Here is a 56444-nt window from a genome sequence, read left to right as displayed (position 1 = left end):
GATCTTCCAGGCTTCGACCAATGCCTTCATCAACACCGGCGACGGCCTGGGGATGGCGGCGCGTTCGGGCATCCCGCTGCAGGACATGGAGTTCTGGCAGTTCCACCCGACCGGCGTGGCCGGCGCGGGCGTGCTGCTGACCGAAGGTTGCCGCGGCGAAGGCGCCATCCTGCTCAACAGCAACGGCGAGCGCTTCATGGAGCGCTATGCGCCGACCATGAAGGACCTGGCACCGCGCGACTTCGTGTCGCGCTCGATGGACCAGGAGATCAAGGAAGGTCGCGGCTGCGGTCCCAACAAGGACTACATCCACATGAAGCTCGACCACTTGGGCGCCGAGACGATCCACAAGCGCCTGCCGTCGGTGTACGAGATCGGCATCAACTTCGCGAACGTCGACGTCACGAAGGAACCGATCCCGGTCGTGCCGACCATCCATTACCAGATGGGTGGCATCCCGACCAACATCAACGGCCAGGTCGTCATCCAGAAGGGTGAAGAGAACAGCGCTGTGGTCAACGGTCTGTATGCGGTCGGCGAATGCTCCTGCGTGAGCGTGCATGGCGCGAACCGCCTGGGCACCAACTCGCTGCTCGACCTGCTGGTGTTCGGCAAGGCGGCCGGCAACCACATCGTCGAATTCAACGACAAGCTCAAAGAGCACAAGGCACTGCCGGCCGACGCGGCCGACCGCTCGCTCGAGCGTCTGAACCAGCTTGAAGACTCGACCTCGGGCGAATACGCGCAGGACGTGGCCAACGACATCCGTACCGTCATGCAGCAGCACGCCGCCGTGTTCCGAAAGCAAGCGTCGATGGACGAAGGCGTGGCCAAGATCGCCGCGATGCGCGAGCGCGTCAACGCGATCACGCTGAAAGACAAGTCCAAGGTGTTCAACACCGCGCGCATCGAAGCGCTCGAAGTCGACAACCTGATCGAAGTGGCGCAGGCCACGATGGTGTCGGCGGCGGCTCGCACGGAATGCCGCGGCGCGCACACGGTCGAAGACTACGAGCGCCCGGCCGATGATCCGGTCGCACCACTCGGCCGCGACGACGCCAAATGGATGAAGCACACGCTTTGGTACAGCGAAGCGAACCGCCTGTCTTACAAGCCGGTCCAGCTCAAGCCGCTGACTGTCGCCTCCGTGCCGCCCAAAGTCCGCACGTTCTGAGAACATTTAAAAGGTCACCCCGATGAAGCGCACATTCCAGATTTACCGCTACGACCCGGACAAGGACGCCAAGCCTTACATGCAGACCATCGAGATCGAACTCGACGGCCACGAGCGCATGCTGCTGGACGCCTTGATGAAGCTCAAGGCGCAAGACCCGACGCTGTCGTTCCGCCGCTCGTGCCGCGAGGGCGTCTGCGGCTCCGACGCAATGAACATCAACGGCAAGAACGGTCTCGCCTGCCTGACCAACATGCTCACGCTCAAGGGCACGATCGTGTTGAAGCCGCTGCCGGGCCTGCCCGTCATCCGCGACCTGATCGTTGATATGACGCAGTTCTTCAAGCAGTACAACTCGATCAAGCCATACCTGCAGAACGACAACGTGCCGCCTGAAAAGGAACGCCTGCAGAGCCCCGAGGAGCGCGAAGAGCTCGACGGCCTCTACGAGTGCATCCTGTGCGCGAGCTGCTCGACCAGCTGCCCGAGCTTCTGGTGGAACCCGGACAAGTTCGTTGGCCCCGCCGGCCTGCTGCAGGCCTATCGCTTCATCGCCGACAGCCGCGACGAAGCCACCGCCGAACGCCTGGACAATCTGGAAGACCCGTATCGCCTCTTCCGCTGCCACACGATCATGAACTGCGTCGACGTGTGCCCGAAGAACCTGAACCCGACCAAGGCGATCGGCAAGATCAAGGAGCTCATGGTCCGCCGCGCGGTCTGAGCCCGATGCCAAACATGCAAGCCACCGACCCCTCCGGCGCACTGATCGGCGTTCGCGCGCTGAGCAAGCTGCGATGGCGTTGCCGACGCGGCCTGCTTGAAAACGACCTGTTCATTGCCCGGTTTTTCGATCGGCATGAATCCAGCTTGACCCTTGGGCAAGCGCAGGCACTGGAGACGTTGATGGATCTGGCAGACAACGACTTGCTCGATCTGCTGCTCCGCCGCAAGGAGCCGGAGGCCGAACTGGCCACCGCACCGGTTGTCGATTTGTTGAAACTGATGCGCACGCCACCAACGCCGGCTTCCTTTTCCCAATCCTGAACTTCAATCTGAAAGAAAGTCGCAATGAAAGCCTCTGATATCAAGGCCACCTTGTCCTTCAGCAACGGCGGAGACAACGTCGACTTGCCGGTCTACAAGGGCACCGTGGGTCCCGATGTGATCGACATCCGCAAGCTGTACGCACAGACCGGCATGTTCACGTACGACCCGGGCTTCATGTCGACCGCATCGTGCCAGTCGGCGATCACCTACATCGATGGCGACAAGGGTGAATTGCTCTATCGCGGCTACCCGATCGAGCAACTCGCGACCAACTGCGACTTCCTCGAGACCTGCCATCTGCTGCTGTACGGAGAGTTGCCGGACGCGGGCAAGAAGGAAGACTTCACCAAGCTCGTGACCAACCACACGATGGTCAACGAGCAGATGCAGTTCTTCCTGCGTGGCTTCCGCCGCGATGCGCACCCGATGGCCATCATGACCGGCCTGGTCGGCGCCCTGTCGGCCTTCTATCACGACAGCACGGACATCAACAATCCGAAGCACCGCGAGATCGCCGCGATCCGCCTGATCGCGAAGATGCCCACGCTGGTGGCCATGGCGTACAAGTACACGATCGGCCAGCCGTACATGTACCCGCGCAACGACCTGAGCTACGCCGGCAACTTCCTGCACATGATGTTCGCCACGCCGTGCGAGGAGTACAAGGTGAGCCCGGTGCTCGAGCGCGCGCTCGACCGCATCTTCATCCTGCACGCGGACCACGAGCAGAACGCGTCGACCTCGACCGTGCGCCTGTGCGGCTCGTCGGGCACCAACCCCTTCGCCGCCATCGCAGCCGGCGTGGCTTGCCTCTGGGCCCGGCGCACGGCGGCGCCAACGAAGCAGCGCTCAACATGCTCTACGACATCCAGAAGGCGGGCGGCGTCGAAAAGATCGGTGAGTTCATCAAGCAGGTCAAGGACAAGAACTCCAACGTCAAGTTGATGGGTTTCGGGCATCGCGTCTACAAGAACTACGACCCGCGCGCCAAGCTGATGCAGGAAACGTGCAAGGAAGTGCTGGCCGAAATGGGCCTGGAAAACGACCCGCTCTTCAAGCTGGCGATGGCACTCGAAAAGATCGCCCTGGAAGACGAGTACTTCGTATCGCGCAAGCTCTACCCGAACGTGGATTTCTACTCCGGCATCGTGCAGCGCGCCATCGGGATTCCGGTGCCGCTGTTCACGGCGGTGTTCGCACTGGCCCGCACAGTCGGCTGGATTGCCCAGCTGAACGAAATGATCGGCGACCCGGAATACAAGATCGGCCGCCCGCGCCAGCTGTTCGAAGGTTCGCCCCAGCGTGACGTGAAACCCATCGCCAGCCGCTGAGTGCTTCGGCGCTTGCCTGAAAAAGCTGCCTGCGGGCAGCTTTTTTGCGTCATGGCTGACAAGAACGGGCCCGACAACGCGTTAATTTTCATGTCGGAGGGAACTCCACGATCCCACTCACCAACGTTTCCAGGAGTCTAGAAATGAAGAAAATCGCCGCACTGCTCGCCATGACCTTTGCCTTCGGCATCACCCTTTCCGGTTGCAACACCATGGCCGGCGCAGGCCAGGACATCCAGAAGGGTGGCGCGAAGATCGAGAACGCCGCCGAAAAGAAGAACTGACAGCTGGCTCGAGACGCCATACCAAGCGGGCTGCGGCCCGCTTTTTTCATCTATTGCCGGCAACGATGGCATCGTGCATTGCGATGACAGGGCATCCAAAACCGCAGGACAATGCGGATAGTCATCTTGAAACAAGATGACTATCCGCATGTCCCAATCGTCCCAATCCGAACGCAGCTTCGCCCGCCGCATCGACCTCACGTCGTTGCAACTGTTCGTGGCCGTTTGCGAACTCGGCAGCATCGGACGCGCTGCCGAGCGTGAATTCATCGCTGCCTCGGCCATCAGCAAGCGACTCTCCGACCTCGAAGCCACGCTCAACACCACCCTGCTCTATCGCCATGCGCGCGGCGTCGACCTGACCCCGGCTGGCGAAAGCCTGCTGCACCATGCGCGTTCGGTGCTCTACAGCCTCGAGAAGATGCAGGGCGAGCTCAGCGAATACGCCGACGGCGTGCGCGGCCACGTGCGGGTGCACGCCAACATCTCGGCCATCGTGCAGTTTCTGCCGGAAGACCTCGGCGTTTTCACGCGCGCCCACGAGGCCATCAAGATCGACCTCGAAGAACATTTGTCGAGCGAAGTGCTGCGCGCGGTGCAGGAAGGTGCTGCCGACCTCGGCATTTGCCACGTGGCCGACGGCAGCAGCGAACTTCAGAGCCTGCCGTACCGGCGCGATCGTCTGGTGTTGATCGTGCCCGCGGCGCATGCCCTGGCGACGGAGTTGGCCGTAGATTTCGTCGCGACGCTGGACGACGACCACGTCGGCCTGCATACCAACAGCTCGATCTACGTCGCGATGCACCAGGCCGCGCTCGACGCCGGCCGCGCGATCCGCTTGCGCATCCACGTGACAGGCCTCGACGCGATGTGCCGAATGATCGACAACGGCCTCGGCGTCGGCGTGATGCCTGAGCGCGCGTTCGACCTGCTGCAGGCCGGCATCGGCAGCCGGCTCGTGCGCGTCGCGCTGAACGACGCCTGGGCCGAGCGCGAAATCCGGCTCGTCGCGCGCGACTTCTCGACGCTTCCCGTCGCAGCCCGCACGCTCGTGAAGCACCTGCACGGCGCAACCTGAACCACAAGACAATCACCTCCCCACGAAAGAGACCACCATGGCACGCACGCTCTACGACAAGCTTTGGGACGAACACGTCGTCCACACCGAGGAAGACGGCACCTCGATCCTCTACATCGACCGGCATCTGGTCCATGAGGTGACCAGCCCGCAAGCCTTCGAAGGCCTGCGCGTGGCGGGCCGCAAGCTCTGGCGCATCAGCTCGGTGGTCGCAACGGCCGACCACAACACGCCCACCACCCACTGGGAGCGCGGCTACGACGGCATCACTGACCCGATCAGCAAGGAGCAGATCACCACGCTGGACAGCAACATCAGCGAATTCGGCGCGGCGGCGTTCTTCCCATTCCTCTCCAAACGTCAGGGCATCGTGCACGTGATCGGCCCCGAATCGGGCGCGACGCTGCCGGGCATGACGGTGGTCTGCGGCGACTCGCACACCTCGACGCACGGCGCGTTCGGCGCGCTGGCGCACGGCATCGGCACCAGCGAGGTCGAGCACGTGATGGCCACGCAGACCCTGCTTGCCAAGAAGGCCAAGAACCTGCTCGTGAAGGTCGAAGGCAAGCTGCCGCTGGGCTGCACCGCGAAGGACATCGTGCTCGCGATCATCGGCAAGATCGGCACCGCGGGCGGCACCGGCTACACCATCGAATTCGCGGGCTCGGCGATTCGCGACCTCAGCATGGAAGGCCGCATGACGGTTTGCAACATGGCGATCGAAGCGGGCGCGCGCGCCGGCCTCGTCGCCGTGGACGAGAAGACCATCGCGTACGTGAAGGGCCGCTCTTTCGCGCCCACCGGCGTCGAATGGGACCACGCCGTCACCTACTGGAAGACGCTGCAGTCCGACCCCGGCGCGACCTTCGACGCCGTCGTCGAACTCGACGCGACGCAAATCCTGCCGCAAGTGACCTGGGGTACCTCGCCCGAAATGGTCACCGACATCAACGGCCGCGTGCCCGATCCCGACAAGGAAAAGGACGCCAACAAGCGCGACGCGATCGAGCGCGCACTGGCCTACATGGGCCTGGAACCCAACAAGCCGATGAACGACATCTTCATCGACAAGGTGTTCATCGGCTCGTGCACCAACTCGCGCATCGAAGACATGCGCGAAGCCGCCGCGGTCGTGAAGAAAATCGGCCAGAAGATCGCGAAGAACGTCAAGCTGGCGATGGTCGTGCCGGGCTCCGGCGTCGTGAAGGAACAGGCCGAGCGCGAAGGCCTCGACGTGATCTTCAAGGCCGCCGGCTTCGAGTGGCGCGAACCCGGTTGCTCGATGTGCCTCGCGATGAACGCCGACCGCCTCGAGCCCGGCGAGCGTTGCGCGTCAACCAGCAATCGCAACTTCGAAGGCCGGCAAGGCGCCGGTGGCCGCACGCACCTCGTGAGCCCAGCGATGGCCGCCGCCGCCGCCGTGCACGGCCACTTCGTCGACGTCCGCACCCTGGCCTGATCAGAAGGAAAACACCATGCAGAAATTCACCGTGCACAAAGGCCTCGTGGCCCCGATGGACCGCGAGAACGTCGACACCGACGCGATCATTCCGAAGCAATTCCTCAAATCGATCCGCAAGACCGGCTTCGGCCCGAATCTGTTCGACGCGTGGCGCTACCTCGATCCGGGCGAGCCCGGCCAGGACCCCGCTTCGCGCAAACCGAACCCCGATTTCATCCTGAACCAGCCGCGCTACGCCGGCGCATCGGTGCTGATCACGCGCAAGAACTTCGGTTGCGGCTCGTCGCGAGAACACGCACCGTGGGCGCTCGACCAGTACGGCTTTCGCGCCATCATCGCGCCGAGCTACGCCGACATCTTCTTCAACAACAGCTTCAAGAACGGCCTGCTGCCGATCGTGTTGCCAGAAGCGAAGGTGGCGCAGTTGTTCGACGAGACCTTCGCGTTCCCCGGCTACAGCCTGACCGTCGACCTCGAACGCCAGGTCGTGATCAAGCCCGACGGCACCGAGTTCGCGTTCGACGTCCAGCCTTTCCGCAAGTACTGCCTGCTCAACGGGCTGGACGACATCGGCCTGACGTTGCAGAAGAAAGACAAGATCAAGGCCTTCGAGACCGAACGCCTTGCGCAAAAGCCCTGGCTCGCCCACACGATGGTCGGCTGATCGGCATCCATTCAATTTCCAGAAGACATCATGAAAATCGCAGTTCTCCCGGGTGACGGCATCGGCACCGAAATCGTCGCCGAGGCCATTCGCGTCCTCGACGTGCTCGACCTCCCGTTCGAAATGGAAACGGCCCTCGTCGGCGGCGCCGCCTTTGAAGCGCACGGCCATCCGTTGCCCGAGGCCACGCTCAAGCTCGCCAAGGAGGCCGACGCCGTGCTGTTCGGCGCGGTCGGCGACTGGAAGTACGACAAGCTCGACCGGCCGCTGCGCCCTGAGCAGGCCATTCTGGGCCTGCGCAAGAACCTCGGCCTCTTCGCGAACTTTCGTCCGGCCATCTGCTACGAGCAGCTGGTCGATGCATCGAGCCTCAAGCCCGAGCTGGTCGCCGGCCTGGACATCCTCATCATTCGCGAACTGACCGGCGACATCTACTTCGGCCAGCCACGCGGCCGCCGCACGGCGGTCGACGGGCACTTCCCCGGCGCTGAAGAAGCCTTCGACACGATGCGCTATTCGCGCCCCGAGATCGAGCGCATCGCGCACGTCGCCTTCAAGGCGGCGCAAAAGCGCGACAAGCGCGTGACCAGCGTCGACAAGGCCAACGTGCTGGAGACTTTCCAGTTCTGGAAAGACATCGTCACCGAGGTCGGCAAGCAATACCCCGACGTCGCGCTCGACCACATGTACGTCGACAATGCCGCGATGCAGCTGGTCAAGGAACCGAAGAAATTCGACGTCATCGTCACGGGCAACATGTTCGGCGACATCCTGTCGGACGCGGCCGCGATGCTCACCGGCTCGATCGGCATGCTGCCGTCGGCGTCTCTCAACGCGAGCAACCAGGGCCTGTACGAACCGAGCCACGGCAGCGCGCCAGACATCGCTGGCAAGGGGGTGGCGAATCCTTTGGCTACAATCCTGTCCGCTGCCATGATGCTCCGCTTCTCCCTCCACCAAACCGAAGCTGCCGACCGAATCGAGTCGGCGGTCAAGTCGGTGCTCGCCGCGGGCTTTCGCACCGGCGACATCTGGTCGGCGGGCACGAAGCGCGTCGGCACCCGCGAGATGGGTGACGCGGTCGTTGCAGCGCTCGCTTCCACCACCAAAAAGACGATTACCGGCTAACCGCAGCCCGCTTCGTCACGCCCCCCGGCTCGACGAGTCGGGCGCAAAGAGAAACTTTTCTTTTTCCACAAGGGCACACTGAAATGGCGTACGCATCCCAAACTCTCGTCGGTCTCATCGGCTGGCGCGGCATGGTCGGCTCGGTCCTGATGGACCGCATGCAGGCCGAAGGCGACTTCGGTCTCATCGAGCCGGTCTTCTTCTCGACATCCAACACCGGCGGCAAGGCCCCGGCGATGGCGAAGAACGAGACCACGCTGAAGGATGCGCACGACATCGACGCGCTGAAGAAGTGCGACATCGTCATCACTTGCCAGGGCGGCGACTACACCAGCGAGGTATTCCCCAAGCTGCGGGCTGCCGGCTGGAATGGCCACTGGATCGACGCCGCCTCGACGCTGCGCATGAACGACGACGCGATCATCGTGCTCGACCCGGTCAACCTACCGGTCATCCAGAACGCGCTCGCCAAGGGTGGCAAGAACTGGATCGGCGGCAACTGCACCGTCAGCTGCATGCTGATGGGCGTGGGGGCGCTCTACAAGGCCGGCCTGGTCGAGTGGATGACCAGCATGACCTATCAAGCCGCATCGGGCGGTGGCGCGCAGCACATGCGCGAACTGCTCACCCAGTTCGGCACGATCAATGCCGAAGTTCGCTCGCTGCTCGACGATCCGAAGTCCGCCATCCTAGAGATCGACCGGAAGGTGCTGCACAAGCAGCAGAACCTGAGTGCCGCCGAAACGGCCAATTTCGGCGCGCCGCTGGGCGGCTCGCTGATCCCATGGATCGACAAGGACCTGGGCGACGGCATGTCCAAGGAAGAATGGAAGGCCGGCGCTGAAACCAACAAGATCCTCGGCCAGGGCGCAGCCTTCGGCACCACCGCGACGCCGGTCGACGGTTTCTGCGTGCGCGTCGGCGCCATGCGATGCCACAGCCAGGCGCTCACGTTCAAGCTCAGGAAGGATGTGCCGCTGGCGGATGTCGAGGCGCTGATCGCCGCCGACAACGAGTGGGTGCGCGTGGTGCCGAACACGCGCGAGGCGACGGTCAGTGACCTGACGCCGGTGTCGGTGACGGGCACGATGGGCATTCCGGTCGGCCGCCTGCGCAAGCTGGCGATGGGCCCGGAGTACCTCGGCGCCTTCACCGTCGGCGACCAATTGCTGTGGGGCGCCGCCGAACCGTTGCGCCGCATGCTGCGCATCCTGCTGCAAGGCTGAGCCAGGGGCCGGAGACCGGTTTCAGCGCGGCTTCGTTGCCGCGTTGCAACAGGTCGAATGTGCCGAAGTTGGCGCGCACTGGTAGATAAGCGCTGGCCGCCTTGTCAGTGCAGGATGATGATGTTAACGTCCTCTTACACTTTTTGGGCCGAGCTGCCCCTATCAGCATGACAAGACCTCTGTTGCCTGCGGCCAGCCTGTCGGCCACCTGCCCGAATCCGACGTTGGCGAGTCGCTGTCAGCTCACGCTGCTCAGCGCCGCCATGGCGCTGGCACTCGGCGTGGTCAGCACCGACGCCAACGCGTTGGCGTTCGGCCGGCTCAATGTGCAATCGGCACTGGGCGAACCGCTGCGCGCCGAGATCGAAGTGACCGAGATCACGGCCGCAGAAGCTGATGGCATGAAGGTCAACATCGCTTCGTCGGAGGCGTTTCGCGCGGCCGGCGTCGCTTACAACGCCTCGCTGTCCGACGTGCGCACCAGTCTGCAGCGCCGCGCCGATGGCCGCTACATCGTGCGCCTGACCGGTACGCGCTCGCTCAACGACCCGTTCGTCGATCTGCTGCTCGAAGCCAATTGGGGTTCGGGTCGGATCGTGCGCGACTACACCGTGTTGCTCGATCCGCCGTCCAGCCGGCAGTCCGCTGCCGCCGCGGCGCAGGTTGCGCCGCTTCCGCCCCAGATGAGCGCGCCCGTGCCCGTGCAGCGCAGTGCACCCACCGTGGTCCAGGCTGCGCCACGCCGTGAACGCGCGACCCCTGCCGTGACAACGGCCGCGCCAGCCCCCGAGTCGGCCGTCCGCACCGGGACCGGGGAGCAACAGGTCACCGTGCGGGCTGGCGACACCGCCAGCAGGATCGCCGGCGCCTACAAGCCGGCCGACGTTTCGCTCGATCAAATGCTCGTGGCGCTGCTGCGCGCCAATCCCGGCGCTTTCATCGGCGGCAACATCAATCGCATGAAAGCCGGCGCGGTGATCGAAGTGCCGAGCGCGGCGCAGGCATCGGCCACGCCGCCCGACGAAGCCAGGCGGACCGTCACGGCCCAGAGCCGCGACTTCGGCGATTACCGCCGCCGGCTCGCCGACAACGCACCCACGTCGCGCGTCGCCAGCGCCGACCGCCAGGCATCAGGCAAGTTGCAAACCAATGTGGAAGACCGCAACGCGGCAGCCGCGTCGCCGGACAAGCTGACCATCACGCAGAACAGCGCGGCTGCGCGCGCAGCGGAAGACAAGGTCGCACGCGATCGCCAGGCACAAGACGGCAAGAGCCGGGTCGCCGAGCTGTCCAAGAATCTCAACGATCTCAACAAGCTCCAGGCAGCCACCGGAACCCCCGTGGCCCCGTTGGCCCCGACGGTCGCTCCGGCCACGCCCGCCACGGCGATTGCGCCAACGGTGGCCGCAGCGCCCGCCGCCGTCACGGCGACGCCAGCCGTGCCCGTTCCGGCGGCCGTGACCCCGCCCGCGACCGTGGCATCCACGGCGGGCGCAGCCATGACAGCACCGCTCGCGGCAACGCCAGCGATGCCGGGGGTCGCCGCGTCGGCGCCGGCTGCCGTTCCCCCCGCCACGCCGGTCGTCAAGGCCGCCACGCCGCCCGCAACCGAAGCGCGCGGCTTCTTCGCCGATTTGCTCGACAACCCGCTCATGCTGGCGGGCGCCGCACTGATCGCGCTGCTGATCGGTTTCCTGCTCTATCGCGTGCTGGGCCGCAAACGCCAGGACGCGGGTGACAGCGTATTCCTCGAAAGCCGCATGCCGAAAGACTCGTTTTTCGGTGCCAGCGGCGGCGAATCCGTCGACACCAAGAACCGCGGCAACTCGGTGGTGTCGTCGTTGTCGTACTCGCCGAGCCAGCTCGATGCGGGCGACGTCGACCCGGTGGCGGAAGCCGACGTGTACCTGGCCTACGGGCGCGACCTGCAGGCCGAAGAAATCCTGCGCGAGGCGATGCGCGTGAACCCGGAACGCACCGCGATCCACATCAAGCTGCTCGAAATCCACGCCAAGCGCCGCGACCTGCGCGCGTACGAGGCACTGGCCACCGATGTGCACAAGCTCACCGGCGGCAGCGGCAATGAATGGAACCGCGTGGTCGACATGGGCAAGGACCTCGATCCCGGCAACCCGCTCTACGAGGCGGGCATGCGCACCGCCGCAGTACCACTCGCCGACATCGCCGCGCCGCTGGCCGACCACAGCGTGACCGTGCCGATGATCAAGACGCCGACCCCCCTGTACGACGCAGCGCCGCCGCCCGCCTTTGTGCCCTCGGTCGCACCACTGGATTTCGATCTGGACCTGAGCAAGCCGCCGGCGCCGAAAGCGGCACCGGTCAGCGCCAGCCTGCCGCCTGCTGCGGCGCTCAAGCCGGTGGCCCCGCTCGGCGCCGATATCGATCTCGAAAACGACTTCGACACTGCGCCGGGTCCGCTCGAACCGGTCACCCGCTCGGCCGCCCTGGACGACGACCACACCCAGCCCGCCACCCTGCGCGCCGGATTGCCGGGCGACTCGGGCTTCATCGAATTCGACATGAGTTCGCTCGGCAGCCTGCCCCGCGCACCGGCCGACACCGAACCCGGACGCCTGGAGCCGCTCGACGAGGGCGCTGAAAGCCCGCATGCGATCAAGCTCTCCCTGGCGCGCGAGTTGCAGGCGCTCGGCGATGTCGAAGGCGCCCGCTCGCTGGTCGAGGAAGTCGAGTCCGAAAGCTCCGGCGACGTGAAGTCGCAAGCGAAGCAATTGCTCGCCCAGCTGCACTGATCGGCAACGGTCGATGACCCTGTCGTGAGGCTGGCCCTCGGCATTCGCTACAACGGGCAGGCCTACGAGGGCTGGCAGAGCCAGCGCTCGGGCCGCACCGTGCAGGACAAACTGGAATCGGCCCTCGGCAAGTTCGCCGACCGGCCGATTTCGACTTTGTGCGCAGGCCGAACCGATGCTGGCGTGCACGGCCTCATGCAGGTCATCCACTTCGACACGGACATCGCGCGCGAAACCATCTCCTGGGTGCGCGGCACCAACCGTTTCCTGCCGCCTGACATCGCCGTTCAGTGGGCGCAGCCGGTGCCCGACGCGTTCCACTGCCGCGCCAGCGCGCTGGCGCGCCGCTATCTCTACGTGCTGTCACAGTCGCCGGTGCGCCCCAGTCTCGACGCCGGCCGCGTCGGCTGGTCGATGTATCCACTCGACGGCGATTCGATGCGCGTGGCCGCCGCCCTCCTCATCGGCCAGCACGACTTCAGTTCGTTCCGGGCGTCCGCCTGCCAGGCCCGCTCGCCGGTGAAGGACGTGCGCCGCATCGCGATCACGCGCCACGGCGAGGGCGACCGATGCCGCTGGCACTTCGAGTTCGAGGCCGATGCTTTCCTGCACCACATGATCCGCAACCTGATGGGCTGTCTGGTGCGCATCGGCCGCGGCGACGCGCCGCCCGAATGGATTGCCGAGGTGCTTGCTGCGCGCAGCCGCAAAGTGGCGGCACCGACCTTCTCCGCAGCCGGTTTGTATTTCCGCGGCCCGCAGTACGACGCGCAGTGGGGTCTGCCGCCGGAAGCAACGCTGGGTCACGCAGGCGCTCCGTATGATGGCCCGCCATGACATCCTTCGCTGCCCGCACCCGCTTGAAAATTTGCGGCCTGACCCGTGAAGAAGACGTCGACGCGGCGGTCGAAGCCGGCGCCGATGCCGTCGGCTTCGTGCTCTATGCGGCAAGCCCGCGCGCCGTGACACCAGAGCGTGCGGCCGAACTGGCTTCGCGCTTACCTCCCTTCGTCACGCCGGTGTTGCTGTTCGTCAACGAATCTGCCGCTGGAGCGATCGCGGCTTTGGCTGCCGTGGCGGGCGCCTCGGCGCAATTTCACGGGGACGAAACGCCCGCGCAATGCTGGGAATCCAGCGGCCAGGGACGGCACCGATTCCTCCGCGCCGCGCGGATTCCCCTCGGCGCCGCAGGTGCCGGCTTCGACCTCGTAAAATACGCTTCCGATTTCTCCCGCGCCCAGGCCATCCTGCTCGACGCTCATGTCGACGGTTTTGGCGGTGGCGGCAAGGCATTCGATTGGTCACTTCTTCCTCACGCCGTCGACGCTCACCTCGTCTTGAGTGGTGGACTCACACCTGCAAACGTGGGCGATGGCATTCGCGCGCTCCGGACACGTTGCAAGGCGCTGTCCGTTGACGTGAGCTCCGGCGTCGAGGCCTCCAGGGGCATCAAGGACGCCGGCAAGATCCGCGAATTCGTGGCCGCCGTCCGGGCGGCCGACGCCTTCCCCTCCTGATTTGCTGCACCGGCGCGTATCGACCGGGTGCAGCCCACCGATCGAGACCATGCAAACCACTTACCAGCAACCCGACGCCACCGGCCACTTCGGCAACTACGGCGGGACCTTTGCCAGCGAGACGCTGACCCACGCGATCGCCGAACTGCGCGACGCGTATGCCAAGTTCAAGGACGACCCGGCCTTCCTTGCCGAATTCCACTACGAGCTCAAGCATTTCGTCGGCCGGCCCTCGCCGGTCTACCACGCGGCGCGCACCAGCCAGGAGATGGGCGGCGCCCAGATTTACCTGAAGCGCGAGGACCTCAACCACACCGGCGCGCACAAGATCAACAACGTGATCGGCCAGGCGATGCTCGCGCGACGCATGGGCAAGCCCCGCGTGATCGCAGAAACCGGCGCCGGCCAGCACGGCGTGGCCACTGCGACGATTTGCGCGCGCTACGGCCTCGAATGCGTGGTCTACATGGGCAGCCAGGACGTGAAGCGCCAGAGCCCCAACGTCTACCGCATGAACCTGCTCGGCGCGACCGTCGTGCCGGTGGAATCCGGGAGCAAGACGCTGAAAGACGCGCTCAACGAAGCGATGCGCGACTGGGTCACCAACGTCGAAAACACCTTCTACATCATCGGCACGGTGGCCGGCCCGCACCCCTATCCGATGATGGTGCGCGACTTCCAGAGCGTGATCGGCAACGAGTGCATTGACCAGATGCCGGCCATGCTGGCGGCCGACGGCATCACCGGCGAAGCCGAAGGCAAGCAGCCCGACGTGGTCGTGGCGTGCGTGGGCGGCGGCAGCAATGCAATGGGCATCTTCCACCCCTACATTCCGTTTGCGAACACGCGGTTGATCGGCGTCGAGGCGGCCGGTGAAGGCCTCGACAGCGGCAAGCACTCTGCATCGATCCTGCGCGGCACCCCGGGCGTCCTGCATGGCAACCGCACCTATCTGCTGCAGAACGAGGACGGTCAGGTCACCGAGACGCACAGCATCAGCGCCGGCCTGGACTATCCGGGCGTCGGCCCGGAGCACGCGTTCCTGGCCGACATCGGTCGCGCCGAATACGTCGGCTGCACCGACACCGAAGCACTTGAGGCGTTCCATTACCTGTGCCGCACCGAAGGCATCATTCCGGCGCTCGAATCGGCGCACGCGGTGGCCTACGCCATGAAACTCGCGAAAACGATGCGGCCCGACCAGTCGATCCTGGTGAACCTTTCCGGTCGCGGCGACAAGGACATCGGCACCGTGGCCGACCTGTCGGGTGTCGACTTCTACGACCGGCCGTCGATGCGCGGCCTGAGTGTCAAGGGAGGCAAGGCATGAGCCGCATTGCCGCCACCTTCAAGGCGTTAAAAAAAGACGGCCGCCGTGCGCTGATTCCGTATGTCACCGCGGGCTTTCCGTTCGCCGACATCACGCCGGAGCTCATGCACGGCATGGTCGCGGCAGGCGCCGACGTGATCGAGCTCGGCGTGCCGTTCTCCGACCCGATGGCCGACGGCCCGGTCATCCAGAAAGCCGGCGAAGCGGCGCTTGCGATGGGCGTCGGCATGAAGCAGGTGCTCGCGATGGTGAGCGCTTTCCGGGCGGAGGACGCGAGCACGCCGGTGGTCTTGATGGGCTATGCCAACCCGGTCGAGAAATACGACCTGGTGCATGGGCGCGACGCCTTCATCCGCGACGCGGCGGCAGCCGGCGTTGACGGCCTGTTGATCGTCGACTACCCGCCCGAAGAATGCGAAGCGTTCGCCGCCCGCCTGCACGCCGCGAACATCGACCTCATCTTCCTGCTGGCCCCCACGAGCACCGACGAGCGCATGGCGCAGGTCGCGCGCATCGCCACGGGCTACGTCTACTACGTTTCTCTCAAGGGCGTGACGGGTGCCGGCCACCTCGATACCGAAGCGGTCGGCCGCATGATCCCGCGCATCCGGGCGCACGTGAACATCCCGGTCGGCGTGGGCTTCGGCATCCGCGACGCACGCACCGCGCAGGCGGTCGGCTCGGCCGCCGATGCGGTCGTGATCGGCACGAAGATCATCCAGCTGATCGAGGGCCAGCCGCGCGAACAGGTCGTGCCGCTCGTCTCCGAATTCCTTGCCGGCATCCGCGAAGCCCTCGATGCCCTGCCCGCCGCCACCGCCAAGAACGCGGCTGGCCGATAATCCGCGAACTTCAGGAGATCTCCCCCAATGAGCTGGCTTGAAAAACTGCTGCCCTCGAAAATTGCCCAGACCGACCCGAGCGAACGCCGCCAGGTGCCCGAAGGGCTCTGGATCAAATGCCCGAGTTGCGAGACGGTGCTCTACAAGACCGACCTCGAGCACAACCAGAACGTGTGCCCGAGCTGCACGCACCACTTCCGTATCCGCGCCCGCGCCCGCCTCGACAGTTTTCTGGACGCCGAAGGCCGCTACGAAGTCGGTCAGGAAGTGCTGCCGATCGACGCACTGAAATTCAAGGACAGCCGCAAATACCCCGAGCGGCTCAAAGAAGCACTCGAGAACACCGGCGAAACCGATGCGCTGGTCGTGCTCGGCGGTTCCGTGCACAGCATCAGCGTCGTGGTCGCGTGCTTCGAGTTCGAGTTCATGGGCGGCAGCATGGGCAGCGTGGTCGGCGAGCGCTTCGTGCGCGGCGTCGAAACCGCCATCGAGCAGAAAGTGCCCTTCATCTGCTTCACCGCGACCGGCGGTGCACGTATGCAGGAAGGTCTGCTTTCGCTCATGCAGATGGCCAAGACCAACGCGGCGCTCACCCGCCTGGCAAAAAAGGGGCTGCCCTACATCAGCGTGCTTACCGACCCGACCATGGGCGGTGTCTCGGCCGGCTTCGCCTTCGTCGGGGACGTGGTGATTGCCGAACCCAAGGCACTGATCGGCTTCGCCGGCCGCGCGTGATCGAATCGACCGTGCGTGTGACCTTGCCCGAAGGCTTCCAGCGCTCGGAATTCCTGCAGACCAAAGGCGCGATCGACTTCATCAGCGACCGTCGCGAGTTGCGCAAGACGATCGCCAGCACGCTGGCGATGCTGCTGCGCCAGCCGGCCGACGCGGTCGTCTGACCCGCCACCGTTAACCCAGCGAAAAGGCCCAGCCCATCGCGTTGCCCAGGACGATCGCGATCACCTGCAGCATCACGATGGCGGCCAGCGGCGACAGGTCGACGCCGCCGACCAGCGGGATGAAACGGCGGAACGGCCGAACCACGGGCTCGGCCAGCCGACCGATGAGCTCCAGCAGCATCGAATTGGCCGACGGCACCCACGACAGGATCGCGTAGACGATCAACAGCGCGGTCAGTCCCGACACCGCCAGCTGCAGCAAGCCGACCAGCGAAATCAGTGGAAGGATCGCGATCTTTCCGAAGTCGCCAAGCAGCAGCCACAGCAGCAGGAATTTCGCCATCACCAGCAGCCAGGCCGCGATCGGGCTGGCCAGGTCCCAGCGCTTGTACGACGGCACGATGCGCCGCAGCGGCATCACGATCCAGTCGGTGATGGCGAACACGAAGCGCCCGAGCGGATTGCCGAACGGCACACGGTGGTATTGCATGTAGAGCCGCAGCAGGCAGGCGCCGCCGAGGAGGCCGACGATCACGTCGAGCAGGAACGAGGGGATCTGGTAGAGCATGTGTGCGGTCTTTTGACGGAGTGCGATGATAGCCACGCGAGGCTCATCGATGACGACACAACCCCTTCTGTATTCGCTGCCTTTGTTCTCCCTGGGCGCGGTCCTTTTTCCGGACGGCGTGCTGCCGTTGCGCATCTTCGAGGTGCGTTACCTCGACATGATCGGCAAGTGCCACAAGCACGGCGCGCCCTTCGGCGTGGTGGCGCTGTCGCAAGGCGACGAGGTGCGCAAGGCCGGTGCCGCCACCGAGAGCTTCGCAGCGGTCGGTACGCTCGCCACGATCAAGACCTTCGAAGCGCCGCAAGCCGGCCTTCTGCAGATCGAGTGCCTCGGGACGCAGCGCTTTCGCGTCCAGGCCAGCGCGCTGCAGAAATACGGTCTCTGGACGGCCGACGTCGAGGCGATGGCCGACGACGTCGCCCTGGCCATCCCCGACGATCTGGGGCACACGGCCGTCGCGCTGAAGCGCCTGGTCGATGCGCTGGAGGAGCGGCAACGCATGGAGACCGGCGACACGTCGCCGCTGCCGATCGGATCGCCCCGCCGCTTCGACGATTGTGGATGGGTCGCCAACCGCTGGTGCGAAATGCTGCCGGTATCGACCGCCGCCCGACAACGGCTCATGGAACTCGACAGCCCGCTGATGCGGCTCGAACTCGTCAGCGATCTGCTCGCACGCACTGGGATTGCTGAATAGCTTGCTATCTCTTTGATAGCAAATTCGACAGGGTGGACGGGCTAAAATTCGCACCATGTCCGATCATCTGATTCCACACGTTCCCACGCCGGCGGCACCGCCGGCCGCACCCGCTGTCGACGAAAACCAGCTCATCACCGAGCGCCGCGAAAAGCTCGGCCTGCTGCGCACCGCGCAAGCCGCAGGCAAGGGCGTCACGTTCCCCAACGACTTCAAACCCCGCCATCGTGCGGACGCCTTGGGCGCCGCGCACGGCGGGATCGACGCCGAGCCCCTGGAAGCGCAGGCCGTGTCGGTCAGCGTGGCCGGCCGCATGATGCTCAAGCGCGTGATGGGCAAGGCCAGTTTCGCGACCGTGCAAGACGCCACCGGCCGCATCCAGCTTTACGTGACGCGCGATGCGCTGGGCGAAGCGATCTACGCCGATTTCAAACGCTGGGATCTGGGCGACATCATCGGCGCCGAAGGCACGCTCATGAAGACCAAGACCGGCGAGTTGTCGGTCAAGGTCACGAAGCTTCGCCTGCTCACCAAGAGCCTGCGCCCGCTGCCCGACAAGTTCCACGGCATGGCCGACCAGGAACAGAAGTACCGCCAGCGCTATGTCGACCTCATCACCGACGAGGCCGCACGGGACCGCTTCAAGGCGCGCAGCAAGGCGGTGAGCGCACTGCGTGAGTTCATGGTGGCCAACGACTTCCTCGAAGTCGAGACGCCGATGCTGCACCCCATCCCGGGCGGCGCCAACGCCAAGCCCTTCAAGACGCACCACAACGCGCTCGACCAGGAGATGTTCCTGCGCATCGCGCCCGAGCTGTACCTCAAGCGCCTGATCGTCGGCGGCTTCGAGCGCGTCTTCGAGATCAACCGGAGCTACCGCAACGAAGGCATCTCCGTGCGGCACAACCCCGAGTTCACGATGATGGAGTTCTACGCGGCGTACTGGAACTACCAGGACCTGATGGACTTCACCGAGCTGATCATCCGCACGATCGCCAAGAAGACGGTCGGCAGCGAGCAGCTCACGTACGGCGGCAAGGCCGTCGACCTGGGCCAGCCGTTCGAGCGCCTCACGATCCGCGAGGCCATCGTCAAGCACACCGACGCTGGCGACAACGTCGACGACAGCGCCTGGCTCATCAACGCGCTGCGCAAGCTCGGCCTGAATGAGGAGAAGGACAAGCTCTCCCAACGCAGCCTCGCGAGCCTGCAGGTCATGTACTTCGAAGAGACGGTTGAAGAAAAGCTCTGGCAACCAACCTTCATCATGGAACACCCGACCGAGATCTCGCCGCTGGCCCGCGCCAACGACGACCGGCCGGAAGTCACCGAGCGCTTCGAGCTCTACATCACCGGCCGCGAATTCGGCAATGGCTTCAGCGAGCTGAACGACGCCGAGGACCAGGCCGCGCGCTTCAACGCGCAGGTCGCCGCCAAGGATTCGGGCGACGACGAGGCAATGTTCTACGACCACGATTTCGTGCGTGCGCTCGAGTACGGCATGCCGCCCACCGGCGGCTGCGGCATCGGCATCGACCGCTTCATGATGCTGCTGACCGATTCGCCGAGCATTCGCGACGTGATCCTGTTTCCGGCGCTGCGTCGGGAATCTTGAGCACGGCCGCCATCGCCGCGCCTTCGATCGGCATCGACTTCGGCACCTCCAACTCCGCGGTCGCCTGCCGGGTCGACGGCACCGCGCGCCTGCTGCCGGTCGAAGGCAGCGCGACCACGCTGCCGACGGCCATCTTCTTCAACGCCGAAGACCGCAGCACGCACTTCGGCCGCGAAGCGATCGCCCTCTATTTGGCGGGGACCGAGGGGCGCCTGATGCGCTCGCTCAAGAGCTTGCTGGGCAGTGCGCTCATGCAGGAAAAAACCGCGATCTACGACGGGCTGGTGAGCTTCGAGGACATCATCGCGCGCTTCCTGCACGAGCTCGGCAACCGCGCCGAGACCGAACTCGGCATGCGCCCCAGCCGGGTCGTGATCGGCCGGCCGGTGCACTTCGTCGACGACGACGACAAGCGTGACCAGCGCGCCGAAGAGAGCCTGCGCCACGCGGCGCACGCGGCCGGCTTCAAGGACATCGCCTTCCAGCTCGAGCCGATCGCCGCGGCCTTCGACTACGAGCAACGCGTGACGAAGGAGTCGGTCATCCTGATCGTCGACATCGGCGGCGGCACCTCCGACTTCACCGTGGTGCGCGTGGGGCCCGAACGCGCCTTGCGCGCCGAACGCGACGACGACGTGCTCGCCACCACCGGCGTGCACATCGGCGGCACCGATTTCGACCAGCGCCTGAACCTCGACCGCGTGATGCCGCTCCTCGGTTTCCGGCACACCGGCGTGCAGGGGCGCGAAGTCCCGAGCAAGGTGTTCTTCGAACTGTCGTCGTGGCACCTCATCAATTGGCTCTATGCACCCAAGGCCATCCGCCAGGCGCAGGAACTGCGCACGAGCTACAGCGACCCGCGGCTGCATCAACGCCTGATGACCGCACTGGAAGAACGCGACGGCCATCGCATCGCGAGCGATGTGGAGCAGGCCAAGATCGATGGCTCCATCAGCGACGCCACGGTGTCGATCGATTTGTCCTACCTCGAAGTCGAGCTGGCCGCCTCGCTCTCGCCCGCCGACATGGCGCAGCAACTGGCCGCGCTGCTCGACAGCGTGGTCGCGTGCGCCCATGCCTGCGTGAAGCGCGCGGGCCTGCGCAGCAACGACCTCGACGCGGTCTATCTGACCGGCGGTTCGTCGGCGCTGCGACCGTTCCAGCAGGCGTTGCGCAAGAGCTTCGTCGGCGTCCCGCTGATTGAGGGCGACCTGTTCGGCGGCGTGGCCGCGGGCCTCGCGTGCGCGGCACGATTTCGATGAGATACCTGTCGGGCTACGCGCCGACGTTACAGGCCCAAGTGCAGCAACTGATCGCCGACGACGGCCTCGGCGCGCTGCTGAAGAATCGCTACACCGAGGTGCACACGGTGCGCACCGATCGTGCGCTCTACGACTACGTGAATGCGCTCAGGGGCGAGTTCATGCGCAACGCGCCGCCGCTCGCCAAGGTGATGTTCGACAACAAGCTGCACGTGATCCGCAACGCGCTGGGCACGCACACGACGGTGTCGCGCGTGCAGGGCGGCAAGCTGAAAGCGAAGCGCGAGATCCGGGTGGCCAGCCTCTTCAAGGAAGTCCCCGAAGGATGGCTGCGCATGATCGTCGTGCACGAGCTCGCACACATGAAAGAGCGCGATCATGACAAGGCCTTCTATTCGCTGTGCACGCACATGGAGCCGGATTACCACCGGCTGGAACTCGATCTTCGGCTCTACCTGACGCACCTGGAAGGCGGCGGCGCGCGCCTGTGGTCGACCGATCTCGATCCGCTCAAGCCGTAAAGCGCGCCGACACGACGCCCAGCACGCCGAAGTCGGCGGTCACCGTATCGCCCACGGCAATTTCGAGCGGCACCACGCACGTCCCCGTTGTCACGAGTTGCCCCGCTCCGAGCGTGACGCCCAACGACGACAACTCGTTCGCGAGCCAGGTGAGTGCGATGCGCGGGTCGCCCAGCACGTTGGCGCCGATGCCGTCGCGTTCGTAGCGGCGCGACGTGCCTTCGACAGTCGCGTGCACGGCATGTGCCGCCAGTTCGATGTCGCGCCAGGCGATGTCGACACGCGGGCCAAGGACGAATTCGTGGCCGCAGGCGTTGTCGGCAATGAGCTGAGCCTCGCCGGCGCCGACGAAATTCAGAAAGCGCGAGTTCGGCACTTCGATGCCGAGGTGCAGTTCGGCGACGGCAGCCATCACTTCGGTTTGGCTGTACGGCGCCGTGCGCGGCACCAGGTCGTGCGCCATCTCGAAGACGAATTCGGCCTCGGCCACCGCCATGCGATTGCCCGCCATCGACAGCGTGGCGCCGTCCGCGTGAATGCGCTCGGCGAACAGCCGGCCCGCGAGCGGGCCGCTGACGTTGATGTGCTTCTGCCCGCGATGCTGGTGGCCGCGATCTTCCATCCCGCCACCGGCTTCGCGCTGCGCGGCTCGAGCCGCGCCTGCACGGCGTAGCCCTCGGTACGTGAGGTCGGCCGACAACGATCGGGCAACGTATCCATGGCGGCGCCGACTTGCCAGGCACGCCAGAACAGGTCGGAGGCTTCTGCAGCAGGATGGGTCATGGTGTCCCCGGATTCGACAGCAGATCGAGTGCGTTGCGGTAGGCGGTCGAACGCGTCATCGCGTCCCACGCCGTTGCCGGCGTCGCTGGCAGCAAGGCACGGCGGCGCCGTTCGCTGGCCGCAACCGGCTTCCAGCGCCCGCTGCGGCGCGCCCGCGAAAAGCCATCGAGCAATTCATCGAGCGGCGCGCCCTCGCCCACGCTCTGGTTGCAGAGCAATGCGAGGTCGCAGCCAGCGTCCAGCGCGGCCAGTGCGGCGTCGGTGTAGCTCAGCAGCTGGCCGTCGATACGGCGCGCAGCCTCCATGCTCAGGTCGTCGCTGAACACGGCGCCGTCGAACGCGAGACGGGTGCGCAAGATGTCCTGCAACCACTTCGCGGAAAAACCGGCGGGCCGCGCGTCGACTTTCGGGTAGATCACATGCGCCGGCATCACCGCGCCGAGCGTGTTGGCGAGCCAGCGAAACGGTTGTGCATCGTCGGCCAGGATGGCCTTGAGGCTGCGCCGGTCGACCGGGATGGCGACATGCGAATCCGCCTTGACGAAACCGTGCCCTGGGAAGTGCTTGCCGCAACTGCCCATGCCGGCCTGCAACAGGCCCAGCGCAAGGCTCTTGGCCAGCAACGCGACCACGCGCGGATCGCGGTGAAAACTGCGGTCGCCGATGACGCTGCTTTCGCCATGATCGAGGTCGAGCACCGGCGTGAAGCTGAAGTCGACACCGGTCGCACGCAGCTCGGCCGCGAGCACGTAGCCGCAAGCGGTCGCGACCTGCGTGGCGCGCATCGCGTCGGCCATCCACAGGTCGCCCAGCGAGCGCATCGACGGCAAGCGCGTGAACCCGTCGCTGCGAAACCGCTGCACGCGACCGCCTTCGTGGTCGACGCTGATGAGCAAGTCGGGCCGGAGCGATTTCAGCTCGGCGTTGAGCGCAGTGAGCTGGGCGCGGTCCTGCCAGTTGCGGGCGAAATGGATCACGCCGCCCACCAGCGGATCGGCCAGCCGGCGGCGATCGGCCTGCGTGAGTTCGGTGCCGGCCACATCGATGATGAGCGGCGCGTGGATCGGATCGTTCATGCTTTTTCCACGACGACGAAGCTCGCCGCGTAATCGGTTTCATCGGTCACGGTGACATGGGCCGTGAGGCCTTGCCCCTCGAACCATTCCTTGAGTTCGCCATGCAGCACGATCACCGGCTTGCCGCTGCGCACGTTGGCGATCTCGCAGAGCCGCCAGGTCATCGGCATGCGCATGCCCATGCCGATCGCCTTGCTGAACGCTTCCTTCGCAGAGAAACGCGTCGCGAGGTAGCTGACGCCCCGTTTGGGCCAGCGTGCGCTGCGCGCCTGCCAGATCGCGAACTCGGCATCGCTCAGCACCTTGCGGGGAAAGCGCTCGCCCTGTCGCGCGAAGGTGGCCGCGATGCGGCGCACATCGCAGATGTCGGTGCCGATGCCGTAAATCACTGGGCGTCGGCGATGCAGCGCAGGTACTCGCGGGTCGTCGCTTCGTAACCCAGTTCGAGTGCGTCCGACACGAAAGCGTGGCCGATCGACACCTCGCGCACGCCGCGCACGGCCCGCAGGAAATCGCTGAGGTTGTCGCGGCTCAGGTCGTGGCCGGCGTTGACTTCGAGCCCGACCGCCTGTGCCGCGCGCGCCGTCTCGACGTAGAGCTTCAGGACGCCGTCGGCACGCGACGTGCCACGCGATGCCGCGTAGCCTTCGGTATAGAGCTCGACGCGGTCCGCGCCGATCGCCTTGACCGCGGCCATCATCTGCGGCTCGGGGTCCATGAAAAGGCTCACCCGCACGCCGAGCGACTTCGCTTCGGCGACGAGCGGACGCAGGCGCTCGGCATCGTCCGGAAAGCGCCAGCCGTGGTCGCTGGTCGCCTGGTCTTCGCTGTCGGGCACGAAGGTCGCCTGGTGGGGCCGGCGCTCGCGCACGAAATCCATCAGGTTGTGGAACGGATTGCCTTCGATGTTGAACTCGACGCCCGGCCAGTCCCTGGAGAGCAGCGCCGACAGGTCGTGCACGTCCTGCGCGCGAATGTGACGCGCGTCGGGCCGCGGGTGCACGGTGATGCCGTTGGCACCGGCATCGAGGCACATCGACGCAGCGAACAGCACGCTCGGGATGCCGAGATGGCGCGTGTTTCGCACCAGCGCGACCTTGTTGAGGTTGACCGACAGTGCGGTGGTGGCCGGGATGTTTGTCATAGGGCTTGCAGGTCTCGCATCATCTGGCGCGTGCGCAATGTGGACACGCCGCAATGGTAGTTGAGCAGCACGCGCAACTGGTTTCGCAATGCGCTGTTGGTGCCGGCGTTCATGGTCGCGATGCGGCGCAGCGTGGCGGTGAACGGGGCGCGATCGTCGAGCGCGTGCTGCAGCGCTTCCCACTCCGCACCGGCCAGCGCGGCCTCACCCTGCTCCGCCTGGCGCAGGCCGGCTTCGGGCACCAGCCGGTAACTCGCCCCGGCCATGAGCGGCGCGAGCGTGAGGGTCTGTGTGTCGAGCCCCGGCAGCAAACCGACTTCGCGCAGCAGCAGCAGCTCGAAGGCGCGCAGGGCGGCCGCCTGCGTGGCGGCCTGGGCGCCGACGTGCTCGCCGGCCAGCACTTCGACCACGCCGGCGTAAGCGTCGAACAGCGCTTCATGGGCGTCGTCGCGGGCGAGAAGACGCAGCAGCAACTCGTTGAGGTACAGGCCCGAAAGCAGCGCCTCACCAGTCGGCATGACATGACCGCCAACCCATTCCGCGCCCTTGAGCGCCCGGATTTCCGCATCGCCGCCATAGTTGAGTTGCAGCGGCTGCAGCGGCAGCAGCACGGGCCGGAAATTGGAGCTCGGGCGCTTGGCACCCTTGGCCACCAGCGCGATGCGACCGTGGTGCCGCGTGAACACCTCGAGGATCAGGCTCGACTCGCTCCAGTCGTAGCGATGGAGCACATAAGCCGGTTCGTGGGAGACGCGATGCGTGGCCACGCCGCGTTATTCGTAGCCGAAGGAGCGAACCCGTGCTTCGTCATCGGCCCAACCGGAACGCACCTTGACCCAGAGCTCGATGAAGACCTTGGCATCGGCCAGCTTCTCCAGCTCGACGCGGGTCTCCATGCCGATGCGCTTGATGCGCTCGCCCTTGTCGCCGATCACCATCGCCTTGTGGCCGTCGCGCTCGACCACGATGGTTGCGGCGATGCGCAGAAGGCGCTTCTGGCCTTTTTTCTGCGGCGGTTCTTCCTCGAACTTGTCGATGATCACGGTCGAGGTGTAGGGCAACTCGTCGCCCGTGAGGCGGAAGAGTTTCTCGCGCACCAGTTCACCCGCCAGGAACTTCTCGCTGCGGTCGGTGAGCTCGTCTTCGCCATAGAACCACGGCTGCTCGGGCAGGTATTTCTCGCAGATGCCGAACACCCGCTCGACATCTTTCGCGTTCTTGGCGGACATCGGCACGAATTCGGCGAAGGCGTGCTTGCCCTGCATTTGCTGCAGCCACGGGGCGATGTCGCCGCGGCGATGGATGTTGTCGAGCTTGTTGGCGAGCAGCACCGTCGGGATGCCCTTGCCGAGCAGCTTGAGCACGCGCGCGTCGGCCGGCGTGAAGCTGCCGGCCTCGACCACGAACAGGATCAGGTCGACGTCGCCGACGGCGCCCTGCACCGTCTTGTTGAGCGACTTGTTGAGCGCATTGGCATGCAGCGTCTGGAAACCGGGCGTGTCGACGAACACGAACTGCGTCGCGCCCAACGTGCGCATGCCGGTGATGCGGTGCCGCGTGGTCTGCGCTTTGCGCGACGTGATGCTGATCTTCTGGCCGACCAGCGCATTGAGCAGCGTCGACTTGCCCACGTTGGGTTTGCCGACGATCGCGATCAGGCCGCAATGTTGGGGACCGATCGGGCCGGCAGCGATCGCTGCATCGGCAAGCGGCGCTGCGGAAGGGATGGCATCGTCTGGATTCGTCATGGGGCTTGTTTCGGGCTTCGGCTTTTCAATTGGATGAGCATGGCGGCGGCGGCGGCCTGCTCTCCGGCACGGCGCGAACCGCCGATGCCGCGTTCTCTGAGCGCCAGCTCCGTCACTTCGCACTCCACCTCGAACGTCTGTTTGTGCGCTGCGCCGACCGTGCCGGCGACGCGGTAGACCGGCAGCTTCATTTTGTGGCCCTGCAGCCATTCCTGCAATTCGGTCTTCGGATCTTTGGCGGCCGCGTCCATGCGCGGGTTCATTTCGACGTCTTCGTAGAGCCGGTGAACCAGCGCCTGCGCGGCCGCGTAGTCCGCGTCGAGGTAGACCGCCCCGATCAGCGCCTCGAGCGCGTCGGCCAGAATCGACGGCCGGGCAGAACCGCCCGATCGCGACTCGCCCTCACCCAGTCGCAGCAGCGTCGGCAGCCCGAGCCTGAGCGCCAACTGATGCAAGGTTTCCTGCTTCACGAGGTTGGCGCGCACGCGCGAGAGGTCGCCCTCGGGCAGCGTGCCGAGGCGCACGAAGAGCAGATGCGACACCGCGAGATTCAGGACCGAATCGCCGAGGAATTCAAGGCGTTCGTTGTGGTCCGATGAAAAACTGCGGTGCGTGAGCGCCTGCTGGAGCAGGCGGGCGTCGCCAAAGCTGTGCTGCAGGCGCGCCTGGAGCGCCGCAAGGCCACCGTTCACGGTGTTCAGCGCGACTGGCCCTTGTACTTCATGGTGAGGAAGGCGGGGCCGAAAAGATGGATTTCGCGCTCGTAGGCGTAGGCGACGACGACCTTGTCGCCGACCTTTTGCACGTCCAGGTCCTTGCCGCTCAGCTTGAAGTCGTCGATGGCCTGCGAGCGGTCGAAGATCGCGCGGACTTCGGGCACCGTGTTGCCTTCTTTCGCCTTGTTCGCGGCCTTGTCGATCGCCTGGTACTCGATCAAGGTCGGAATGACCTGCGCGGCGACCACGCCCACGCACGCCAGCACGATGGCGACGAACAGCAGTCCGATGAACGAAATGCCGCGCTGCTTGAATTGACTTGCCTTCATGCCCTCAGACCCCTCGAATGACTTGTTTTATTGGAATGCGCCGATGCGCTTGAAATTGCCGAAGTTCATCCAGATGAAGAACGCCCTGCCGACAATGTTCTTGTCCGGAACGAAGCCCCAGTAGCGTGAATCGAGCGAGTTGTCGCGGTTGTCGCCCATCATGAAGTAGCTCCCTTCAGGGACCTTGCACACCACGCCTTCGACACTGTAACGACAATTGTCACGATTTGGGAACGCCATGATCTCGGCTTCGGACAGGCCGGCACGGCGACTGTCGTCGTTGAGCAAATGGTGCTGCTTGCCCACGAGGTCCTCGTTGTATTGCTTGAGGTAGCGCATCGCTTCCTCGTCGAAATAGTCGGGAAGCGCGTCCTTGGGGACCGGCTTGCCGTTGATCGTGAGCTTCTTGTTGAGGTAGGCCACCTCGTCGCCCGGCACCCCGACCACGCGCTTGATGTAGTCCAGGCTCGGCTGCGGCGGATAGCGGAACACCATCACGTCGCCGCGCGCCGGTGGCGTGCCGTTTGTCAACTTGGTATTGATGACCGGCAGGCGCAGGCCGTAGGTGAATTTGTTGACCAGGATCAGGTCGCCGGTGAGCAGCGTCGGCATCATCGAGCCCGACGGGATCTTGAACGGCTCGAACAGGAACGAGCGCAGCAAGAAGACGGCCAGGATCACCGGGAACAAGCCCGCTGTCCAGTCGAGCCACCAGGGCTGCATGACCAGCCGTTCGCGCGCCTTCACGTCGACCGTGTCGACCTGCGTGATGCCCTTGTCGGCCAGGCGCGCATTGCGTTCGGCCAGCGACGCGTCGAGCGTTTGGGCCGCGCGACGGCGCTTGGGCAAAAAGTAGAAGCGCTCGGCCAGCCAGTAGATGCCGGTGACGACGGTGGCCAGGAACAGCAGCAGCGCGAAGTTGCCTTCGACCACGCCGAAATACCAGGCGCCGATGTAGCCGGCAAACGCCGCGAGGATCAGGGAGGTGAGGAATGCCATGGATTCAGTCTTCGACTTGCAGGATGGCAAGGAAGGCCTCTTGCGGGACCTCGACCGAGCCGATCTGCTTCATTCTTTTCTTGCCCGCTTTCTGCTTCTCGAGCAGCTTTTTCTTGCGGCTGATGTCACCGCCGTAGCACTTGGCGAGCACGTTCTTTCGGAGCGCTTTGATTGTCTCACGCGCGATGATGTTGACCCCGATGGCGGCCTGGATCGCGACGTCGAACATCTGGCGCGAAATGATCTCGCGCATCTTCGACACCACGGCGCGGCCGCGGTACACGCTCTGGCTGCGGTGCAACATGATCGACAGCGCATCGACCTTCTCGCCGTTGAGCAGAATGTCGACCTTCACCACCTCGGCCGAGCGGTACTCCTTGAACTCGTAGTCCATCGAGGCATAGCCCCGGCTGACGCTCTTGAGCTTGTCGAAGAAATCGAGCACGATTTCGGCCAGCGGCATCTCGTAGGTCAACACCACCTGGCGGCCCTTGTAGGCCATGTTCATTTGCACGCCGCGCTTCTGGTTGGCGAGCGTCATCACCACGCCCACGTACTCTTGTGGCATGTAGAGGTGCATCGTGACGATGGGTTCGCGGATCTCGGCGGTCTTGCCGATCTCGGGCATCTTGGACGGGTTTTCGACCATCAGGACGGTGCCGTCGTTCTTGACCACCTCGTAGACCACGCTCGGTGCGGTGGTGATCAGGTCCTGGTCGAACTCGCGCTCCAGTCGCTCCTGCACGATCTCCATGTGCAGCAGGCCGAGAAAGCCGCATCGAAAGCCGAAGCCCAGCGCCTGGCTGACCTCGGGCTCATAGTGCAGCGAAGCGTCGTTGAGCTTGAGTTTTTCAAGTGCGTCGCGCAGCGAGTCGTATTCGCTCGCTTCGGTCGGGTACAGCCCGGCGAACACCTGCGGCTGAATTTCCTTGAAACCCGGGAGCGCTTCGGTTGCGGTGGCTGCTGCGCCGCCGGTGCCGGGCTTGATCAGGGTGACCGTGTCGCCGACCTTGGCCGCCTGCAGTTCCTTGATGCCGGCGATGATGAAGCCCACCTCGCCCGCTTCCAGTGACTCGCGTTTTTCGGTGGCCGGCGTGAACACACCCAGGTTGTCGGCGTTGTACATCGCGCCGGACGCCATCATCTTGATGCGTTCACCCTTCACCAGTCGGCCGTCCACAACCCGCACCAGCATCACGACACCGACGTACGGATCGAACCAGCTGTCGATGATCATCGCGCGCAGCGCCGCATCGGGATTGCCACGCGGTGGCGGCACCTTGGCGACCACGGCTTCGAGGATGTCGTCGATGCCGATGCCGGTCTTGGCAGAACACAAAATCGCCTCGGTGGCGTCGATGCCGATCACGTCTTCGATTTCAGACCTGGCGTTGTCGGGGTCCGCGTTCGGCAAGTCGATCTTGTTCAGCACCGGCAGCACCTCGACGCCGAGATCGAGTGCCGTGTAGCAATTGGCCACCGTCTGCGCTTCGACACCTTGCGATGCATCGACCACGAGCAATGCGCCTTCGCACGCTGAGAGCGAGCGACTCACTTCATACGAGAAGTCGACATGCCCCGGTGTGTCGATCAGATTGAGGTTGTAGACCTGTCCATCGAGCGCTTTGTAGTGCAGCGCAGCGGTCTGCGCCTTGATGGTTATCCCACGCTCTTTCTCGATGTCCATCGAGTCCAAAACCTGCGCTTCCATCTGACGATCTTCGAGACCGCCGCAACGCTGGATCAAGCGGTCTGCGAGCGTCGACTTGCCGTGGTCGATGTGCGCAATGATCGAAAAGTTTCTGATGTGATTCATCAACGGGAACGCTTAAGTACTTGAATTGGCTGGTGCGCAGAAGGCGACAGGCAAGAAAAAAGGGCGCGTCTTACGGAGACGCGCCCTGAACCAACAAGCAATGGCAACTGCAGTAGTTGGAACTTCATTGTAGGCAAAAAGGAAAGGACGTACATCCGCAGAAGGGGTCGTGAAAGGTCGTTGCAGGTCAGCAACATGAAAGATATCAACAAGTTATCAACAGAATCGGTGGACTAAGTTCTGAACAACTTGTGGGTGATCTGTGGAGCACCGGTGGACTGCCTGTTGGAATACCGCATCGTGAAGGTGTCACGCCTGCTTATGTCACAAGTGATTGTCTGAACAGGCTCATTCTACCGAAAGTGGTCCTAAGCCTACCTATCAAGTTAGCATTCACCAACTAATCCATGGCTAAAGCGCCATTGAAAAAAACTGAAAGTCAGGCCTTTCAAGGCTTCAACTGTCTCAAAAAAGGCCCCAAACCCGACTACCGGGTGGGGCCACTTGACGGGATCCTCCGAATCAGCGTGCGGGTCGGATCAGTGCGTACTGTGCCCAATCGCCGCGCCTGAAGAGCACGCTGACCGGCTTGGCCTTGTCCGCCTTAGAGAGCACGCCATCGAATTCGCGCACGTTGGACACCTCGACGTTACTCACCGCCAGGATCACGTCGCCTTCGCGCAATCCAGCACGCGCAGCAGACTCGGTGGCGGCATCGATCTTCACGCCGCCCTTGAGCTTCAGTTCTTTTTTCTGTGCGTCCGTGAGATCGCTTAACGCGAGGCCCAGCGACTTCGCTGCGGCTGAAGCAGAAGGCTTCGGCACAGGCTCGTCGCGTTCGATGGTCTTGACCTGCTTTTCCGGCTCGATTTCCGCAATGGTGACTGTCAGCTCTTTCGATGCGCCGCGCCGAAACACCGTCAACGCGCTCTTGGTGCCAGGCTTCGTATTGCCGACCAGCCGCGGCAGGTCACTCGGCTTCTCGATGGCCTTGCCGTCGAATTTGGTGATGATGTCGCCCGCTTCGATGCCGGCCTTCTCGCCGGGCGAGCCGGCTTCGACGCCGCGCACCAGCGCCCCTTGCGCCTTGCCGAGTCCGATGGACTCGGCCACGTCCTTGGTGACCTGATCGATCTGCACGCCGATGCGACCGCGCGAGACGCGGCCCGTGGTGCGCAGCTGGTCGCTCACGCGAATCGCCTCGTCGATCGGGATCGAGAACGAGATGCCCATGAACCCGCCGGAACGCGAATAGATCTGGCTGTTGATGCCAACCACTTCGCCGCGCATGTTAATCAGCGGACCGCCCGAGTTTCCAGGGTTGATGGCCACATCGGTCTGGATGAAAGGGAGGTAGTCACCGGTGTCGCGCTGCTTGGCGCTCACGATGCCGGCCGTGACGGTGTTCTCGAGCCCGAACGGCGAGCCGATCGCCATCACCCATTCGCCGACGCGCAGTTTGGAGATGTCGCCGATCTTCACGGCGGGCAGCGCGGCGCCTTCGATCTTCACCACAGCAACGTCGGTGCGTTTGTCGGTGCCGATGATCTTTGCTTTGAACTCACGCTTGTCGGGCAAGGTGACCATCACTTCGGAAGCGCCTTCGACCACATGCGCATTGGTCATCACGTAGCCATCGGCCGTCAGGATAAAGCCGGAGCCCACGCCGCGCGGGCGCTCTTCTTCCTGCGGCTGCTGCGGCCGGTTCGGACGCGGCGTGGATTTCGGCGTGCCGGGTGCCCCCGGCAGCGGTTGTCCGAAAAATCGCCGGAAAAATTCCTGCATCTCCTCGTCCATCTCACCGTTGCCACTGCCGTTGCCGGCGCCGCGCTGCGCGACCTTTTCGACCGTGCGGATGTTGACCACCGACGGGCCGACCTGATCGACCAGATCGGTGAAATCCGGCAGCGTGCGCGTCTGCGCGTGCACCGCGGTCACCGGCATCAGCCCGCCCGTGGCCGCCACGGCCATGGTGCATGCGAGCAAACAGGAGCGGATCTTTTTTCCGTCGACTGGAAACATCATCAACATCTCTTTCTTAGAAAAAACCTGCTTCAACGACACGCGGCGACACGGCGCTCAGCGGGTACGGGCAAGCCGCAACGCAAATGCTTCGAGCGTCTGCGGCGGCACTTCGCCCACCGCCGTCAGCCACCAGTCGCCGGAAGGGTCCACCAGCCGACGTGTCATGGTGTGGGTGGCGCCGAGCGCCAGCAAAACTTCTTTGGGCTGCCGTTGCGCGTCATAGGGCTCGACGAACAGCGAGACGGTTGCAAGACCGTCCGTGAATGTCCATTGCATCGCATGCTCGCCGGACCCGGCGCCTCCCAGGGTGCGGCGGTAGCAGCTGGCCGGCTTGAAACCGTCCACCGGGTTCTTCAGGGTCCAGCCCTCGGCCTGCGGCGTGGTGCGATCGAGCTCGGATTTTTCGATTCGGTAGCCAGTGGTGTCGGCCATCATCTGAGACAAGGCTTGTACCTTGACCGGCGCGTCGAGCTGCAGCTCGGAGAACGCCGACTGCTCGACCACGCGACCTTCGCCATCGAGCGTCTGAAGTTTCACGACGAGCCCCGACCGGCGCTCGCTCCAGATGCGATACCCGAAGCGCAGCATGTCGCGCGGCACGAGATTCACCACATCGGCATCGAAACCGGCCACGCGGCCCTTGCCGAGCACACGCACGCTGTAAAAATCGTTGAGCGCAGAATCCGGTGTGCCGAGTAAGTTGGGGAACAATTCAAGACTGTCGCGCTTTTCGCTCTTCACCACCTTGGCATCGGGCAGGAAAGTCATCACGCGATCGTTGCGCCGGAAGGTGGAGCGCGGCGGACCGGAGAGCGCTTCGACGCGCTCCATTTGGAGGTCACCTTCGCACACATGCCAGATGCGCGCGCTCGACAGATCGCCGGTCGCCGCCGAGACCACGAACGTTCCGACATAGCTGCGCTGGCGGGAGGCCGAGTGCATGCGCTGCAACCACTCGACGACGCTCAGCGTGGGCGTATCGCCCAGCGGCGCCGACGGCGCGATAGCCATGCCTCCGCCTGGCGCACTGCGCGTTTGCGCCAATGCGAACTGCACCATGCACAGCGCGGCAAAGACGAGAGCGATCTTGCGAGCAGACATTGGCAGCGAAACAGTCATGCGGTCGGCCGGCTGCGCGTTCAGCGCGAAGGGGCTTCGAACGTCGCGTTGCGCAGGAAGCCAGAAGGCATCTGCGATGCACCGCCGACTTGCTGATGCGCTTCGAGCAATTCATCCAGCCGCGGATCGCGCAGCATTACTTGCGCCTCGGCACCCTTGCCCACCAGCACCCGGGTGGACGACAGCAGCGCGCTGGTCGGTGTCGGTGAACCGGCCACTGCGAGCACCGATCGCGAGGGGTCCTGGAGTCGCTGTTCCTGTTGCGCCAATTGCGCCCCGCTCGCGCCAGAACTCATACCGACCCACGTCCAGCCGATCGCTGCGGCCGCAGCCAACGAGGCCGCGCCGGCCACCAGCTTCCAACGAAATACCGGCTCGTTGGCCGCTTCAGCCACCGTCACCGGCGCCGGCGCGCTCGGGGCCGCGGATTGCGGGCGAATCTGTTCGGCCGCGAGCCGTTGCTGCAACTTCGACAGAAAGGCCGAGCCATCGCTGCAAGGCGCATGGCCGCCGGAGCGCAGCACATCGCCCACGACGTGATAGGTTCGCCAGGTCGCGCGCAGATCCGATTTTTCGCCCAACTGGCGCATCACCGCTGCGAATTCGTCGCCCTGCAACTGGCCGTCGGCCAACGCGGAAATTTGTTCGGGGATCGTGTTCATTTGATTCATTTCATTCACCTGCTTACCAGCGCTTGCCCGTCTGGTTGTCCAGCAACGGTTTGACCCGTGCCGAAATGGCCTCGCGCGCACGGAAAATCCGCGAACGCACCGTGCCGATCGGGCAATTCATGACCTCGGCGATCTCTTCGTAGCTCATGCCCTCGATCTCCCGCAACGTCACTGCCTGCCGCAATTCGGCCGGCAGCGCTTCCATCGCGGCCTCCACGGCACGCGCAATTTCGTTGGCAGCCAGGATGGTTTCAGGGGTCTCGTCGGTGGTTGGTTCGTTTCCGGGCCGGTAAGTTTCATCGTCGTCGTCCGAGCCGGGCCGCAGTGCGCTCTCGGAGACGGTGGGTCGCGCTTCATGTCGACCAGCGCCTTCTTGGCCGTATTGACGGCGATCCGGTACAGCCAGGTGTAGAACTGCGCGTCGCCGCGAAACTGGTGCAACGCGCGGTAAGCGCGAATGAAAGTCTCCTGCGCGATGTCTTCGACCAGATCGACATCACGAACCATGCGTCCGATCAGTCGCTCGATCCGCCTCTGGTATTTGATGACCAGCAGTTCGAACGCTTTCTGGTCGCCAGCGACGGTTCGCAGCACGAGTTGCAAATCGACCTCACCGGGCTTCGGCGGTGCCGAGGGGTCAATGGGCCCGATGTCGGACGGTGCGGGCGGCTGGATATCGCTCATGGCACCCCCGGCAAGGCGCGCTCGACGGCAGACGGTGCACGCGAATAAAGCGCTCGGCGCACGTCGTGCCATATTGCCGGCTGCGCACGACGCTCCAGCCAGAGCCAGCGGGCCGAAGCCCTCGGCACATCGAGCCGCACCAGAAGCAGCACCTGAAAATCAAGCACCACGATCGCATCTGCGATCTGTTGCGAAGGCTCGCCGGAAAGCGACCAGCGCTGGCCGTCGAATGCGAGGTTGGCCACCGGGGCCTTGATCAACGAACCCAAAGCCGCGGCGCCCGCCAGGACGGTGCTTGCGACCAACAGCAGCCCGCGCCATCCCACATGATCGAGTGAATAGCAGGCAGCGCCTGCGCAGCAGGCCCCCGCGGCCCAGATGAGTGCCAAAAGCCGGGTCGCATAGCGCGAACGCCCCACCGGATAAGTTACCGACGGGGCGCTGTGCATGAAAAGGAGGAAATCAAACGCGCTTGAACACCAGCGTGCCGTTGGTGCCGCCAAAGCCAAAGTTGTTCTTCACGGCCACATCGATCTTGAGGTCGCGCGCTTCGTTGGCGCAGTAGTCCAGGTCGCACTCCGGATCCTGGTTGAAGATGTTGATGGTCGGAGGACTCTTCTGGTGATGCAGCGCCAGCACGGTGAACACCGACTCGATGCCGCCGGCGCCGCCCAGCAGATGGCCGGTCATCGACTTGGTCGAATTCACGACCAGCTTCTTCGCGTGATCGCCGAACGCCAGCTTGACCGCATTGGTCTCGTTGACGTCGCCGATCTGCGTCGAGGTGCCGTGGGCGTTGAGATACTGCACCTGGTCGGCATTGACGCCGGCGTTGGCCAGCGCCATCGCCATCGAACGCCGCGGGCCGTCCACGTCGGGCGCGGTCATGTGGTACGCGTCGCCCGTGAGGCCGAAGCCGGAGACTTCCGCGTAGATCTTGGCACCGCGCGCCTTGGCGCGTTCGTACTCTTCGAGCACCAGCACGCCGGCGCCCTCGCCCAGGACGAAGCCGTCACGGTCCTTGTCCCACGGACGCGACGCCGCGGCCGGATCGTCGTTGCGGGTACTCAACGCCCGTGGCGCGGTGAAGCCGCCGATGCCCAGCGGAGAGATGGTGGACTCGGCACCTCCAGCGATCATCACGTCGGCGTCGCCGTACTCGATCATGCGCGCCGACATCCCGATGGCATGCAGACCCGTCGTGCAGGCAGTCACGACCGCGATGTTCGGGCCCTTGAAGCCGAACTTGATCGACACGTGACCCGAGATCATGTTGATGATCGACGCCGGCACGAAGAAAGGCGAGATGCGGCGTGGGCCGCGACTCGTGTATTCGCCGTGCGTGGCTTCGATCATCGGCAGACCGCCAATGCCCGAGCCAATGTTGCAGCCGATGCGAATGGCATCTTCATAGGACAGGTCGTCGCCGATCGGCAACCCGCTGTCCTGCACCGCCTGGATAGCGGCGGCAAAGCCCAGATGAATGAAGCGGTCCATGTGACGCGCTTCCTTCTCCGAGATGTATTGAGTGATGTCGAAACCCTTGACCTCACCGGCGAACTTGCAAGCGAAGGCGCTTGCGTCGAACGCAGTGATGTTCGCAATGCCCGATTTCCCGGCCAACAGGTTGGCCCAAGATTCGGACACCGTGTTACCGACAGGAGCGATGCAACCGAGCCCGGTCACGACGACGCGGCGTTTGGTCATGCCGGCAAACCTTTCTGGGAGAGCGCCGGGCCTGCAGGAGGCAGTGGCCCGGCCGGCCGATCAGGCCTTTTGATTCTTGGTGGCGTAGTCGACGGCGTTTTGCACCGTGGTGATCTTCTCTGCGTCTTCGTCCGGGATCTCGATGCCGAACTCGTCTTCGAGTGCCATCACGAGTTCGACCGTGTCGAGGGAGTCGGCACCGAGGTCGGCCACGAAAGCCTTTTCATTGGTGACTTGGGACTCTTCCACGCCGAGTTGTTCGGCAATGATTTTCTTGACACGTGCTTCGATATCGCTCATTTGATTCCCTCTGGGGGTTGTAAGTAATCGGTTGATTTTAGCCGGGCGGATTGTGGCATTTGCCCACAACCACAGGAAAGCCCGTCCGGGAAAAGATTGCGCCTTGCAGGCTACATGTGCATGCCGCCGTTGACGTGCAGTTCCTGCCCCGTCACATAAGCGGCCTGCGGGGATGCGAGGTACGCCACCGCGTGCGCGATGTCTGCCGGCTTGCCCAGATGACCCAAGGGGATCTGCTGGAGCAGCGCCTGCTGCTGGGCTTCAGGCAGGCTGGCGGTCATGTCGGTTTCGATGAAGCCGGGCGCCACGCAATTCACGGTGATGTTGCGGCTGCCCAGTTCACGCGCCAGGGCGCGCGTCATGCCTGCGACACCGGCTTTCGCTGCGGCGTAGTTGGCCTGGCCTGCGTTGCCCGACGCCCCCACGACGCTCGTGATGCTGATGATGCGGCCGTAGCGCTGCTTCATCATCGGCCGGATCACGGCCCGCGACAAACGGAACACTGCGCTGAGGTTGGTCTCGAGCACGGCACCCCAGTCGTCGTCCTTCATCCGCATCGCCAGGTTGTCGCGTGTGATGCCGGCGTTGTTCACCAGCACGTGAATGGCGCCATACGCTTTCACGATCTCGTCGATCAATGCGTCGACGGCAGCGCCATCGTTGACATTGAGCGCGCGACCGCGGCCATCGAACGCACTGAGGGCCGTGGTGATTTTCGCGGCGCCCTCGTCGGTGGTGCCGGTGCCGATGACCTTGAGCCCGCGCTGCGCCAGTTCGAGCGCGATCGCCGCGCCGATGCCGCGCGATGCGCCGGTCACCAGGGCGACCTGGCCTTCAAATTTGGGGATGCTCATGTCGGGTCTGCTGAATGTGTGATGTGGCGTCAGGCGGCGAGCGCTTGCCGGGCTTCAGCGAGCGTCGCCGGATCGTAGACCGAGGCAGCCGTCACCTCGGGGGCGATGCGCTTGACCATGCCGGCCAGCACCTTGCCGGGTCCGCACTCGATGATGGCCTCGACACCGCGGGCTTTCAGTGCCTGAACGGTTTCGACCCAACGCACCGGGCCGGCGGCCTGCCGCACCAGCGCATCGCGAATGCGCTCGGGGGCGCTTTCGATCGCGACATCGATGTTGTTGACAAGCGGGATGTGAGGTGCCGCCAGCGCGGTCGATGCGAGTTTTCCTCGCAACGCCTCGGCCGCCGGCTTCATCAGGCTCGAATGGAAAGGCGCCGACACCGGCAGCGGCAATGCACGCTTGGCGCCGTTGGCCTTGAGCACTTCGCACGCCTTTTCGACGGCGGCCTTGCTGCCCGCGATCACGGTCTGCATCGGCTCGTTGAAATTGACGGCTTCGACGACTTCACCACTGCTCGCGCCGAACGAAGCCGTCACTTCGCCGCAGCCAGCGATTACTTTCAAGGCGTCCATGCCGAGGATCGCGGCCATCGCGCCCGTGCCGACCGGCACGGCCTTCTGCATCGCATCCGCCCGGAACCGCACGAGAGGCGCAGCCTGCGCCAATGTCAGGACGCCGGAGGCGACGAGCGCCGAGTATTCGCCCAGCGAATGGCCGGCCACCACCGATGGCGTCGCGCCGCCCTCGGCCTGCCAGGCGCGCCAGGCAGCGACACCCGCCACCAGCATCACGGGCTGGGTGTTGGTCGTGAGGCCCAGCGCCTCCTTCGGACCGTCCTTGATCAGTGCCGCCAGATCCTGGTCGAGCGCATCCGAGGCTTCGCGAACGGTTTCGCGCACGGCTGGATGGTCGCCCCAGGCGTCGAGCATGCCGACGGCCTGCGAGCCTTGTCCGGGGAAAACAAATGCGAAGGATTTCATTGTTTTGTCTCCTGTCACGCCGCAGCCCGCATGCAGACTGCGCAGCGCGCTACAAAGTCAATAGCACCGCACCCCAGGTGAAGCCGCCGCCCACGCCTTCGAGCATGACGGTGTCGCCCTTCTTGACCTGGCCGGCGCGCACCGCTTCGTCCAGCGCCAGCGGGATCGAGGCGGCCGAAGTGTTGCCGTGTTCATGCACGGTCACGATCAGCTTCTCGCGCGGCAGCTTCAGCTTCTTCGCCGTGCCTTCCATGATGCGGATGTTGGCCTGGTGCGGAATGAGCCAGTCGATGTCGGCCTCGGTCTTGCCTGCCTTGGCGAGCGTGGTGCGGGCCGCTTCTTCGAGCACCCGGACCGCCAGCTTGAACACGGCCTGCCCATCCATGTGCAGCAGCGGCGTGCCGAGCACGTTGCCGCCCGATACGTGCCCGGGCACACACAGGATGCCGACATATTTGCCGTCCGCATGAAGATCGCTGGCCAAAATGCCAGGCTTTTCGCTCGCTTCGAGCACCACGGCACCGGCTCCGTCGCCGAACAGCACGCAGGTCGTGCGGTCGTTGAAATCGAGGATGCGCGAAAAAACTTCTGCACCGATCACCAGCGCGCACTTCGCCGAACCGGTCTTGATCATGGCGTCCGCGACCGTCAACGCATAAACGAAACCGCTACAGACCGCCTGCACGTCGAAAGCCGGACAGCCGGCGATGCCGAGCTTGTGCTGAAGAATGGCGGCCGACGACGGGAAAACCATGTCGGGCGTCGACGTGGCGACGATGATCAGATCGACATCGATCGCACTGCGACCAGCGGCTTCGAGCGCTTTTTTGGCCGCTTCGACACCGAGGTCGCTGCTGTTCGCTTCAGGCGCGGCGAAATGACGGGCATGAATCCCGGTGCGCTCGATGATCCACTGGTCCGAGGTTTCAATGCCACGGGCTGCCAGATCTTTGGCGAGGTCGTCGTTGGTCACCCGGCGCGGTGGCAGGTAACTGCCGGTGCCGGTGATGCGGGAATAAGGTGTCATCAAGCGTGAAGCGCCGCGGCGTCGACCGGCGCCGCCGATTCCTGCCGCGCAAGCAACGGCGCGGCGTGGGCGATGCGGGCCCGAACGCGTTCGAGCAGGTTGTTGCGAGCGGCATCATAAGCGCGATCCAGTGCGTGCCCGAACGCCACTTCGTCGGCCGAACCGTGGCTTTTGAACACCAACCCACGAAGCCCCAGCAACGCAGCGCCGTTATACCGACGGTGGTCCAGACGATTTTTAAATGCTTTTAAAACCGGATAGGCGACAACTGCCGCAGCTTTCGTCCAGATGCTTCGCGAGAATTCGATTCGAATGAACTCACCGATCATGGAAGCCACGCCTTCGCTGGCCTTGAGCGCGACGTTGCCGACGAAGCCATCGCACACGACGATGTCCGTCGTGCCCTTGTAAATATCGTTGCCTTCGACATTGCCATAGAAGTTCAAATCCTGCGAGTTACCGGCCGTACGCAGCAATTGACTCGCTTTTTTGATGACTTCACTGCCTTTGATCGCCTCTTCACCCACATTGAGCAAACCGACCGTCGGGGACTCGTTGCCCGTCAACGCAGAGACCAGCGCCGACCCAAGCACCGCAAACTGCAGCAGGTCTTCAGCGTCGCAATCGATGTTGGCGCCCAGGTCGAGCACGGTGGTTGCGCCGCCCTTGATGTTGGGCAGCTGTGGCGCGATGGCCGGACGATCGATGCCGTCCATCGTCTTGAGCAGGTAGCGCGCGATCGCCATCAATGCGCCGGTGTTCCCGGCGGAAATGGCAGCTTGGGCCGCGCCGTCCTTGACCTGCTGGATGGCGACTCGCATTGAAGAGTCTTTTTTCTTCCGCAGCGCTATTTCGACCGGGTCGTCCATGCCCACCACTTCGCTCGCGCCGATCACGGTCGCACGCGGGTGGGAAAAACTCGACAGCGCGGCTGGCATGCCGACCATGAGCAGGGCCGAATCGGGATGACGTTCGAGGAACGCGCGACAGGCCGCAAGCGTGACGCGCGGCCCGTGGTCGCCCCCCATGCAATCGACGGCAAGCGTGATCACAGACGAACGAGCAGGAGATTCAGAAGGCGTAGCCATCAAAACAAAGGCCCGACGCTACGGCGAAAGTAGCTTCGGGCCTTGGCCTTGGTCTGAAAAATCAGGCTTCGGACTTGTTTTTGAGCACCTGGCGGCCGCGGTAGAAACCGTTCGGGCTGATGTGGTGACGCAGATGCGTCTCGCCAGTGGTCGGCTCCACGGCGATGCCGGGAACGACCAGAGCGTTGTGCGAGCGGTGCATGCCGCGCTTGGAAGGCGACTTCTTGTTTTGCTGGACGGCCATGATGGCTCCTGGACTGTTGAGTGAGTGACTGGATGCGGGCCAGATTGTCGAACACAGGAACGACATGATCAACGACCCAATGAGAGGGACCGCTGGCGGCGCGCGCGAAGCCCATGATTATAGCCCAGCCTCCGCCGTTGCGCCAGTTGCCTACTCCGGCTTCTTAGAGCGGAGCGCGCCGAGCACGGCAAAGGGGTTGGGTTTGGCGGCTTCCGACGCGTCGAAATCGGCGTCCGCCGCGGAGAGCTGTACGGGAACCGGACACACGTCGTGCACCGGCGTCAGCGGCACTTCCATCAGCAACTCATCTTCGATCAGGTCGCGCAGATCGAAGTCGCGCGCCAGGACGAGCAGATCTTCTTCCGCGTCGTCGTCTTCGGCTTCTGCCGTCGTCTCGTCCGCCACGAAGCGAAAAAAGCGATCCACCACCAGCGGCACGGCCACCGGCGTGAGGCAGCGCTGGCACACCATCGGCACGGTAGCGTCAGCGGAAAGATGCATCCACGGTGTCGCGGTGCCGGCCGAGCCGGGACGCTCCTCGCCAACCGCTTCCCAGCGCACGCTGGTCTCGTCGGTCGCCGATTCAGCCAGTTCGGCCGCCAGGCGGGCGTAGTCGGCGACCGGATCGTCGCCTGTCAGTATGGCGCCTTCGGCGGCAAAGGTGCTCACGTCGAGCCGGTGGGGGGCAAATTCTCTCGTCATCCCTGCCAGTCTAGCGCTCCCGCACAATCACGGCCCATGCAACGTACCCTGATTCTGGCCTCGACCTCCCGCTACCGCCGCGAGCTGATGGACCGGCTCCGCTTGCCCTTCGAAGTGCATGCACCCGAGGTCGACGAAACCGCCCTCCCCGGTGAAGCCCCGCGCGCGCTTGCCATGCGCCTCGCGCTGGAAAAAGCCCATGCGGTCGCCGCGCGATTTCCGGACGCGGTGGTGATCGGCTCCGATCAGGTGGCCGACCTCGCGGGTGTCGCGCTCGGAAAACCGGGCGATCACGATCGGGCCACCGAACAACTGCGCCGCATGCGCGGCCAGACGCTGGTGTTCCAGACGGCCGTTGCCGTGGTTTGCCATGCCGCGCAGTTCGCGCAACACGACATCGCGCCAGTGCGCGTCGTGTTCCGCGACCTCACGGACGACGCGATCGAGCGCTATCTGCGCGCCGAGCAGCCCTACGACTGTGCCGGCAGCGCCAAGAGCGAAGGCCTCGGCATCGCGCTGCTCGACGCGATCGACAGCGACGACCCAAGCGCGTTGGTCGGACTCCCCTTGATCCGCACCTGCCGCATGCTGCGTGCCGCGGGCATCGAACTGCTATGAACAAGGGCAAGCTCTTTCTCGTGCCGGCGCCGCTGGATTTCGGCTGCGACGTCCAGGCGCCCTTGCAAGACGCCCTGCCCCTCGGCACGCTGCAGACCGCAGCCGGCATCACGCACTGGATCTGCGAGAACGCCAAGTCGGCGCGCGCCTATCTGAAACGCATCGACGCCGTGACGCCCCTTGCAGCGCCACTGCAAGCGCAGCACATCCAGGAACTGCCGCGCGAAGTGCACAAGAAAGGCGATCACGCCGGACACTTCGACGCGCGCCCCCTGCTGGCCGCCGCGCTCGAGGGGCACGACATGGGTTTGCTGAGCGAAGCCGGCATGCCGGCGGTCGCCGACCCGGGGTCATCCGTGGCCAAAGCTGCGCACGAGCTGGGCCTGACCGTGGTGCCGCTGACCGGTCCGGTGTCGCTTTTGCTAGCGTTGGCGGCCAGCGGCCTGAACGGGCAGAACTTCGCCTTCGTCGGCTATCTGCCGCAGGACGCCGACGCACGCAACCAGCGCATTCGTGAACTCGAGGCGCTCGCCCTGAAAACCGGGCAGACCCAACTTTTTATCGAGACGCCCTACCGCAACGTCGCCCTGCTGCAAGCCCTGACGCAAACCTTGCAGCACAACACCCGTCTGGCCGTCGCGCGCGGGCTGACCCTCGCCAACGCGAACGTGCGCAGCGAGACGGTCAAAGGGTGGCGCGCCGGCAAGCCTGCCTCCGTCGACGAGCGGCTCCCGGCCGTGTTTGCGATCGGCCGCTGACGATGGGCATCCACGTTCCTGCGCTGGCCGCCATTTCTCCTGCCAACCGATGGGCCACCCGCGCCCAGTTTTTTTGCTCCGGTCTCATCTTCGCGACCTGGGGTGTGCATGTGCCGACGGTCAAGGCGCACTACGGGTTGGACGAGGCGCAACTGGGCCTGGCGATGCTGGCGGCCGGCTTCGGTGCGTTGCTCGGCATCACACGCGCCAGCCGCTGGATCGGCCGTTTCGGCGCGCGTCGGGTGGCGGGTGGCACCGGGACGTTCTATGCGTTGCTGATTGCGCTGCTCATCCTGATGCCGGGCTATTGGGCGTTGCTGTCGCTGCTGGCCGTGTTCGGCATGGTCACCAGCGTGTTCGACGTCGCCATCAACACCGAAGCAGCTCAACTCGAGTCGCGCCAGGGCATTCCGTTGATGAGCGGCATGCACGGCATGTTCAGCCTCGGCGGGATGGCCGGCGCCGTCAGCGGTGGCGCCGCACTCGCCGCCGGGCTGGGCCCGCAACGGCACCTCCTCCTGGTCGCGATCGTGATGGCCGGGGCCGTCGCCTGGTCGTCGACCCGCATGCTGCCGAAAATCGACGCTTCATCGACCGAGTCCGACGAGGGTTTTCGCCTGCCGCGCGGCGCACTCGTGGTGATGGGCGTGCTGGCCGCCTTGGGGCTGATCGCGGAGGGCGCGATCTACGACTGGAGCGTGCTCTATCTGCAGCAGGAACTCGGCGCACCACAGCAGCAGGCCGCGCTCGCCTACGCGAGCTTCTCGGCCGCGATGGCCGCCGCACGTTTCGGGGGTGACGCCTTGCGCGCCCGCTTTGCGCCCGCCGCCCTTTTACGCACGAGTGCGCTGCTGGCAGCCGCTTCGATGACGTTGGTGCTGTGGGCCAAAGCGCCATGGTTGGCACTCGTCGGGTTCGCAGGGGTGGGCGTGGGTTTCGCCAACGTGGTGCCGATTTTGTTTGCGGCGTCGGCCCGGGTTCCCGGCGTCGAACCGGCACGCGGCATTGCGGCGGTGTCGGCGGCGGCCTATCTCGGCTTCATGGTCGGGCCGCCGGTGATCGGCCTGCTGGCGCGGGTCAGTTCGCTGACCGCGGCGCTTTGTGTGGTGGTGGCGTTCGCCATCGCGCTGGCCGCGTCGTCGCGCTACGCCAGCGCCCGCTGAAGCGCCAGGCGCGCGTCAGCGCAGGGCCGGCACGCTGCGCAGCGCGCGAATCGAAGCGTCACCCATGGCGGCGCCGAACTTCTTGGCCAGTTTCTCGGCCACGTTGTCGCGGCGCGTGTAGTCGATGACCTCCTCGGCCTTGACCACTTCGCGTGCCACGTAGTCGACATTGCCGAACTGGTCGGCCAGGCCGAGCTCGATCGCTTGCTGGCCACTCCAGAACAAGCCGCTGAACAGGCCGGGCGTGTTCAGCTTCAAGCGGTCGCCGCGGCCGGTCTTGACCACGTTGATGAACTGATCGTGGATCTGGTCGATCATTTGCTGCGCGTGCGCTTTCTGGGCCTCGTTCATCGGGCTGAACGGGTCCAGAAAACCCTTGTTCTCGCCCGAGATGATGAGCCGCCGCTCGACGCCCAGTTTTTCCATGGTGCCGGTGAAGCCGAAGCCGTCCATGAGCACCCCGATGCTGCCGACGATGCTCGCCTTGTCGACGTAAATCTTGTCCGTTGCCGCGGCGATGTAGTACGCGGCGGAGGCGCAGGTCTCTTCGACCACGGCGTACACCGGCTTGTTGTATTTGGCCTTCAGGCGCTTGATTTCGTCGTTGATGATGCCGGCCTGCACCGGACTGCCGCCAGGCGAGTTGATCAACAGCACGACGGCCTTGGCGCCCTCGTCTTCGAACGCGGTCTTCATGGCCGCGACCACGAATTCCGCGCTGGCATCGGCACCGTTGGCGATTTCGCCCTTGATCTCGACGACCGCCGTGTGCGCGGTGGTCTTTGCCGTGGTGGGCGTGGCACGCGACATCGCGAACCAGACCAGGAAGATGAAAAACGCCAGCCAGCTGAGCCGCACGAAGGTCTTCCAGCGACGCGTCGCCTTCTGCTCGCGCAAAGACGCGAACGCGAGTTTTTCGAGCGTGGCGCGCTCCCAACCCGCGGTCTGCGTGGGGTCGCCTTTTCCCGTCTTTTTCGTGTCGGTGGAGGAAGGCGTGGCGGTCGCTGCACGCTCAAAAGGCTCAAAGCCCTCGGGCTCTGTGCGGTTCGGGTCGGTCATGGGAATCGGCTCAGAAAGCCAGGGGTTGGAGGTTCCATTCAGTATGCCAGCGCACTACGCCGTCTCGCTCGCTGAGGGTGATCTTGACGAGGCCACCACGGCACGGGCCGCCTGCACATTCACCGGTGTCGGGCCTGTAGACCGCGCCATGCGTGGCGCAGAGCAACCACTGGCCGGTGTCATCGAAAAAGCGGTCGGGCTGGAAATCCATTTCCATCGCCACATGGCTGCAGCGATTGAGAAACGCGTGCGGCTGGCCTTCGAAACGAATGGCGAAGGCGCGGCACGTCTCGCCGCTGTAGACCACATCGAAGGGAACGGCCAAGCCGCCTTCCTGAAGGTCGTCGGCGTTGCACAGGGAAATCGGGGCGCTCGGGGTATCGCTCATCTCGCGCTTTCAGGCGTTGTCGCGCAGCCAGTCACCCAGGCTGTCGATCGAATGCGCGACGAACAGCGGTTTCAACACATCGAAGGCTTCGGGCTCGTGCGCGCCATAGCTGACGCCCACGCTGGCGCAACCGGCGTTGAGGGCGAGCTGCAGGTCGTGCGTGGTGTCGCCGATCATCAAGGTTCGTTCGGCCGGCACATCGAGCTCTTCCATCAATTCGAGCAGCATGCGGGGATGCGGCTTGCCGAAGGTCTCGTCGGCGGTGCGCGAGGCGTCGAAGCGGTCGCGCAACGCGACTGTCGACAGCGCATCGTCGAGTCCGCGACGCGACTTGCCGGTGGCCACGGCCAGCTTGTGGCCCCGTGCACGCAGGGCATCGAGCATGGGCAGCACACCGTCGAACAACACGAGGTCGTCCTGATGCTGAAGGTAGTGATAGCGATAGCGCGAACCCAGCTCAGCGTACTTCTCCTTGGGCACGTCCGGGGCCGCGCGCGCCAGGGCCTCCGCCAGGCCGAGGCCGATCACCCAGGCGGCGTCGGTTTCGCTGGGTCTGGCACCGCCGACATCAACCACAGCCGCCTGGATGCAGCGAGCGATGAGGCGCGTGGAGTCGTAGAGCGTGCCGTCCCAGTCGAAAGCGATCAGGTCGAAACGGCGGGGTCTGGTGTCAGTCATGGGCAGAGGGTGTCGGAAGTTGGGCGAGCGCTGCGAGGGCAGCGGGCGGCATCAGCGCGAGCAGCTCGGGCGGCAGGTCGGCTTGCAGCGCGATGCGCTGGCCGCTCGCGGGATGGGTGAATTGAAGGCGCCAGGCATGCAGGAACATGCGCTTGAGGCCAAGCTTCTGCAAGGCACGCTGGCGCCCGGACTCACCGTATTTGTCGTCGCCCGCGATCGCATGGCCCGCCGATGCCAGGTGGACCCGAATCTGGTGGGTGCGCCCGGTCTTGATGGTCACGGCGAGCAGCGTCAGCGGTGAGGCATCGCCGTGCAGCGCGACGCGCGCAAGCACGCGCACCAGCGTGACAGCGTGCATTGCGTCGGGATGGTCCTTGGGCACGACCCGCACGCGGCGCTCGCCCTCCGGCAACAGGTATTTGGCGAGCGAGGAATCCAGCACTTTCTTGTTAGCGGGCCAGGCGCCTTCGACCAGTGCCAGATAGGTCTTGCCGGTTTCACGCTCGCGAAACTGGTCCTGCAGCGCGAGCAGCGCGCTGCGCTTCCTGGCGACCAGCAGGATGCCGGAGGTCTCGCGGTCGAGCCGGTGCACGAGCTCCAGGAATTTGGCGGCCGGCCGCGCGGTGCGCAATTGTTCGATCACGCCGAAGCTCACGCCGCTCCCGCCATGCACGGCGACGCCAGCCGGTTTGTCGATGGCGAGCAGCGCGTCGTCTTCGAGGAGCACCGGGAATTCGCGCGGCGGCGCCGGCGGCGTGGCGCCTTCTTCAGCGCGCGTCGAGATGCGCACCGGCGGCAGCCGAAGCACATCCCCGGCCTCGACACGGGTCTCGGCCTGCGCGCGCCCCTTGTTGATGCGCACCTCGCCCGACCGGATGATCCGGTAGACGTGGGTCTTGGGCACGCCCTTGAGATGGCGGAAAAGGAAGTTGTCGAGCCGCTGACCCGCCGATTCCGCATCGACCGTCATGGACTGCACCGAAGCATGCGATGAGCCAACTTCGGCCGCAGGAGACGCGGACTTCGCACCTATAATGTTTTTCACCAGCGCGGTCATGTAAGTGCTTGATTAGACAGAAGTTTAGAGCACTGACACCCGCACTGTGAGGTCGATGCCGCTTTGGCGTTGAGCCCGCGAACCCCGCGCAGTTGCGCGAAGTGGCAGGCACGACGTTCGAGTCAAGCCGACGCCCACGAAACACCGATACGGAATACCCAGCAGACCGCCCTCCAGTGGTCTGCGGATCGAAGCGAGCCCATTGTGTTGATGCTGCTGATTCATATATGCCTGCGCTGGCCCACCTGGCTGTTGCCAGCGGCCTCCGGCATCGAATCGCCCGCAGCGCGCGCCACCATTGCGCAACACGCTATCAAAAAGATAGCAATCCAACACCGCATCTGGCTCGCACCCATCCACGCGCCCCCACCCCGCCTGCTGTTGAGCTGACGCTCATACGGACGTTCGCGCTCTGCGAACGGTCACTGCATCCGGGGCCAAGCGGCCATTCCCTCGTTTCGTGAAGCGTCGTCCGTGCATCGTTGGCTCGTCATGAGCCGGTAGAACGAACATGAAGGACAACGCACATGAAGCGGATGTTGATCAACGCCACGCAGCCTGAAGAGCGCCGCCTGGCCATCGTCGATGGGCAAAAGCTCCTCGACTACGAAATCGAGATCGAAGGGCGCGAGCAGCGCAAGGGCAATATCTACAAGGCCGTCGTGACCCGGGTCGAGCCATCGCTCGAAGCCTGTTTCGTCGACTATGGAGAAGATCGCCACGGCTTCCTGCCGTTCAAGGAAATCTCCAAGCAATATTTCGCCGAAGGCGTGTCGGCCAGCCAGGCCCGCATCCAGGACGCGATCCGCGAAGGCCAGGAACTGGTCGTGCAGGTCGAGAAGGAAGAGCGCGGCAACAAGGGCGCTGCGCTCACCACCTTCATCTCGCTGGCCGGCCGCTACGTCGTGCTGATGCCCAACAACCCGCGCGGCGGTGGCGTCTCGCGCCGCATCGAGGGCGAAGACCGGGCCGAGCTCAAGGAAAACATGGACCAGCTGGAGTACCCGAAGGGTGCCAGCATCATCGCGCGCACCGCCGGCATTGGCCGCTCTGCACCCGAACTCCAATGGGACCTGAACTATCTGCTCAAGCTCTGGGGCGCCATCGACGGTGCCTCCAAGGGCGGCAAGGGCGCATTCCTGATTTATCAGGAGTCGAGCCTGGTGATTCGCGCGATCCGTGACTACTTCAATCACGACATCGGCGACATCCTCATCGACACCGACGACATTTACGAACAGGCGCAGCAGTTCATGGCGCACGTCATGCCCGAGCATGCGGCCCGGGTGAAGCGCTACCGCGACGACGCGGCGCTGTTCAGCCGCTTCCAGATCGAACACCAGATCGAATCGGCCTACGCCCGCACGGTGCAGCTGCCGAGCGGCGGCGCCATCGTGATCGACCACACCGAAGCACTGGTGTCGGTCGACGTCAATTCGGCCCGCGCCATCAAGGGCGGCGACATCGAGGAAACCGCGACCCGCACCAACCTCGAAGCCGCCGACGAAGTGGCCCGCCAGATGCGCCTGCGCGACCTGGGCGGCCTGATCGTCATCGACTTCATCGACATGGACGAGTCGAAGAACCGCCGCGAAGTCGAGAGCCGCCTGCGCGACGCGCTGCGCCAGGACCGCGCCCGTGTGCAGTTCGGCGCGATCAGCAAATTCGGCTTGATGGAGATGAGCCGTCAGCGCCTGAAGCCGGCACTCTCCGAAGGCTCGTCGATCCCCTGCCCCCGTTGCGGCGGCTCGGGCCACATCCGCGACACGGAATCCAGCGCGCTGCAGATCCTGCGCATCATTCAGGAAGAGTGCCTGAAGGACAACACGGCTGCCGTCCATGTGCAGGTGCCGGTCGACGTAGCCTCGTTCCTGCTGAACGAGAAGCGCCCTGAAATCGCAAAGATCGAGCTCAAGCAGCGCGTGACGGTGCTGATGGTGCCGAACAAGACGCTCGAAACGCCGAACTACAAGCTCGAGCGCCTGAAGCACGACGACCCGCGACTCGACCACATCGAAGCCAGCTACAAGATGGCCGACGAAGTCGAAGACCCGACGTCGGTCACGCGTCGCTCGCAGGAGCCGACCAACAAGCAGACGCCGGTCATCAAGGGCGTGCTGCCGGATGCACCGGCACCGATCGTGGCGCCCCGCGCCGAGCCCGTGCGTGCGCCTGTCGCCACGGTGCCGGCACCCGCACCGGTCGCTGCGCCCGCAGTGGTCCAGCCCGCCGCAGAGACCGGGTTCCTGGCCTGGATCAAGAACCTGTTCGGCGCTTCGCCAGCCCCGGCGGCGGTCATTCCCGTGGAAGCGCCCAAGCCTGCGCGCCGCGACGGACGTCCTCCGCGCGACGGCGAAGCACGCCCGGCACGCGATGGCGAACAACGCCGTGGCGGTCGCGGCGGTGAAGGCCGCGGCGGTCGTGGTGTCGAGCGACGCGAAGGCGGCGGCGAGCGTCGTGAAGGCGGCGGTGGCCGAAGTGGCGAACGCCGCGAAGGCGGCGGTGAGCGTCGCGAGCCGCGTGAAGTGCGCAGCGAAGTCCGCACCGACGGCGCACCGCGCGAACCGCGCGAAGCCCGTACCGGCGAACGGCGTGGCGGGCGTGAGCGCCGCGACACGGACGCGCGCATCGCGGCGGCTCCGGAAATGCTCGAAGGCGGGATGGAGGCTTCGTCGGTTGCCCTGAACAGCGCTCCCGGCGAATCGAACACGTTATCGGCTGAGCGCGCACCGCGCGGCCGTGGTGAGCGTGGTGAGCGTGGTGAGCGTGGCGAGCGTGGTGAGCGTGGTGAGCGTGGCGAGCGCCGAGAACGCATCAGCGAAACGCCGCGCGACACCGCGATCGACGGTATGGCAGGCGAAGCTACCCCTTCCGACCGTGCCCCGCGGCCGCCACGCGGTGAACGCAACGATGGTCGGCGCGATCGTCGGGACGGCGCGCCTCGCGTGAGCGACGAATCGACGCTGTCAGCGGCATCGGACGCTGGCCCGGGCGGCGAGATTGCTGGCGAGAGCAACGGTGCAGTCGTTGTCGACGGTGGCGAGCAGCCCCGTCGCGACGGCGAAGAACGTCGTGGTCGCTCCCGTGATCGCTACGGACGTGACCGCCGAGAACGCGGACCGCGCGACAACGCGGAGGAAACCGTCGAGGCGGTGTCGCAGGAGACGACGCCCGCCTCCTCGCTTGCCATCGCCACGACGGCTGACGTGCAGCCCGAGCAGGCAGCGCCGCCGTTCGTCCAGCAAGAAATCCGGGTGGCGCCGCCGGTCGCTTTGGTGGCGCCAGTGCCAGCAGCAGCGACTGCACTGGCGACGCCTTCGGTCCATGGCCTCCCCAAGGTCCAGCCGTTCGAGCTACCCATCGCCGCGCTGGCGCAAGTGGCCGAGGGCTCCGGACTGCACTGGGTCAATTCGGATTCAGCCCGAATCGCCGAGGTGCGTGCCGCGATTGCGGCAGAACCTAAAGCCCCTCACGTGCCGCGCGAACGTCCGGCTGCGGTTGTGCTGGATGACAGTCCCCTGGTCCTGGTCGAGACCCGACGCGATTTGACGGCAATGACCTTGCCTTTCGAGCAACCCGTCCGTTGAAGAGGCCCGGCCAGGGCCGGTAGCCTCCCTCACCCCGACCCAGAGCGCGCGTTTTCAACGCGCGCTTTTTTTTGCCCATCAAACGCCGGTCGGCCTTCGCGAATAAGGGGAACTACTGCATACTTTTGTATTGTTCGGCGTTTTTTCACAACATTTTTTGTTCACACTCGTTAACATATTGTCAAACGAAAGGATTACAGTCTTTTCGGTATGTTGCAGCGCACCAATGTCGGTAACGGATTCGTGTGACAGAGTGGGCAACATAGGCGTTCATCGGAAGTTGTACGGCTTTTTGCTTACAACACCGACCCGCCAAGATGTGTTGGAATCCGTGCAGATAGTAGTAAAGCGTTACACTGCCACGCTTTGAGGCAGAACCCTTTAAGGGGATTTTCATGTTTCGTTCTGATTCGACAGCCGGCGGCAACGTCGCACGGCGCCTGCAACCGGGTGACGGCGGTCCTTCCGCCACCCCCACATTCGTTCAACCGAAGCGGCTCACCGCGTTTCAGCGGGCTGCCAAGCGCGTGGTGGACATTGCCGGTGCGCTTGTCTTCTTCGCGCTCTTCGGCCCTCTTTACCTGATCGTGGCGCTGTGCGTCGCCATCAGCATGGGGCGCCCTGTTCATTTCTGGCAAGTCCGGCTGGGTGAGCAAGGGCAGCGCTTCAGGTTCTACAAGTTCCGCTCCATGGTCCATAACTCGGAAGACGTACTCGACGAATTCCTGAGCCGCAACGACATGGCGCGGACCGAGTGGGACACCTTCCAGAAGCTCGAAAAAGACCCACGGATTACGCCACTCGGCCAGTGGATCCGAAAGATCAGCGTCGACGAGATTCCCCAGTTCTGGAACGTGCTCAAGGGCGACATGAGCCTGGTCGGACCGCGCCCCTGCATGGAGCGCCAGCGTAGCCTCTACGGCAAGCATTGGGGCCACTACTGCGCCGTGCGGCCGGGCATCACCGGCCTGTGGCAGGTGAGCGGTCGCAACCGGCTGCCGTACGCAAAGCGGGTCGAACTCGACGCCTACTACGTGGACAACTGGTCGCTCGCGCTGGACTTCAAGATCCTCTTGAAGACGGTCAGCGCGGTGGTGACCGGCGAGGGATCGCGGTGAATCCGACCATCCAGCCCGTGGTGCTCTGCGGTGGCGCCGGAACGCGGCTGTGGCCTCTTTCCCGGCGAGCGCTGCCCAAGCAGTTCGCGCCCTTGCTGGCAGGCAAGAGCCTGCTTCAACTGACGCTTGAACGATTGCGCCTGCTCAACCCGACGGTGCATTGCGTCGCCGCCGAAGAGCATCGGTTTCTGGTTCAGGAAACGGTGATTGCGGCAGGCGTCGATGGCCTCCAGTTGCTGGAGCCCGTGCCGCGCAACACCGCGGCGGCCATGGCCATTGCCGCGCTCATCAGCGCGCCGGACCAGCTCCTGCTGTTTGCGCCGGCCGACCATCACATTCCAGACGCGTCACGGTTTGCCGAAACCGTGCGAACCGGTATTCCGGCTGCGATGGCAGGCAATATCGTCACTTACGGCGTGGTTCCCAGTTTTCCGAGTACCGCCTATGGCTATATCCGGCAAGGCGCCGCACTGGACTTGCCCGGCGAGAGCCCGGCCAGCCATGTCGACGCTTTCGTGGAAAAGCCGAACGCGGCCGATGCGGCGACGCTTCTGCTGTCAGGCAATCATTTCTGGAATGCCGGCATCTTTCTGGTGGAAGCACGCACGCTGATCGCGATGCTCGAAGAACATGCACCGGACATTCTGTCTGCGTGCCGGCGCGCCACCGAGCCCACCGAGCGGGACGGCAACTTCGTACGGGTGCAGCGTGCCGCGTTCGAAAATTGCCGCAGCCAGAGCATCGACTACGCCGTGCTCGAGCAATGCACCCGTCGGGCAGTCGTGCCGTTCGGCGGTGCCTGGAGCGACGTCGGGAGCTGGAACGCCGTTGCGGCGTTGCACGCGGAAGATGCCAGCGGCAATCGCATCAACGGCCAGGGTTTTTCGATCGGCGCGCGCGACACGTTCATCCATGCGCCCACGCGACCCGTCGTCGCCCTGGGCACGCAGGATTTGCTGATCATCGACACCCAGGATGCGCTCCTGGTCGCTCACAAGGATTGCGCCGAGCAGGTGAAGGAAGTTGTCAGCTTGCTGATGACGCGAGGCCAGCGGGAAGCGACCGAGCACCGTCGTGTCCCGCGCCCCTGGGGCGCCTACGACAGCGTGGACGACGGCGAACGTTTCTCGGTCAAGCGACTGACCGTCAAGCCCGGCGCCAAGCTGGCACTGCGCATGCATCGGCATCGCGCCGAACACTGGGTCGTCGTCCAGGGCACGGCGCGCGTGACCCGCGACGGCGTGGCCGAAACGGTCCGTGAAAACGAATCCATCTACATCCCCATCGGGGCGATCTACCAGCTTGAAAACCCGGGCGACAGCGTGCTGGAAGTGATTGAGGTGCAAACAGGGCGCCACCTCGGCGAAGACGACGTCGTGCGATTCGACGACGCTCCCACCCCCCATCTGGACGCAGCAATGCAAAAACAGGCATGACCGCCGTGAACAATCTCGACAAACGCATCTACGTGGCAGGCCATCGCGGCATGGTGGGCAGCGCCATCGTGCGCAAACTCGTTGCCCAGGGCTACAAGAACATCATCGTGCGCACCCGCGCCGAGCTGGACCTCACCAACCAGGCGCAGGTGCAAGCGCTGTTCGCCACCGAGCGACCCGACGAGGTGTACGTTGCGGCCGCGAAGGTGGGTGGCATTCATGCCAACAACGTGTACCCCGCCGAGTTCATCTACTCGAACTTGATGGTGGAAGCCAATCTGATTCACGAATCGTGGCGCGCCGGTGTCGACAAATTGCTGTTCCTCGGCTCCAGCTGCATATACCCGCGCCTGGCGACGCAGCCGATGGCGGAAGACGCGCTGCTGACCGGAAAGCTCGAACTCACCAACGAACCCTACGCGGTGGCCAAGATTGCCGGCATCAAGCTCTGCGAGAGCTACAACCGACAGTACGGTACCGACTACCGCAGCGTGATGCCGACCAATCTCTACGGTCCCGGCGACAACTATCACCCCGAGAACAGTCACGTCTTGCCTGCACTGATCCGCCGCTTTCACGAAGCCAAGCTGGCGGGCGCGGAGCAGGTCGTCATCTGGGGATCGGGCATGGCGCGCCGCGAGTTCATGTATGTGGACGACATGGCGGAAGCTTGCGTCCATGTGATGGATCTTTCCAAAGAGATCTACACCGCAAACACCGAGCCGATGGCCAGCCACGTGAACGTCGGCACCGGGATCGACTTGACGATCGCCGAGCTGGCGAAAACCATCGCGGCCGTGGTCGGCTACGAAGGCGAGATTGTTCAGGACCGCAGCAAGCCCGACGGCGCGCCGCGCAAGCTGCTCGACGTCGACCTGTTGCGAGAGCTCGGGTGGACCGCCACGACGGCGCTGCACGCAGGCATCGAAGAGACGTATCGCGATTTCATGCAACGCAACGCTTCGGTCGAACTTGCGCACGCGTGAACCGCAGAGCCTGCCATGGCCAATGTGAAATCGCTGACTTCGTCGCCGCTCGTTCGTCGCGTGCTCAAGGGCATGGGCGCCTGGGGATCGGCGCAGGTCGCGACCATCGTCATCCAGTTGGCGTCGCTCCCGATCTTTCTCTCGTTTTGGAGCATTGAGACCTACGGCACCTGGCTGACCTTGACGACGATTCCGTCATACCTCGCGCTGGCTGATTTCGGCTTCCTGACGGCCACCAGCAACAAGATGATCGCGCTGGAATCGGTGGGCAAGCACAAGGAGGCCAACGTCTCCTTTCAAAGCGCCATCATGTTCATCCTCGCCGTGTCGGCGGTGATGATGGTGCTGGCGTTGGCGGGCATGGAAACGGTCAGCTGGGCGTTCCCCAAGCTCGAACAATACTCGGGCGTGGTGTTGGTGCTGACGGTGGCAGTGGTGGTGTCGTTGTTCGGATCGTTGGCGCAAACCGTCTTCGTCGCAACGCAGGGTTTTGCGGCGGGCACCTACCTTTATACGGTCGCACGCATGCTCGACTGGATCGGCTCCATCGTGGGACTGGTGGTTGGCGGCACCTTCATGAGCGTCGCCCTGTACGGGACGGTGTGCCGTTTTGCCTTCACCCTGTACTTCATCTATCTGAGTCACCGACGCCGACCCGACATCAAGTGGGGATTGCGCGATGCCAGCAAGCAGGAACTGCGTGATTCGCTCAAGCCGGCCACGCTGTTCATGGTCTTCCCACTGGCCAGCGCGCTCAGCCTGCAGGGCTTCATCGTGTTGGTGACCGCGACGCTCGGACCCGCGGCGACGGCGGTCTTCAGCTCGTACCGGACGATTGCGCGCATCGTGGTGCAGTGCGCAGCCGCGTTGAGTCAATCCATGTGGCCCGAGTTCTCGCGCATGCACAGCACGCAAGAGGTCGACCGGCTGCGTCGCACCTATACACATGCGGCGCGACTGAGTTCCGGCATCGGCCTGGCCGCCTCGCTCACCGTGCTGGCCATCTCGCCCTTGCTCATCGCTTACTGGTCCAAAGGGCATATTGCCTTTTCGTGGAGCCTGATGGGCGCGTTCATGGTGTATTCGCTGATCGCCTCCATGTGGCACGTCCCGCGGGTGATGCTGATGTCGGTCAACCAGCATGCCTTGCTCGCGCGACAGTACTTCACGTTTTCGATGCTGTCGCTCGTGCTGGGCGTCGTGCTGGCGCGCGAGATCGGCATCATGGGCCCCGTGCTCGCGATGGTGGCCGGCGAAGTCGCGATGTGGCTGGCGTCGAGGCGCAGCGTGAGCAACATGTGGCAGGCGGCTCCGGCATGAGCCGCAGCCTGCTTGTAGCGCGTGCCGAAAGTTGAGAGAAATTTGATGCGAGTCGTTTTCTGGCATAACTATTTGATGTTCCATCAGGCGCCTTACATCCGGGCGCTGGCGGAACGGCCGGGCGTTGAAAGTGCACTGGGCGGTGGAAGAACTTTGCCGAAACCTTTCGTCAGCGCGGCTATCCGGTTCCGGATGCCGGTAAGGCCCAAGTCAGCGTCGCGCCGGACGACCGGGAAATCGAGCGACTGCTCGACCTCGGGCCTGGAACCGTTCATGTGTTCTTCGGTTTTCGCGGCATGCCGCTGGCCAGGAAAGCATTCGAGTCGAGCAAGCGCCGAAACGTGATGCGCATCCTGATGTCCGAGAACAGGTACGAACCCGGAACCGCGCTGCTGCCACGATGGATCGTGTATGCCTACGACGCGCTGATGAACCGTCGCTGGCTCGACGGTTTCCTGTGCATCGGCTTCACGGGCCGCTATGGCGGACTGCGTTTCTTCTCGCGTTGCGGCTATCCGGCCGATCGCATCTTTCCTTTTCTGCATCTGGTGGAGCCGCCTGCACTCCCGCCGCCATCGCGGACGCGAGTGGCCTCGGCGGCTACGCCCTATCAGGTTCTTTTCGTGGGACAGCTGATTCCGCGCAAGCGTGTCGACCTGCTGCTGGATGCGATGGCCGCGCTCACCGACATCCCCTGGCGCCTGACCCTCGTCGGGACCGGCGAACTGCGAGACGAACTCCAGCGCCAGGCCGCGGCGCTTCAAATCACGGACAGCATTTCGTTCGTGGACACGCTCGACAACGCCGCCGTGTTTCAGCTGATGGCGCAGAGCGATGTCCTG

At 64.6% G+C, this 56444-nt stretch carries 54 protein-coding genes and 3 pseudogenes (2 of these 57 only partly in view); 29 read left to right on the top strand and 28 right to left on the bottom strand.

All coding sequences use genetic code 11. The annotated features are described in order from the left end of the window. From sdhA to accD, 16 genes and pseudogenes are all read left to right on the top strand, one after another. On the top strand, positions 1-1174 hold the 3' portion of the coding sequence (gene sdhA, locus AX767_RS15265; protein WP_068632111.1) for a succinate dehydrogenase flavoprotein subunit. It extends 635 nt beyond the left edge of the window; only the last 1174 of its 1809 coding nucleotides appear in the window; its start codon lies beyond the left edge, outside the window; it ends in the stop codon at positions 1172-1174. Between the two features lie 22 nt (positions 1175-1196). Then, positions 1197-1898: a succinate dehydrogenase iron-sulfur subunit gene (locus AX767_RS15260; protein ID WP_068632110.1), complete on the top strand. Its 702-nt coding sequence runs from the start codon at positions 1197-1199 to the stop codon at positions 1896-1898. A 14-nt stretch (positions 1899-1912) separates the two neighbouring features. Further along, entirely contained in the window at positions 1913-2221 is a 309-nt protein-coding gene (locus tag AX767_RS15255) for an FAD assembly factor SdhE (RefSeq protein ID WP_068632109.1), read from the top strand. Between the two features lie 24 nt (positions 2222-2245). Further along, positions 2246-3555: pseudogene (gene gltA / locus AX767_RS15250) on the top strand (citrate synthase). Between the two features lie 170 nt (positions 3556-3725). After that, the gene (locus tag AX767_RS15245) at positions 3726-3839 is read left to right on the top strand and encodes an entericidin A/B family lipoprotein (protein WP_443082784.1); all 114 of its coding nucleotides are present in this window, start codon (positions 3726-3728) and stop codon (positions 3837-3839) included. A gap of 148 nt (positions 3840-3987) precedes the next feature. Further along, positions 3988-4917: a LysR substrate-binding domain-containing protein gene (locus AX767_RS15240; protein WP_156481049.1), complete on the top strand. Its 930-nt coding sequence runs from the start codon at positions 3988-3990 to the stop codon at positions 4915-4917. 37 nt (positions 4918-4954) lie between these two features. Then, on the top strand, positions 4955-6376 hold the full coding sequence (gene leuC / locus AX767_RS15235; RefSeq protein ID WP_068632106.1) for a 3-isopropylmalate dehydratase large subunit: 1422 nt from the start codon (positions 4955-4957) through the stop codon (positions 6374-6376). 16 nt (positions 6377-6392) lie between these two features. Beyond that, on the top strand, positions 6393-7043 hold the full coding sequence (leuD, locus tag AX767_RS15230; protein ID WP_068632105.1) for a 3-isopropylmalate dehydratase small subunit: 651 nt from the start codon (positions 6393-6395) through the stop codon (positions 7041-7043). Positions 7044-7073: 30 nt separating this feature from the next. After that, entirely contained in the window at positions 7074-8171 is a 1098-nt protein-coding gene (gene leuB / locus AX767_RS15225) for a 3-isopropylmalate dehydrogenase (protein WP_068632104.1), read from the top strand. 83 nt (positions 8172-8254) lie between these two features. Continuing rightward, positions 8255-9397, top strand: a complete 1143-nt coding sequence (gene asd, locus AX767_RS15220; RefSeq protein WP_068632103.1) for an aspartate-semialdehyde dehydrogenase — start codon at positions 8255-8257, stop codon at positions 9395-9397. A 167-nt stretch (positions 9398-9564) separates the two neighbouring features. Further along, complete coding sequence (locus AX767_RS15215; RefSeq protein ID WP_068632102.1) at positions 9565-12168, top strand: FimV/HubP family polar landmark protein; 2604 nt, start codon at positions 9565-9567, stop codon at positions 12166-12168. A 24-nt stretch (positions 12169-12192) separates the two neighbouring features. After that, positions 12193-13005, top strand: a complete 813-nt coding sequence (gene truA, locus AX767_RS15210) for a tRNA pseudouridine(38-40) synthase TruA (protein WP_068632101.1) — start codon at positions 12193-12195, stop codon at positions 13003-13005. Continuing rightward, complete coding sequence (locus AX767_RS15205) at positions 13002-13685, top strand: phosphoribosylanthranilate isomerase (RefSeq protein ID WP_068632100.1); 684 nt, start codon at positions 13002-13004, stop codon at positions 13683-13685. The genes truA and AX767_RS15205 overlap by 4 nt, the downstream gene beginning before the upstream one ends. 49 nt (positions 13686-13734) lie before the next feature. Further along, complete coding sequence (gene trpB / locus AX767_RS15200; protein ID WP_068633757.1) at positions 13735-15015, top strand: tryptophan synthase subunit beta; 1281 nt, start codon at positions 13735-13737, stop codon at positions 15013-15015. Continuing rightward, positions 15012-15857 (top strand): tryptophan synthase subunit alpha, encoded by an 846-nt coding sequence (gene trpA / locus AX767_RS15195; RefSeq protein WP_068632099.1) that lies wholly within the window; start codon positions 15012-15014, stop codon positions 15855-15857. The genes trpB and trpA overlap by 4 nt, the downstream gene beginning before the upstream one ends. 27 nt (positions 15858-15884) lie before the next feature. Further along, positions 15885-16756 (top strand): annotated as a pseudogene (accD, locus tag AX767_RS15190) (acetyl-CoA carboxylase, carboxyltransferase subunit beta). A gap of 10 nt (positions 16757-16766) precedes the next feature. Here the strand turns inward: accD and AX767_RS15185 are convergent. After that, entirely contained in the window at positions 16767-17324 is a 558-nt protein-coding gene (locus AX767_RS15185; protein ID WP_068632098.1) for a YggT family protein, read from the bottom strand. A gap of 49 nt (positions 17325-17373) precedes the next feature. On the opposite strand from AX767_RS15185, the gene AX767_RS15180 reads away from it, so the two are divergent. From AX767_RS15180 to AX767_RS15165, 4 genes are read left to right on the top strand one after another with little or no spacing between them, the layout of a single operon-like run. Next, the gene (locus tag AX767_RS15180; RefSeq protein ID WP_237288471.1) at positions 17374-18021 is read left to right on the top strand and encodes an LON peptidase substrate-binding domain-containing protein; all 648 of its coding nucleotides are present in this window, start codon (positions 17374-17376) and stop codon (positions 18019-18021) included. A 55-nt stretch (positions 18022-18076) separates the two neighbouring features. Then, the gene (lysS, locus tag AX767_RS15175) at positions 18077-19636 is read left to right on the top strand and encodes a lysine--tRNA ligase (RefSeq protein WP_082755029.1); all 1560 of its coding nucleotides are present in this window, start codon (positions 18077-18079) and stop codon (positions 19634-19636) included. Further along, complete coding sequence (locus AX767_RS15170) at positions 19630-20898, top strand: Hsp70 family protein (protein ID WP_443082783.1); 1269 nt, start codon at positions 19630-19632, stop codon at positions 20896-20898. The genes lysS and AX767_RS15170 overlap by 7 nt, the downstream gene beginning before the upstream one ends. Beyond that, on the top strand, positions 20895-21419 hold the full coding sequence (locus AX767_RS15165) for a M48 metallopeptidase family protein (protein ID WP_068632096.1): 525 nt from the start codon (positions 20895-20897) through the stop codon (positions 21417-21419). Before AX767_RS15170 ends, AX767_RS15165 begins: the two co-directional genes overlap by 4 nt. Here AX767_RS15165 and AX767_RS15160 read toward each other — a convergent pair. From AX767_RS15160 to AX767_RS15050, 23 genes and pseudogenes are all read right to left on the bottom strand, one after another. Next, positions 21409-22041, bottom strand: coding sequence for a 2-keto-4-pentenoate hydratase (locus tag AX767_RS15160; RefSeq protein WP_237288469.1), 633 nt, complete (start codon positions 22039-22041; stop codon positions 21409-21411). The genes AX767_RS15165 and AX767_RS15160 overlap by 11 nt on opposite strands. 157 nt (positions 22042-22198) lie before the next feature. Continuing rightward, complete coding sequence (gene nagZ, locus AX767_RS15155) at positions 22199-23278, bottom strand: beta-N-acetylhexosaminidase (protein ID WP_068632095.1); 1080 nt, start codon at positions 23276-23278, stop codon at positions 22199-22201. Then, entirely contained in the window at positions 23275-23667 is a 393-nt protein-coding gene (gene acpS, locus AX767_RS15150) for a holo-ACP synthase (protein WP_068632094.1), read from the bottom strand. Before acpS ends, nagZ begins: the two co-directional genes overlap by 4 nt. After that, the gene (locus tag AX767_RS15145) at positions 23664-24422 is read right to left on the bottom strand and encodes a pyridoxine 5'-phosphate synthase (protein ID WP_068632093.1); all 759 of its coding nucleotides are present in this window, start codon (positions 24420-24422) and stop codon (positions 23664-23666) included. Before AX767_RS15145 ends, acpS begins: the two co-directional genes overlap by 4 nt. Further along, complete coding sequence (gene recO / locus AX767_RS15140; protein ID WP_068632092.1) at positions 24419-25189, bottom strand: DNA repair protein RecO; 771 nt, start codon at positions 25187-25189, stop codon at positions 24419-24421. The genes AX767_RS15145 and recO overlap by 4 nt, the downstream gene beginning before the upstream one ends. A 6-nt stretch (positions 25190-25195) precedes the next feature. Then, on the bottom strand, positions 25196-26170 hold the full coding sequence (gene era, locus AX767_RS15135; RefSeq protein ID WP_068632091.1) for a GTPase Era: 975 nt from the start codon (positions 26168-26170) through the stop codon (positions 25196-25198). Beyond that, positions 26167-26862 (bottom strand): ribonuclease III, encoded by a 696-nt coding sequence (gene rnc / locus AX767_RS15130; RefSeq protein WP_068632090.1) that lies wholly within the window; start codon positions 26860-26862, stop codon positions 26167-26169. The genes era and rnc overlap by 4 nt, the downstream gene beginning before the upstream one ends. Before the next feature lie 5 nt (positions 26863-26867). Next, the gene (locus AX767_RS15125) at positions 26868-27215 is read right to left on the bottom strand and encodes a DUF4845 domain-containing protein (RefSeq protein WP_068632089.1); all 348 of its coding nucleotides are present in this window, start codon (positions 27213-27215) and stop codon (positions 26868-26870) included. A 27-nt stretch (positions 27216-27242) separates the two neighbouring features. Next, complete coding sequence (gene lepB, locus AX767_RS15120; RefSeq protein ID WP_068632088.1) at positions 27243-28214, bottom strand: signal peptidase I; 972 nt, start codon at positions 28212-28214, stop codon at positions 27243-27245. Between the two features lie 4 nt (positions 28215-28218). Further along, complete coding sequence (gene lepA / locus AX767_RS15115; protein WP_068632087.1) at positions 28219-30030, bottom strand: translation elongation factor 4; 1812 nt, start codon at positions 30028-30030, stop codon at positions 28219-28221. Positions 30031-30552: 522 nt separating this feature from the next. Continuing rightward, positions 30553-32055: a DegQ family serine endoprotease gene (locus AX767_RS15110; RefSeq protein WP_068633749.1), complete on the bottom strand. Its 1503-nt coding sequence runs from the start codon at positions 32053-32055 to the stop codon at positions 30553-30555. A gap of 54 nt (positions 32056-32109) precedes the next feature. Beyond that, positions 32110-33174, bottom strand: a complete 1065-nt coding sequence (locus AX767_RS15105) for a MucB/RseB C-terminal domain-containing protein (protein ID WP_068632086.1) — start codon at positions 33172-33174, stop codon at positions 32110-32112. Between the two features lie 20 nt (positions 33175-33194). Then, positions 33195-33836, bottom strand: a complete 642-nt coding sequence (locus AX767_RS15100; RefSeq protein WP_335338832.1) for a sigma-E factor negative regulatory protein — start codon at positions 33834-33836, stop codon at positions 33195-33197. A gap of 22 nt (positions 33837-33858) precedes the next feature. Then, positions 33859-34529: pseudogene (gene rpoE / locus AX767_RS15095) on the bottom strand (RNA polymerase sigma factor RpoE). After that, positions 34526-34978: a hypothetical protein gene (locus AX767_RS15090; protein ID WP_068632084.1), complete on the bottom strand. Its 453-nt coding sequence runs from the start codon at positions 34976-34978 to the stop codon at positions 34526-34528. Before AX767_RS15090 ends, rpoE begins: the two are co-directional and overlap by 4 nt. Before the next feature lie 13 nt (positions 34979-34991). Next, entirely contained in the window at positions 34992-36236 is a 1245-nt protein-coding gene (fabF, locus tag AX767_RS15085) for a beta-ketoacyl-ACP synthase II (protein ID WP_068632083.1), read from the bottom strand. A 60-nt stretch (positions 36237-36296) separates the two neighbouring features. Continuing rightward, entirely contained in the window at positions 36297-36536 is a 240-nt protein-coding gene (gene acpP / locus AX767_RS15080) for an acyl carrier protein (RefSeq protein ID WP_007830471.1), read from the bottom strand. 110 nt (positions 36537-36646) lie between these two features. Beyond that, a complete protein-coding gene (fabG, locus tag AX767_RS15075; RefSeq protein WP_068632082.1) occupies positions 36647-37390 on the bottom strand; it encodes a 3-oxoacyl-ACP reductase FabG in 744 nt (247 codons plus the stop codon). Positions 37391-37419: 29 nt separating this feature from the next. Beyond that, positions 37420-38373, bottom strand: a complete 954-nt coding sequence (fabD, locus tag AX767_RS15070; protein ID WP_068632081.1) for an ACP S-malonyltransferase — start codon at positions 38371-38373, stop codon at positions 37420-37422. 49 nt (positions 38374-38422) lie between these two features. After that, positions 38423-39400: a beta-ketoacyl-ACP synthase III gene (locus AX767_RS15065; protein WP_068632080.1), complete on the bottom strand. Its 978-nt coding sequence runs from the start codon at positions 39398-39400 to the stop codon at positions 38423-38425. Further along, positions 39400-40452, bottom strand: a complete 1053-nt coding sequence (gene plsX, locus AX767_RS15060) for a phosphate acyltransferase PlsX (RefSeq protein ID WP_068632079.1) — start codon at positions 40450-40452, stop codon at positions 39400-39402. Before plsX ends, AX767_RS15065 begins: the two co-directional genes overlap by 1 nt. Positions 40453-40549: 97 nt before the next feature. Then, a complete protein-coding gene (gene rpmF / locus AX767_RS15055) occupies positions 40550-40732 on the bottom strand; it encodes a 50S ribosomal protein L32 (RefSeq protein ID WP_007830466.1) in 183 nt (60 codons plus the stop codon). Positions 40733-40882: 150 nt separating this feature from the next. Further along, a complete protein-coding gene (locus AX767_RS15050; RefSeq protein WP_068632078.1) occupies positions 40883-41434 on the bottom strand; it encodes a YceD family protein in 552 nt (183 codons plus the stop codon). Between the two features lie 36 nt (positions 41435-41470). On the opposite strand from AX767_RS15050, the gene AX767_RS15045 reads away from it, so the two are divergent. The 3 genes from AX767_RS15045 to AX767_RS15035 are packed head-to-tail and all read left to right on the top strand — an operon-like array spanning position 41471 to position 43973. Continuing rightward, a complete protein-coding gene (locus AX767_RS15045; RefSeq protein WP_068632077.1) occupies positions 41471-42052 on the top strand; it encodes a Maf family protein in 582 nt (193 codons plus the stop codon). Continuing rightward, positions 42049-42810, top strand: coding sequence for an SAM-dependent methyltransferase (locus AX767_RS15040; protein ID WP_068632076.1), 762 nt, complete (start codon positions 42049-42051; stop codon positions 42808-42810). The genes AX767_RS15045 and AX767_RS15040 overlap by 4 nt, the downstream gene beginning before the upstream one ends. A 2-nt stretch (positions 42811-42812) precedes the next feature. After that, complete coding sequence (locus AX767_RS15035; protein WP_068632075.1) at positions 42813-43973, top strand: MFS transporter; 1161 nt, start codon at positions 42813-42815, stop codon at positions 43971-43973. Between the two features lie 15 nt (positions 43974-43988). On the opposite strand, the gene AX767_RS15030 is transcribed toward AX767_RS15035, so the two are convergent. The 4 genes from AX767_RS15030 to AX767_RS15015 are packed head-to-tail and all read right to left on the bottom strand — an operon-like array spanning position 43989 to position 47143. Next, complete coding sequence (locus AX767_RS15030) at positions 43989-45032, bottom strand: S49 family peptidase (protein WP_068632074.1); 1044 nt, start codon at positions 45030-45032, stop codon at positions 43989-43991. 10 nt (positions 45033-45042) lie between these two features. Beyond that, complete coding sequence (locus AX767_RS15025; protein ID WP_068632073.1) at positions 45043-45420, bottom strand: Rieske (2Fe-2S) protein; 378 nt, start codon at positions 45418-45420, stop codon at positions 45043-45045. A 9-nt stretch (positions 45421-45429) separates the two neighbouring features. After that, the gene (locus AX767_RS15020) at positions 45430-46098 is read right to left on the bottom strand and encodes an HAD-IA family hydrolase (RefSeq protein ID WP_068632072.1); all 669 of its coding nucleotides are present in this window, start codon (positions 46096-46098) and stop codon (positions 45430-45432) included. Further along, positions 46091-47143, bottom strand: a complete 1053-nt coding sequence (locus tag AX767_RS15015; RefSeq protein WP_068633747.1) for an RluA family pseudouridine synthase — start codon at positions 47141-47143, stop codon at positions 46091-46093. The genes AX767_RS15020 and AX767_RS15015 overlap by 8 nt, the downstream gene beginning before the upstream one ends. 539 nt (positions 47144-47682) lie before the next feature. Here AX767_RS15015 and AX767_RS15010 point away from each other — a divergent pair. The 6 genes from AX767_RS15010 to AX767_RS14980 form a co-directional block, all read left to right on the top strand. After that, entirely contained in the window at positions 47683-50742 is a 3060-nt protein-coding gene (locus AX767_RS15010) for an Rne/Rng family ribonuclease (RefSeq protein WP_068632071.1), read from the top strand. A gap of 395 nt (positions 50743-51137) precedes the next feature. After that, complete coding sequence (locus AX767_RS15005; RefSeq protein WP_082755028.1) at positions 51138-51860, top strand: sugar transferase; 723 nt, start codon at positions 51138-51140, stop codon at positions 51858-51860. Beyond that, positions 51857-53296: a mannose-1-phosphate guanylyltransferase/mannose-6-phosphate isomerase gene (locus AX767_RS15000; RefSeq protein ID WP_068632070.1), complete on the top strand. Its 1440-nt coding sequence runs from the start codon at positions 51857-51859 to the stop codon at positions 53294-53296. The genes AX767_RS15005 and AX767_RS15000 overlap by 4 nt, the downstream gene beginning before the upstream one ends. Continuing rightward, a complete protein-coding gene (gene fcl, locus AX767_RS14995) occupies positions 53293-54282 on the top strand; it encodes a GDP-L-fucose synthase (protein ID WP_068632069.1) in 990 nt (329 codons plus the stop codon). The genes AX767_RS15000 and fcl overlap by 4 nt, the downstream gene beginning before the upstream one ends. A gap of 15 nt (positions 54283-54297) precedes the next feature. Further along, complete coding sequence (locus AX767_RS14990; RefSeq protein ID WP_068632068.1) at positions 54298-55602, top strand: lipopolysaccharide biosynthesis protein; 1305 nt, start codon at positions 54298-54300, stop codon at positions 55600-55602. Positions 55603-55946: 344 nt separating this feature from the next. Further along, positions 55947-56444 carry the 5' portion of a glycosyltransferase gene (locus AX767_RS14980; RefSeq protein ID WP_237288649.1) on the top strand. 342 nt of this gene lie beyond the right edge of the window, so 498 of the gene's 840 nt are visible here — the first part of the coding sequence; its start codon is at positions 55947-55949; its stop codon lies off the right edge, out of view.

The organism is Variovorax sp. PAMC 28711 (assembly GCF_001577265.1).
Lineage (GTDB): Bacteria > Pseudomonadota > Gammaproteobacteria > Burkholderiales > Burkholderiaceae_C > Variovorax.
The sequence above is the reverse complement of the archived record's forward strand: the minus strand, read 5'-3'. Positions and strand labels throughout refer to the sequence as shown.

What these genes read in the sequence shown, in the direction of transcription:
- era (WP_068632091.1), bottom strand. Translation starts at nt 26,170, where the DNA reads ATGACGAATCCAGACGATGCCATCCCTTCCGCAGCGCCGCTTGCCGAT.
- AX767_RS15125 (WP_068632089.1), bottom strand. Translation starts at nt 27,215, where the DNA reads ATGAAGGCAAGTCAATTCAAGCAGCGCGGCATTTCGTTCATCGGACTG.
- AX767_RS15100 (WP_335338832.1), bottom strand. Translation starts at nt 33,836, where the DNA reads ATGAACACGATCCCCGAACAAATTTCCGCGTTGGCCGACGGCCAGTTG.
- AX767_RS15035 (WP_068632075.1), top strand. Translation starts at nt 42,813, where the DNA reads ATGGGCATCCACGTTCCTGCGCTGGCCGCCATTTCTCCTGCCAACCGA.
- AX767_RS15105 (WP_068632086.1), bottom strand. Translation starts at nt 33,174, where the DNA reads ATGACTGTTTCGCTGCCAATGTCTGCTCGCAAGATCGCTCTCGTCTTT.
- AX767_RS15020 (WP_068632072.1), bottom strand. Translation starts at nt 46,098, where the DNA reads ATGACTGACACCAGACCCCGCCGTTTCGACCTGATCGCTTTCGACTGG.
- AX767_RS15110 (WP_068633749.1), bottom strand. Translation starts at nt 32,055, where the DNA reads ATGATGTTTCCAGTCGACGGAAAAAAGATCCGCTCCTGTTTGCTCGCA.
- rpmF (WP_007830466.1), bottom strand. Translation starts at nt 40,732, where the DNA reads ATGGCCGTCCAGCAAAACAAGAAGTCGCCTTCCAAGCGCGGCATGCAC.
- AX767_RS14990 (WP_068632068.1), top strand. Translation starts at nt 54,298, where the DNA reads ATGGCCAATGTGAAATCGCTGACTTCGTCGCCGCTCGTTCGTCGCGTG.
- nagZ (WP_068632095.1), bottom strand. Translation starts at nt 23,278, where the DNA reads ATGAACGATCCGATCCACGCGCCGCTCATCATCGATGTGGCCGGCACC.
- lepA (WP_068632087.1), bottom strand. Translation starts at nt 30,030, where the DNA reads ATGAATCACATCAGAAACTTTTCGATCATTGCGCACATCGACCACGGC.
- AX767_RS15005 (WP_082755028.1), top strand. Translation starts at nt 51,138, where the DNA reads ATGTTTCGTTCTGATTCGACAGCCGGCGGCAACGTCGCACGGCGCCTG.
- AX767_RS15050 (WP_068632078.1), bottom strand. Translation starts at nt 41,434, where the DNA reads ATGACGAGAGAATTTGCCCCCCACCGGCTCGACGTGAGCACCTTTGCC.
- leuD (WP_068632105.1), top strand. Translation starts at nt 6,393, where the DNA reads ATGCAGAAATTCACCGTGCACAAAGGCCTCGTGGCCCCGATGGACCGC.
- AX767_RS15245 (WP_443082784.1), top strand. Translation starts at nt 3,726, where the DNA reads ATGACCTTTGCCTTCGGCATCACCCTTTCCGGTTGCAACACCATGGCC.
- AX767_RS15010 (WP_068632071.1), top strand. Translation starts at nt 47,683, where the DNA reads ATGAAGCGGATGTTGATCAACGCCACGCAGCCTGAAGAGCGCCGCCTG.
- asd (WP_068632103.1), top strand. Translation starts at nt 8,255, where the DNA reads ATGGCGTACGCATCCCAAACTCTCGTCGGTCTCATCGGCTGGCGCGGC.
- AX767_RS15160 (WP_237288469.1), bottom strand. Translation starts at nt 22,041, where the DNA reads ATGGAAGATCGCGGCCACCAGCATCGCGGGCAGAAGCACATCAACGTC.
- fabD (WP_068632081.1), bottom strand. Translation starts at nt 38,373, where the DNA reads ATGAAATCCTTCGCATTTGTTTTCCCCGGACAAGGCTCGCAGGCCGTC.
- AX767_RS15030 (WP_068632074.1), bottom strand. Translation starts at nt 45,032, where the DNA reads ATGACCGACCCGAACCGCACAGAGCCCGAGGGCTTTGAGCCTTTTGAG.
- AX767_RS15260 (WP_068632110.1), top strand. Translation starts at nt 1,197, where the DNA reads ATGAAGCGCACATTCCAGATTTACCGCTACGACCCGGACAAGGACGCC.
- fcl (WP_068632069.1), top strand. Translation starts at nt 53,293, where the DNA reads ATGACCGCCGTGAACAATCTCGACAAACGCATCTACGTGGCAGGCCAT.
- AX767_RS15180 (WP_237288471.1), top strand. Translation starts at nt 17,374, where the DNA reads ATGACGACACAACCCCTTCTGTATTCGCTGCCTTTGTTCTCCCTGGGC.
- AX767_RS15145 (WP_068632093.1), bottom strand. Translation starts at nt 24,422, where the DNA reads ATGACAAACATCCCGGCCACCACCGCACTGTCGGTCAACCTCAACAAG.
- leuC (WP_068632106.1), top strand. Translation starts at nt 4,955, where the DNA reads ATGGCACGCACGCTCTACGACAAGCTTTGGGACGAACACGTCGTCCAC.
- trpB (WP_068633757.1), top strand. Translation starts at nt 13,735, where the DNA reads ATGCAAACCACTTACCAGCAACCCGACGCCACCGGCCACTTCGGCAAC.
- AX767_RS15065 (WP_068632080.1), bottom strand. Translation starts at nt 39,400, where the DNA reads ATGACACCTTATTCCCGCATCACCGGCACCGGCAGTTACCTGCCACCG.
- AX767_RS15025 (WP_068632073.1), bottom strand. Translation starts at nt 45,420, where the DNA reads ATGAGCGATACCCCGAGCGCCCCGATTTCCCTGTGCAACGCCGACGAC.
- AX767_RS15045 (WP_068632077.1), top strand. Translation starts at nt 41,471, where the DNA reads ATGCAACGTACCCTGATTCTGGCCTCGACCTCCCGCTACCGCCGCGAG.
- AX767_RS15185 (WP_068632098.1), bottom strand. Translation starts at nt 17,324, where the DNA reads ATGCTCTACCAGATCCCCTCGTTCCTGCTCGACGTGATCGTCGGCCTC.
- AX767_RS15165 (WP_068632096.1), top strand. Translation starts at nt 20,895, where the DNA reads ATGAGATACCTGTCGGGCTACGCGCCGACGTTACAGGCCCAAGTGCAG.
- AX767_RS15040 (WP_068632076.1), top strand. Translation starts at nt 42,049, where the DNA reads ATGAACAAGGGCAAGCTCTTTCTCGTGCCGGCGCCGCTGGATTTCGGC.
- AX767_RS15240 (WP_156481049.1), top strand. Translation starts at nt 3,988, where the DNA reads ATGTCCCAATCGTCCCAATCCGAACGCAGCTTCGCCCGCCGCATCGAC.
- lysS (WP_082755029.1), top strand. Translation starts at nt 18,077, where the DNA reads ATGTCCGATCATCTGATTCCACACGTTCCCACGCCGGCGGCACCGCCG.
- AX767_RS15215 (WP_068632102.1), top strand. Translation starts at nt 9,565, where the DNA reads ATGACAAGACCTCTGTTGCCTGCGGCCAGCCTGTCGGCCACCTGCCCG.
- lepB (WP_068632088.1), bottom strand. Translation starts at nt 28,214, where the DNA reads ATGGCATTCCTCACCTCCCTGATCCTCGCGGCGTTTGCCGGCTACATC.
- AX767_RS15205 (WP_068632100.1), top strand. Translation starts at nt 13,002, where the DNA reads ATGACATCCTTCGCTGCCCGCACCCGCTTGAAAATTTGCGGCCTGACC.
- fabF (WP_068632083.1), bottom strand. Translation starts at nt 36,236, where the DNA reads ATGACCAAACGCCGCGTCGTCGTGACCGGGCTCGGTTGCATCGCTCCT.
- leuB (WP_068632104.1), top strand. Translation starts at nt 7,074, where the DNA reads ATGAAAATCGCAGTTCTCCCGGGTGACGGCATCGGCACCGAAATCGTC.
- AX767_RS15090 (WP_068632084.1), bottom strand. Translation starts at nt 34,978, where the DNA reads ATGCACAGCGCCCCGTCGGTAACTTATCCGGTGGGGCGTTCGCGCTAT.
- AX767_RS15255 (WP_068632109.1), top strand. Translation starts at nt 1,913, where the DNA reads ATGCAAGCCACCGACCCCTCCGGCGCACTGATCGGCGTTCGCGCGCTG.
- trpA (WP_068632099.1), top strand. Translation starts at nt 15,012, where the DNA reads ATGAGCCGCATTGCCGCCACCTTCAAGGCGTTAAAAAAAGACGGCCGC.
- fabG (WP_068632082.1), bottom strand. Translation starts at nt 37,390, where the DNA reads ATGAGCATCCCCAAATTTGAAGGCCAGGTCGCCCTGGTGACCGGCGCA.
- acpP (WP_007830471.1), bottom strand. Translation starts at nt 36,536, where the DNA reads ATGAGCGATATCGAAGCACGTGTCAAGAAAATCATTGCCGAACAACTC.